The following is a 57,671-nucleotide window of genomic DNA, read 5'->3' on the forward strand; positions in this document are numbered from 1 at the left end:
TTGCCAGGGGAAAAAGACAGTGAAGAAATAATTGATATTCCATTTGTGCAGCAGGAAGAGATACCTGTTATTGAAGAATCTGACATCCCGGTTGGCACAGTAGATAATATTGAAGAGATCTATGAGATAAATAGACAGGCTGAGGCGGAATTACTATTTGAGAAAGAAGAATATTCAAATGAAATTGCCGTTCATAATGGCGAAGACCTTATCCAAGAAGATTCGGCTCTGACATTTAACGATATTGAAAAACTGGATTCAGCCTTGGAAAACAGCAATGCTCCATATGACAATTTGGATTTAGAGGAAATGAACAATAGTACAAATGAACAGGCAATGCTGCAGAATCAGCTTCTTCAAAACCTGCTGGCTCAATTGCACGCAGCTAAAAGAGTCCTTGGACAGAGTCAATATGAAGGGATGGTAAAGAGCTGTTTGAGCCCGAGCCTTCCGCTTCCTGATTATTATACATTTGCAAATCTGCTCATAAAACATTATGCAGCATCAAAAGAATATCAGAAGCTTCTGCTGCTCCTGGGTGATTTGGAATCCAAATTTAGTAATTATCCTGTAATTTTACAGGAAATCCATTTTTTACAAAAAATATATTTATCGAATTAGAGTGTTGCCTGTGGGAAAAAGTTGTAATATAACTGTTATGAATGTAACAAATTTAAAATATAGGTGTGGTGACATAAATTGAAAACAAGTTTACAAATTACGGGTCTACCGATTATAAGTATTTCAGATGGACAGCAGGTAGGAAAAGTAAAGTCTTTAGTAATTAATCCTGAAAAAGGCTCTATTGATTTCCTGACAATAGAGCACGAGGACTGGCAAGTGAGCGTGAAAGCCATTCCCTTCAAAAAAGTGGTCGGTATTGGTGAATATGCTGTAACAGTAGAAAGTGATAATGCTGTTATAGATTTGAATGAAATTCCTATTGCCAACCAGCTTGTAAATAAAAAAATCAGGATTACCAATACAAAGGTCATGACTCGAAAAGGGGAATTGATCGGCGAAATTTCCGAATTCTATGTGGATGATGAAACAGGCAATATCCTTGGTATGGACATTAAAAGCGGCGGCAGTGAACAAATCCTGCGTTCTGATTTTGTATTAACATATGGCAAAGACATCGTTATTGTAAAAGAAGATGCCGCTGATGGCTTTTTAATTGATGCAGCCCTTCTTGATCCAAACCAGTCTGCGCATGAAAAGAACAACGAGGCAGCCACTGAAGCTGGCAGCAGTTTCGAGAACGATGAAGAAATCCAGCTTCTAAAGGAAAAACAGGTTGAACTTCTTTCTGGCAAAGCTGTATTAAAAGATATATATGGTATGAATGGCGAAGTGATCATAAGCCAGGGAACGATCTTGACTAGGGAAATTATCAATAAGGCACAAGAGGAAGGCCCAAATATAGTCGTTGAATTGTCCATGAATGTCGAAGCCTAATGCAAGGGGGGGCATCTTGCTATGAAATCTCAACAAATAGTAAAGCTTTCAATTGTTCTGATTCTATGCACGGCTTATATCTTCTCGTTTTCTAAATTTGGGGCTATGGCATTCAATAATGCTGTGAATCCAAATGAAGCATTTGAAAAAGGCACTATCATTGCCGATACAGATATATCGGGATTAGATCCGTCTGGTGCAATGGAAAAAGTGGCTGGCAAAACTGCTGAGTGGGTCGGTGGCACGAAGCTGGTTCTAAAATATAAAGAGAAGGAAACCACTCTGCCTTCAGATCTTTTTACTTTTGATTTGGAGCAATCGATTGGCTCAGCAGTATCAGGAGGAGAAAATCTTCTGATTGCCAATATAGAGGAAGCTGATATAAAGAATACTTTGGCCGGGATATCTCCAGATCTGGCATCTGAAAGCTTTGAGTTTTCCAGGTTCAAGTCAGACCTGTTATTATACCCGTCAGCGCTACAGTCTGGCGAACATGCCATTAAGCTTGAAAACTACCTTCCGCTTCAAGAAGATGCGGCAACACTGTCTGAGGCTGTATTAAAGGATGACCAAACAGCCAAAGATCTGGCAGACTGGGCCAAAAGATTCCCCAAGATAGAGATTTTGCCTCAATCGACCTTTTCATTGCTTAAGTTCCTGGAAGAAAGCAATGTCACTTACAACGAACAATCTCTCGGTGCTGTAGCCAGTACCATTTATAAAGCTGTTATGCCGACCAATTTTACTTTTGCTGAGAGACATATCGGAAGGAAGCTTCCCGATTATGCAGAACCAGGGTTTGAAGCAAAGGTCAGCAAAGATAAAAACATGGATTTGATTATTGCCAATCCCAATGACCAGGCTTACACTCTTGAGTTTTCTTATAACGACAGCCTCTTCTATACAGCGCTCAAAGGACAGAGCCTTGTTTATTCTTATAATATCCAATTAAAGGATAAGGAAGCTTTTAAGCCGAAGACGGTCGTCCAATTTGATGCAAAGCTGAGATTTGGAGAACAAAGGACCGCTGTTGAAGGAGTGGCCGGGATGCTTATTAAGGTCTACCGGGATACAGTAGACCGCGATGGGAGCATCATTAAAACAGAAGCCATTTCAGAAGACTTTTATCCGCCGGTGCATACAGTGATTATTCATAGTTTGACAGTTAAGGAGTCTGCTAACTTGAATAATGGAGGCAGCTTACAGGAAAACAGCGGACAAACATCAGGAAGTCTTCCCGAAGAGCAGAACGGCACAGCTGGAGATCCAGAGGAATCTTCGGATAATGCCGGGTCCGTGGAAGAGCCCTACGGTTCTCAGAGCGGAGAAGAGTCCAGCCAGTCTGATCAAGAAAAAGAAGATGATGGCCTTTGGGGAAAGCCGAATGAAGCAGCCAAATAATATGAAGAAAAAGCAGGGATATCAATGAAACAGACAAGAAGGCGTTTAGGAGATTTGCTTGTTGATTCAGGTCTGATATCAGAAGAACAGCTGCAGCAGGCGCTGACGGAAAAGCATAAAGATCAAAGGATCGGGGATGCCCTCCTGCAGCGGGGCTATATTACAGAACAGCAGCTGATAGAAGTGCTGGAATTCCAGCTGGGAATCCCGCATGTCAGCCTTTATCGCTATCCATTTGATGTGAAGCTTTTCAGTATGGTGCCAAAAGATCTTGCGAAGAGAAATCTGATCATTCCTTTAAAGAAAGAGGGAGAAAAGCTTTTTGTCGCCATGGCTGATCCCATGGATTTCTACACAATTGATGATCTGCGTCTGTCAACCGGATTTCATGTAGAGGCTGCCATTGCAACAAAGGATGATATCCTGCGTGCCATCAATAAGTACTATGATATGGACGAAGGATTTGAGGAACTCCTTGACGCTTCACCTGGCACAAAAGAACTGCAGGACGATAAGATTGCCGATGAGGATTCACCGATTGTCAGGCTCGTCAATCAAATCCTTGGAAACGCTGCCTCCATGAAAGCAAGTGATGTACATATTGACCCTCAGGAAACAAAGGTGGCAGTAAGATACAGGATAGATGGAGTACTTCGGACAGAGAGGGTGCTGCCCAAGCATATGCAGAGTGTCCTGACAGCCAGGATTAAAATCATGGCCAACCTTGATATAACAGAGCACCGGGTGCCTCAGGATGGCAGAATTAAGATTAATCTTGATTTCCATCCGATTGACCTCCGTATATCGACGCTGCCGACTGTTTATGGCGAAAAAATTGTAATGCGTCTGCTTGATTTGGGCAGTTCATTAAATGACATGAACAAGCTTGGATTCAACAAGCTGAATTTGAACCGTTTCACTTCTATGATCAATAAGCCGACCGGCATCGTCCTGCTGACAGGCCCTACAGGATCAGGGAAGTCATCCACGCTTTATGCAGCGCTTAATCAGCTGAACAGCGAAGAAGTCAATATCATCACTGTCGAAGATCCTGTTGAATATCAGCTTGAAGGCATCAATCAAATTCAGGTGAATTCCAACGTAGGGATGACATTTGCCAAAGGCTTGAGGGCCATCTTGAGGCAGGACCCCAATATTATCATGGTTGGGGAAATCCGGGATAAGGAAACAGTGGAGGTTGCCATAAGGGCCTCTCTTACAGGCCATCTTGTACTAAGCACCCTGCATACAAACGATTCGCTTGGTTCAATCACGAGGCTCCTTGATATGGGAGTAGAGCCTTTCCTGGTGGCATCCTCGCTCAGCGGAATTGTCGCCCAAAGGCTTGTAAGGCGGGTATGCCGGGATTGTGAAGAAATTCAGGCACCAACAAAAAGGGAGATTGAAATTTTTGCGCGGCGCGGCATGAAGGTAGAAACAATCAAGCGCGGCAGAGGCTGCTCTTCCTGCAATATGACAGGCTATAAAGGCAGGATTGCCATTCACGAGGTACTTGTAATCGATGATGAAATGCGCAGGGTCATCATGAACGGGGAATCTTTCTCAAGGCTTCGTGAGCTTGCTATAAAGAATAAGACTATATTTTTGATTGATGATGGCCTGCTGAAAGTAAAACAAGGCATTACGACGACAGAAGAAGTCCTTCGTGTCGCCATACCTGATTAGGAGCAATGACCATGACTGAAGCAATTGATATTCTTTTAAGGGCCGGCTTTGAACTGAAAGCCTCCGATATTCATCTGACCGTTGGAGTGCCTCCCATATTCCGGATCAATGGCGAGCTGAAGCGATATGGCAAAGAAAATCTGCTGCCTGCACATACAGAGTCCATGGCCAAAGCCATCATCCCTGAAAATATGTGGGATCGCTTCAAGGAAAAAGGAGAACTCGATTTTTCCTATGGTGTCCAAGGGGTATCGCGTTTTCGCGTCAATGCCTATTATCAGCGTTCATGCATTGCATTGGCGGTCCGGGTTGTGCCAACAAGAGTCCCGACGATTGATGAGCTGGAGCTGCCTAACATTCTCAAGAAGGTAGCAGGAAAACCACAGGGGCTGGTGCTGGTGACAGGCCCGACAGGAAGCGGAAAATCTACCACGCTGGCTTCCATCATTGATTATATGAATCAAAATATGAGGAAGCACGTTATCACGCTCGAAGATCCGATTGAGTATCTGCATAAGCATGGCAATTGCATCATTGACCAGCGAGAAGTCGGGTTTGATACAAATAATTTTGCTAATGGCCTGCGGGCTGCCCTCAGGCAGGATCCTGACGTCATATTGGTCGGGGAGATGCGTGATCTTGAAACGATACAGACGGCGATAACGGCAGCTGAAACAGGACATCTTGTTTTCGGGACACTGCATACTTCAAGTGCACCTGCGACAATTAACCGGATCATCGACGTTTTCCCGCCATCCCAGCAGGCACAGATCAGGATTCAGCTTGCCTCTGTACTTGTTTCAATCGTATCACAGCGGCTCTTCCCTATCATTGACCGTAAAGGGCGCAAGGCTGCAACCGAGATCCTTGTCAATAATTCGGCTGTGGCCAATCTGATCCGTAATGAAAAAGTCCATCAGATTGCCAACATCATGCAAACCTCAAGGGCTCAGGGCATGCATACCCTTGATGCAAGCATCAATGAACTCGTGCAGTCAGGACAAGTATCCAAGGAGGCGGCCATGCCATACCTCCAGGAAAAGGTGAATTGATATGCCCCGGTATAAATACAGCGGCCGTGACCTGAAAGGGAAGAAGTCCGGAATCATAAGTGCAGCCTCAAAACGGGAGGCTATGCTTCAGCTGAAGAAGGATAGCATCAGGGTTACTGAACTTACTGAGATAGCAGAAACCCTGCTTACCAAAGAGCTTTCCATAGGGAACCCAGTGAAGCTGCAGGATTTTGTGATTTATCTGAGGCAGTTTTCCACGCTGCTTCGGGCGGGGGTGACGGTGGTGGATGCCACCGGAATACTCTCTGAACAGACTGAAAGCAAAGCACTAAAAAAGGCTTTAGTAGAAGTTGAGCAGGATCTTAGAGAAGGTAATCCTTTATCAGATGCCGCCGCAAAGCATAGAAAGATTTTTTCCAGTATGTTTGTCAATATGATCAAGGCTGGAGAAGCAGGCGGTAATATGGATGATACGCTGGAGAGGCTTGCTGTCCATTTTGAAAAGCAGCACTTCACGAAGCAGAAGATTGTATCTGCGCTCGCATATCCTGTGGCAGTAGCCATTATTGCTGTTGCGGTAGTCATCTTCCTCCTCGTAAGTGTGGTGCCTACCTTTGTAGAAATGTTTAAAGATTTTGGAGGCGAACTGCCCGCTATCACCCAATTTGTTCTAAACTCTAGTGAATTCATGCAGGCATACTGGTGGCTCGTTGTCATATTGTTTATCGCACTCTTTGTCGGTTTTACTGCTGTCAGAAGCAATAAAAGCTCTAAGTACTATCTGGATTATGCTTTATTGAGGATGCCGATTTTCGGAAAAATGCTGCAGAAAGCGGCTCTTGCAAGGATGACAAGAACACTAAGCTCTTTGTTTGCAAGCTCAGTACCCATTCTCCAGGCAATAGCAATTGTTGAGAATGTGGTGGAGAATGAGGTTGTTGCCAAGGTCCTGAAAAAATCAAGAACCTCGCTTGAAGAAGGACGTTCGCTTACTGAACCGATGAGGAAGCACTGGGTTTTCCCGCCGCTAGTATCACAGATGATAGCCATCGGAGAAGAAACCGGGTCCTTGGATGAAATGCTCTCAAAAGTAGCGGACTTTTACGAAAGAGAAGTAGAAAGTTCGACAGACCGGCTAAAATCACTGATTGAGCCATTAATGATAGTATTCCTGGCCGGAATTGTAGGAACTATCGTTACTTCAATCATGGTGCCGATGTTTGAAATCTTCAACCATGTCGGCTAGTACAAAAAAATTACAAAATCATTTAAAATACGACTTTAGTTATTGTAAGAATTTAGTATAATAGGATTAACCTACTAAAGTAATGGGCCGAAACTCACGATGAAAGGGAGAGAATTATGATTAAAAAATTTGGTCAAAGACTTAAGAATGAAAAAGGTCTAACGCTGATCGAGCTTCTTGCAGTTATTGTTATTTTGGGTATTATTGCGGCGATTGCGATTCCGAGTATTGGGGGAATCATTCAGAAGTCTAAGGAGGATGCTGTGAAGGCGGATGCTATTGCTGTATTAAATGGGGCAAAACTTTATGTAGCTGCAAATGGTATTCCAACGGAAACTTTAAAAGCTACAGATTTAGACTCTTATGTGGACGAACCCAATTTAAAACCCGGCTACTATGTGACGGTTGCAACAACAGGATCAAAAACAACATTTAAAATTACTGCAGAACAAACAGTAGGAAGTGTCACTATAAAATTCAATGGTGCGGATGTTAAACAAATAGATGCTGCAAAAAAAGGAGCAACTTCTATTCCAGCAAGCTCTAATCCTTAAAACTTAAAGGAGTTATAAATTGGTCTACTTATTAACCTTCTCTTACGGCCTCCTCCTAGGCTCCTTCTACAACGTAGTTGGCCTACGAGTGCCGCTAAAGCAGTCAATAGTTAAGCCGCGGTCACATTGTCCATATTGCCAGCATACTTTAAGGCCTTATGAGCTGATTCCGGTAGTGTCCTATCTGCTGCAGGGAGGGAAATGCCGGCGCTGCAAAGCGCCGGTTTCATTTCTGTATCCTGCTGTTGAACTGGCGACCGGCCTGTTATTTGTCCTTGCCCCGCTCTTGATGGGATGGACACTGGAGCTTATCATCGCTTGGACTCTGATTTCTCTGATGGTCATTGTGTTTGTTTCAGATATTAAATATATGATTATTCCAGATAAAGTCCTGCTTGTGTTCGCAGTGATTTTTTTATTGGAACGGATTTTCCTCCCTTTGTCGCCATGGTGGGATTCACTTCTAGGTGCGGCAGCCGGCTTTTTCCTGCTTCTGTTCATTGCCGTTATCAGTAAGGGTGGTATGGGCGGGGGAGATATCAAGCTATTTGCAGTGATTGGGCTGGCGCTCGGAACAAAGCTTGTCCTTTTGACGTTTTTCTTTGCAACCATATTTGGAGCGGTATTTGCCCTCGCGGGGATGTTGATTGGCAAGGTAGAAAAAGGCAAGCCGATCCCGTTCGGTCCATACATAGCACTTGGAAGTCTTACAGCCTATTTTTTTGGCCAGCGTATTCTGGATTGGTATCTTTATTCATTCATATAAGGAGAAATTGATATGGCCCCTCTATTTTCATTCGGGAAAAATCGAATCATCAATATTACGATCAAGGATCATGTCATCCGGATGGCCGAACTGAAGAGCAGTAATGAGCCCGAGCCTCTGCGCTGTGAAGAGCGTTTTTTGCCGAATGGAATTATTAGGGAAGGCAGGATCCAGGATTTTGAAACACTTTCCAGCATTCTTGAGGAATGCGTGAGCGACTGGAAGATCAAGAAAAGAAATATCTCCTTTTTAGTGCCTGACCCTTTTATCATCATTAGAAAACTGGCTATTCCCGAAGATGTGACGAGTGAAGAAATTAAAGGTTATCTGTATATGGAGCTCGGGACAAGCATTCATCTTCCTTTCGAGGATCCAGTCTTTGATTTTGCCCCCTTGCAGGAGGAATCAGAAAAGAGGCAAATTTTGCTGTTTGCAGCTCCTGAAGAGGTTGTAAATGAGTATGTTTCCCTTTTTGAAGAAGCTGGTTTAAGGCCGTCTGCTGCGGATATCTCCTGTCTTGCCTTGTATCGCCTCTATTATGAGTACGACCTTCCGGCTCCTGATGAACATCTCATGATGGTGCAGTTTGATGCCCAGCAGGTGAATGTCAGTATTTTTGAAGGACATGAACCGGTTTTTATGCGCCATCTTATGATTGATGCAGATCATGATAAGTGGGAAGCAGAACCGGGGAGCGGATTGGTGTATAAAGGCGACAAAAGCGAGATTCTTCTTCCACTGGAGGATATTTATAAAGAATTGGACCGGGTCATGAATTTTTACAGATATTCCTTGAACCAGGGCAATAAACAAATCACTAAGATTTTAGCTGATGGCGATCACCCTTGGATGGAGGACATCCGCTCAAGTCTTGCGGAAAGGTTTGACGCCCCCCTGGCAGACCTGGGCGGGGAACATAACACAGAACAGAGAATTAAGCCCCAATTTAATCTTAATGTTGGTTTGGGCTTGAAAGAGGTGTAGACATGCTTGTAGATATCAATCTCCTTCCCCAAAAAGAAAAAAGAAGCAAAGCAGCCTACATCTCTTTGGCAGCTGCAGGTTTGGCAGCTGTCATCTTGTCTGTGTCCCTCTATGTTTACTTAGCCAGCCAAAAAGAGGAATTAAAACAGGTTGAAACTCAAATAGCCCAGACGAATGAAATTCTTGAAGCACAACGAGTGAAACTTGCTGATTATGAATCTTCCAATTCAGTTGGTGAACTTGAAAATGCCATTTCCTGGGCAAAAGAGCAGCCTTTCAGTATGGTTTACATCTTGAATGAAGTGACCAAGCTGCTTCCGGAAAGAGGCTACATAACTGAGTTTGAAAAAGATGAAGAAAACAAAATCAAGCAAATAGTACAGTTTGACACTAAAAGTCAGGCTGCCTATTATTTGAATTCTTTGCTCTCTTTGGGATGGCTCGACGAGGCCGTTTTGACTGAGGCAAAAACTACAGATGTTCTGAAAGATGATGATGAAGAGATCTCTGCGGCTGAAGAAGAAATCCTGCCGCGTTATTTTGCAGCTTATGAATTGCAGATAAACTCCAGCTTGCTTAAGCAAGAAATTGAGGAGAAGGAAGCTGAAGGGGGGACTGCCCCTTGAACCTCCAATTATCCAAAAAACATCTGCTGATCATTTTTCTCTCCATCCTTATACTTGGCGGGGCAGTCGCTGGTGCCTATTATTTGCTCATACTGCCTGTCCATGAGCAGATAGACAGAAAGCAAACTGAATTGAAGCTGGCCAGCCAGGAATTGACCATTTTAGAAAACAAACTGGCTGAAACCGGTGAAAAGACGATCCTCAGCACAATGGAGCTGCAGAAGCAGGTGCCTGTCAAACGGATGCTTGATCAGCTATTACTTGACCTTGAAAAAGCAGAAGTTATTTCTGATACAAATATCATAGAGTTAAAGCTGGACGGAACAGAAGATGATGAGGAAATAGATCTTGTTGCCGAAGCAGCAACAGAAGAGGGCGGGGCGGAACCGGAAAAATCACCAGCCGATGATCAGGAAGCCTCCGATGAAAGTACAAGTGAAGTCAATTCACCTGCAGAGGAGATCCTCCCCAATGGAATCCGAAAGATTTCCTTGACGCTGAGCGGCGAAGCAGCAACCTATTTTGAGATGGAAAAGTTCATCAAGAGCCTGGAATCGCTGAAGCGGATCGTTAAAGTGGAGGTCCTTAACTTCACCGGACTGCCAGAAATTTATTCGGTGGATCAGGATTCGGAGAATGTAGAATTTGAAGTCTCACTTGCAGCATATTATTATCCTAATCTGGAAGAACTCCAAAAAGAGCTGCCTCCTTTGGACGTTCCTGCTGTTTCTAATAAGCAGAACCCCTTGAGCGGTTTCTCCAGCCAGGAGGACGTCGAGATAGAAGAAGAAACTCAGCCTTAATCTATTCTATAGAAACGGGGTCTAGTATGATGAAGAGCTTTGCTAGACTGAATGACAAGGGATTAACTTTAATAGAACTGCTGGCTGTTCTCGTAATCCTGGGCATTATTGCCGCAATCGCCACTGCTTCCATACTGAGTCTGGTTCAGAATTCACGGGATAAAGCCTTTGTCGGCAATGCCTATGCGCTGAATGAAGCAGCGGGCTATTTTGTGAAGCGCGAAGTGACCAGTGGCAATACACTCGCTCAGCGGATCACTTTCAGTATGGTTTCAGAAGCAGGCTTTATGGAAGCTTTTAAGGATCCGTATACAGGCAACTATATTGAACCATCAGATGCCAGCTATGTAGAAATAGACGGGGAGCATATCAGGACGGTATGCCTGTACGGCGAGAACCGTAATCTTTGCTCTTACCAGGGGGCTTCAGGCAAACCGATCCCGGTGCGTGAGCTGTCAATAGATTTAATCGTAAAAGACAACTAAAAAATTTGACGAAAGCATCCTATAACAAGACGACAAAAGTCTTGTTATTTTTTTTTGCCCCTGTGTTAGGATGAAGGCAAATCCAGCAATCGACACGGGGAGGACAAGCTGTGGAAAACCAAGGGAACGGACGGACCATTACGATCAAGCTGAATGGCAAGGATCGGGAAGCCGTGTATATGAAAGACAAAACGGCTCAAAAGGAAAGAGATCCTGCAGAAGAAGTGCAGCACTTAGAGAATGTGGAAGAAGAGTCTGCAGAGGGGAACCTTCTATCAGCAAATGAGGAACTGGCTGAATTGGAGGCAGCTCCTGCCAGGGAAGCGGCAGATGATGAGTTTGACTGGATTCTCCCTGAAATCATGGAGGAGGATCCAGAACCGAAGGAATACAAGATTGCCGCAAAGACGGAAAAGGGAAGCGGGAAGAAAAGCAGTATATTCAGCTCACCGGGAAAGCCTTCCAATCAGAAAGCGCTGGTCCGTTCAGTGGTGATATCTGTATTCTTTGCTGTCCTGTTCGGGACAAGCCTTGGTTTTTTGATGCTGAAGATGGTGATACATGATGGAAGCGCTGAAGAGCCTGAAGGAGCTGCGCAGGCTACAGCAGGCACTGTCAGCAGCACCGATCAGGGAAGCTCAGCCGGAAATGGGACTTTGGCCCTTGAGCCCCTTACAGTTTTTGTTGTTCAGGGCGGTGTTTTTTCAACGAAGGATGCGGCTGAAAAGATCCAGAGCACGATTTTTGAAAAAGGTGCTCCGGCACAGCTGATGGAGATGGAAGGAAAATCTTATCTGTTCCTTGGAGCTGCAGGGTCGCTGGAAGATGCGAAACAGCTTGGAACAGATTATAAGAGCAAGGGAATTGATACATTTGCCAAGGAATTGGCTGCCGGCGGAAAAACTGTGGAGAAGCTGCAGGAGGAAGATGAAAAATTCCTGCAAGCGGCCCCGGGGATATATTCGGCAATGGCTGCAGGAATTGGGGCTGCTTCACCTGGAGCTGCGATTCCGGAAGAAGCATTAAAGCAGGCGGCCGATGTATCAGTACAGCTTGCAGGATTTGATGGAGCAAAGCTTTCTGCGGATCGTGTGGGGGTCATGCAGAAGGAACTCTCAGAAGCGGCAGAGCTAATTGCCAGCTATCAGAAAAACCCGGATGAAAAAGGCTATTACGCGATTCAGCAGCATCTGCTGTCATTCATTGCAGCGTACACTGCACTTTAATAAAAGGGTGAATATTTTCCAGGAAATATCGCACATTATAGGGGGCTGTCGGACTTCATTCGACAAGCTCCCATTTTTTTTGACAAAACTCTTTTAAAAATTGTTAGAACCTATAAATTTTGGTACGATTAGTTTGTATCTCCCAAAATGATACAAGTAAAGGATAGGGTGATTTTTTTGCAGAACCTCATATTAGCCTCTTCTTCTCCACGGCGAAAAGAACTTCTTGAAAATCTTCAGCTGAAATTTGAAGTCTCCAGCAGTGATGTGGACGAAACATTCGAACCGGGAATGCTTCCCGAAAATGTGGTCATGGAGCTTGCGGCCAGGAAAGCGGAGTCTGTCGCCCGGAAAAATCCAGCTGCGTTTGTCATTGGTTCGGACACGATTGTCTTTGCAGACGGTCTTATTCTAGGGAAGCCGGATGGGCGCGGCGATGCATACGATATGCTGACGCGTTTGTCCGGCAGAGTCCATTCGGTTTATACCGGGGTATCAATTATTACTCCGCAAAAAAGCAAGGTTGAATTTTACGAAAAAACGGATGTGGAATTTTGGGAGCTGACAGATGACGAAAAGTCGGCATATATCGAAAGCGGCGAGCCCTTCGACAAGGCCGGATCTTATGGAATCCAGGGTCTTGGTGCAACGCTTGTGAAGCGGATTGATGGTGATTATTTCGCAGTCGTCGGGCTTCCGCTTTCAAGAACAGCAAGAGAATTGAAAAAGGCGGGATTCACTCTGCCTTTTTAAATACTGTACGATCGTCTGCCTCCCTTTCCCGCCGGCAAGGGAGGAACCATATTGAAAACTGAATCATTGATGATTCGTGATTTTCCGCAGGATGAGAGGCCGCGCGAACGCTTTATCCAGAATGGCCCGGAAAGCCTGTCCAATCATGAGCTTCTTGCTCTTATGCTCAGGACCGGGACTAAAGAGGAGTCTGTGCTCCAGCTGTCAAACAGGCTTCTTACCCATTTTGAAGGCCTCCGCCTCCTGAAGGATGCGACGCTTGATGAGATGACCAGCATTAAAGGGATCGGCATGGCCAAGGCCATTCAGGTACTGGCCGCGGTCGAGATAGGGAGGCGAATTTCCAGCCTCTCCTATGATGACCGCTTTGTGATCGGGTCACCTGAGGACGGCGCCAAATATGTCATGAATGACATGCGCTTCCTTTCGCAGGAGCATTTTGTCTGCCTTTACCTGAACACAAAGAATCAGGTGCTCCATAAGCAGACGATTTTCATCGGCAGCCTGAATGCTTCAATCGTTCACCCCAGGGAGGTTTTCAAGGAGGCCTTCAGGAGGTCGGCTGCGTCTATCATCTGCATCCATAACCATCCTTCTGGCGACCCTGCACCAAGCAGGGAGGATATCGAAGTCACGAAGAGGCTGGCGGAGTGCGGGAAAATCATCGGCATTGATGTGCTCGATCATTTGATCATCGGGGAAAACAAATATGTCAGCTTAAAGGAAAAAGGTTATTTATAACACTATGATTTTACCGATTGTTAGGATATAATATAATTTATGATTTTTTAGACTAGAATAAGTCTGCCAACTGCTAACCAGGCTGCTTTTTCAGCCTTCTTCGAATATAAAAATCACCTTAAAAAATTGCATTTCGTATCAGAAAGGGAGATACAGCTATGTTTGGAATCGGAACACGGGATCTTGGAATCGACTTGGGGACTGCCAATACACTCGTTTATGTAAAAGGAAAAGGAATCGCTGTAAGGGAGCCATCTGTGGTTGCCATGCAGACGGATACTAAAAGCATTGTCGCTGTCGGCAATGATGCGAAGAATATGATCGGCCGTACGCCGGGCAATGTAGTGGCGATGCGTCCTATGAAGGACGGCGTTATCGCTGATTATGAAACAACGGCTACCATGATGAAATATTATATCAGACAGGCTGTCAAGAAGGGCTTCTTTGCCGGTAAGCCGTATGTAATGGTATGTGTGCCTTCAGGCATCACCGCTGTAGAACAGCGTGCTGTCATTGATGCAACACGCCAGGCTGGTGCCCGCGATGCTTACCCGATTGAAGAGCCGTTTGCTGCTGCAATCGGTGCAAATCTTCCTGTTTGGGAGCCGACAGGCAGCATGGTTGTCGACATCGGCGGCGGGACGACTGAAGTTGCCATCATTTCACTTGGCGGCATTGTTACGAGCCAGTCAATCCGCATTGCGGGAGATGAAATGGATGATGCAATCATTAATTATATCCGCAAAACTTATAACCTGATGATCGGCGACCGGACAGCTGAAAGCATTAAAATGGAGATCGGCTCCGCCGGTGAGCCTGAAGGCATTGAAAATATGGAAATCCGCGGCCGTGATCTTTTGACAGGACTGCCAAAAACGATAGAAATTACAGCTGAGGAAATTGCCGCTGCCCTTCGTGATACTGTCTATAGCATTGTGGATGCCGTAAAGGTCACCCTGGAAAAAACGCCGCCTGAACTGGCTGCTGATATCATGGACCGGGGGATTGTGCTGACTGGCGGAGGAGCACTTCTCCGCAACTTGGACAAGGTGATTGCAGAGGAAACAAAAATGCCTGTCCTCATCGCTGAAAATCCGCTTGACTGTGTGGCAATCGGCACGGGGAAGGCACTTGACCATATTCACTTATTTAAAAACAAATCCAAAGATTCTTATTAATAACAAAAAGGGCGGCTCCGGGCATGAAGCAGTCATTCGCTTTTATCCTGGAGTCTCTTCTTTTTAAAGAAATAGAGGTGTGAACCATGCCACAGTTTTTCCTGAATAAACGCCTGATCATCCTGCTTGTCAGTATCATTATTCTGGTGGCATTAATCGGATTTTCCCTGAAAGAAAGGGAAAAGCTTTCATGGGCAGAGCAATTTGTGAAAGATACAGCGAGCTGGGCACAGACCATCGTTTCCCGGCCGGCAAGCTATGCTGCCGGATTCTTCGAAAATGTGAAAGACTTGCAGAATACATATGAAGAAAACAAGGAATTGAAGGGCCGGCTTGATCAGCTTGCCATGCTTGAGGCCGATGTCCAGCGCTTGAAGGATGAAAATGAAAAACTGCAGACGATACTCGATAAAAAAGGTGATTTAAGCAAATATAAGCCCATCCAGGCAACTGTGATTGCGAGGAATCCCGACCGCTGGGAAGAGACGCTGATCATCAATAAAGGCGAAAAAGATGGTCTGGAAAAAGATATGGCTGTTATAACAGCCGGCGGCTTGATCGGCAAAGTGAAAAATACGAGCCCTCTTTCCGCCAGCGTTCAGCTCCTCAGCAGCACCGATCCTGCCAACCGGATTTCGGCTGTTATCAATGAAAAGATCTATGGGACGATCGAAGGGTACGATACTAAAAAGAAACTTCTTTTGCTAAAACGGATTCCGTATGATGCCAAAGTAGAAAAAGGAGAGATTGTCTCTACCTCAGGACTTGGCGGTGTTTTTCCATCAGGATTGCCTGTAGGTGTAGTAGAAGAAGTTGTTCCTGATGAGTTCGGATTGAACCAGACTGCTTATGTAAAGCCTGGTGCGGATTTTTATGATATCGAGCATGTGATGGTTGCAAAGCTTTCCATGGAGAAGCCTGATTTGGATATATTGGAAGAAGAGGAGGAATAGAGAATGAAACGGTTTCTTCTTCCTCTTCTCGTTTTATTTTTTTTCGTTCTGGACAGCGTTTTTGTCCAGCTGCTGTCTGCAGAATTGTATAACAGCAAACGGATCATGGTCCCGCATTTCCTGGCGGTCATTATCATTTTCCTGACCATCTACGGCAGTAAAAAACATGGAATTATCTATGGACTGATTTTCGGCCTGCTGTTTGATATTGTGTATACAGATATCATCGGCATCTATTTATTCATGCTGCCGCTGCTGGCCTATATTGCGTCCAAAATCATCCGGATCCTGCATACCAATCTTGCAGTGGTCGCCCTTATCACTCTGTTTGAACTGGCGCTTCTGGAACTGGGTGTGTACGAGATGAATTTCCTGATTCACCGCACAAACATGGAGTTTTCAGTGTTCCTGCAGCAGCGGCTGCTGCCGACGCTTGTGCTGAATCTTGCTTTCATCGTTGTGGTATCCTTTCCTTTTAAGAAGTTTTTCGAAAAGTTCGCACGCGAGCTTGATGAATACGGCCAGTGATATTGAAAAAGCTTGAGGGCAGCCGATAAAAATATTGTGGCAGCATGTAAAACTGCACAGGCGAAAAAAGGATTTTGTGAGCTTATGTCGAATTGTATTATGTGGAGCCGCAGAAAAGGCATACATCTTTTGTATGGCGCATGGCTCAAATCTTCTTAAGGAGCAGCATGGCTGTTCCGGATGGGGATGTAAAGCCGGCCAGCCGGCTGAAATGACTTGGCACATGCCAGGTTTTTCTAATTGAGGTGAACATCTTGCAATGAAGAAAACTCAGAATGTGACAATAAAAGGGACAAAGGACGGCCTGACTCTTCATCTGGACGACTCCTGTTCCTATGAGGAACTGAAAAAGGAGCTTGATAGAAAGCTCTCCGAAAGCGCGAGAACCAATGTAGACCGTCCGCTTATGTCTGTAAGGGTGCAGGCAGGAAACCGCTATCTTACCGCTGATCAGGAGGAAGAGCTGAAGGATTTGATCAGGTCAAAGAAGAACTTTGTCGTTGATTCTGTCAGCTCAAATGTTCTGACTAAGGAAGAGGCGGACAGGGAAAAGAAAGAAAATGAGATTATGTCGGTGGCAAAAATCATCCGCTCAGGGCAGGTCCTTGAAGTTCCTGGCGACCTGCTCCTGATCGGGGATGTGAATCCCGGCGGCACTGTCATGGCGGGAGGAAGCATTTTCATCATGGGCAGCTTAAAGGGAATTGCCCATGCCGGCTGCTACGGAAACAAGCAGGCAGTCATAGCGGCAAGCATGATGAGGCCTTCCCAGCTAAGGATCAGCGACTGCATCAACCGGGCGCCTGATCACAGCAAGGACGAGGACATGAGGGAAATGGAATGTGCCTACATAGATGAAAATGAACAAATGATAGTTGATAGATTGCAGGTTTTAATGCATCTCAGACCAAACTTAACGAGATTGGAAGGGGGACACTAGTGTGGGAGAAGCTATTGTAATTACTTCAGGCAAAGGCGGTGTCGGCAAAACGACTACATCGGCCAACATCGGAACAGCTTTGGCTTTGCAGGGGAAGCGGGTCTGCCTTATCGATACAGATATCGGCCTGCGCAACCTGGACGTGGTGATGGGGCTTGAAAACCGCATCATCTATGATCTGGTGGATGTCATTGAAGGCCGCTGCAAGGTCCATCAGGCTCTTGTGAAGGACAAGCGCTTTGAAGATCTTCTTTATTTGCTTCCTGCTGCCCAGACAAGTGATAAAACCGCTGTAAATCCTGAACAGATGAAAAAGCTGGTAGAAGAGCTGAAGCAGGACTATGATTATATCATTATCGATTGTCCGGCAGGGATCGAACAAGGCTACAAGAATGCCGTTGCCGGAGCAGACAAGGCGATTGTCGTCACGACTCCCGAGGTCTCAGCCGTCCGTGATGCCGACAGGATCATCGGCCTGCTCGAAAAGGAAGAGAATGTCGAAGCGCCCAAACTTGTCATCAACAGGATCCGCAGCCATATGATGAAAAATGGCGATATGCTGGATGTCGATGAAATCACGGCCCATTTATCCATCGACCTGATCGGGATCGTGGCAGATGACGACGAAGTCATCAAAGCATCCAACCACGGCGAACCGATCGCACTCAACCCGAACAGCAAAGCATCCGTCGCCTACCGCAACATCGCCCGCCGCATCCTCGGCGAAGCCGTTCCGCTCCAGCAGCTCGAACAAGAAAACACAGGCATGTTCACCAAACTGAAAAGATTCTTTGGAGTAAAATAGGAGTATCAAAGTTATTAAGGGCTTTAAATTGAGAAATTCTATCTGCTTAGAGATCTTATGACCTAGCACTTTGGTGCCGTAAAAGTTTAAAAATCCTGTTGATTGGAGTGCAAGGCACGAAGACTCCTGCGGGAAATAGCGGAAAAGTTGAGACCCCACAGCGCAAAGCGCGAGGAGGCTCAACTCCGCCCCGCGGAAAGCGAAGTGCCTGGAACGCAAATCAACAGCCTCATACTTAAGCGCAACAAAAAATCTGTTTAATACGATTGGTCTTCAGTCAAAAAAGTCGGTAATCTCCGGCTTTTTTTGTTTGCTTTTTTTAACTGTTCCCAATCGTTGATATTCTCCCAATCTCTCCGCCTCTTTCTCCCCCAAAATGTCATACTCCCCCCAAACCCCTCATAGACTTGTACAAATCAGTTTAGGGACAGGTGGGGAGATTATGCGTTCAAGAGCAGATGAAATACGCAAAAGAATCGAAAAACGGAAAAAAGACCAGGAACGGATCAATAAACAGTTGCAGCACAGGCTTCCCTGGGCAGAAGAGGAGGAAAAGCACGGGTTTGGAAAGATGCCTTCCTATGAAGGCACCTCTCCAGAAGGTGAGCATCCCCTTTTTAAAAAAGAAGTATTCTTCTTTAAGCTGCTGGCCTCTGCATGCCTGGTGCTGGTCACAGCCATCCTTTTCAAAAATCCGTCAGCTGCCTTTGAGCCGGCCAAAAACTTTGTGGCCAAAACGATGGAGACTGACTTTCAGTTTGCCGCTGTGTCGGAATGGTATGAAGAGCAGTTCGGGGAGCCTTTGGCGCTGGTGCCTTTTACGGATTCAAAAAAGGAGAGGGACGAGTCAGCTCCCGCCCAGGAATATGCGCTCCCAGCCTCCGGCAAAATCCTTGAGGAGTTCGATGAGACAGGCCAGAGGGTGACGATTGAGGTCGCAATCGATGCAAATGTGGAATCAGTAGAAGAGGGGCTTGTTAAGTTTGCCAGCAATAAAGAAGGATTCGGGAAAACCGTCATTGTCCAGCATGCTGATAAAACTGAGACATGGTATGGAAATTTGAGCGAGATCAAGGTCAATCTTTATGATTATATCGGCAAAGGTGTCGCAGTGGGAACAGCAGCTGAAGTGCCGGAGAGCGGCAAAGGATCTTTTTATTTTGCGCTAAAGCAAGGCGATGATTTTATCGATCCGATCCAGGTGATGCAATTTGACTAAAATGCTCAGTCTATTCCGGTATATCCACATTCATCCCCTGCTGTGGGCTGTCATCGGGCTGGCAGTGGCAACGGCCCGTTTTCAGGAGGTGATGATGCTCCTCCTGATTGTCTTTGTGCACGAAATGGGTCATGCCTGGGCGGCAGCCCGCTTTTCATGGCGAATTAAAAGAATATCATTGCTTCCATTTGGCGGAGTAGCCGAAATGGATGAGCATGGAAACAGGCCGCTGAAGGAAGAAGCGGCCGTTATTTTGGCCGGGCCTCTCCAGCATGTCTGGCTGATTGCCCTTTCCTACATTCTTTATAGTATGTCAGTGCTGGACGGGGCACTGTTTGAGCTTTTTTTTCAATATAATATCATGATTCTGATTTTCAATCTTCTGCCTATCTGGCCGCTTGATGGGGGGAAGCTGCTGTTTTTATACCTGTCCCAAAAGAAGGCGTTCCCAGATGCCCACAAACAGGCCTTAAGGATTTCACTTGGGGCAGCCCTTATTTTTGCTGCGGTTATGCTGCTGGCAGCGCCCCTTAATCCGAATGTCTGGATTGTGCTCGGCTTCCTGCTTTTTTCCCTGCATTTTGAATGGAAGCAGCGGCGGTTTATTTTTATGAGATTCCTGCTGGAGCGGTATTATGGAAACCGGAATGAGTTCAAAGTACTGAAGCCATTGATCGTCAAAGAGGATGAGATGGTTGTCGAAGTGCTTGAGCGTTTCCAGCGCGGCACCAAGCATCCGATTATTGTGGAAAAGGATGGAAAGGAGCATGCAGCACTTGATGAGAATGAGCTCCTTCATGCCTATTTTTCCGAAAAGCTTACCACAGCACGAATGGCTGATTTGCTTTATGCCTATTAAAGCTTGATAATAATAGACAAAGATTTTTAGATATATCAAAGCGGGGAATAAAGTTGAAAAAATTAGTCATCAATTACGCAACAAGGGAAAAACGTTATGCAGTTCTGAATGAATCGGGCAAGCCGGAAAAGCTGATCATTGACCAGCCGAAAAATCTATCCGCAGTAGGCAGCATTTATCTCGGGACGGTCGCAAAGGTGCTGCCTGGGATGAATGCTGCTTTCGTTGAGATTGGGGAAGAAAAGAGCGGGTTTCTGCACCGCGACAGGCTCGCATCATATGTGCGTTCAGCCGAAGACAAAGAGAAGAAAGACAAAAAATCAATCTCCTCTTTTGTTCGTGAAGGTGAAAAACTGCTTGTACAGGTTGAAAAAGATGCGGCGGGCACGAAAGGTCCCCGGCTTACCAATGTCATTGAATTCCAGGGCGAAAAGCTGATTTATATGCCCTTTGGCCGGTATGTGGCCGTTTCAAGGAAAATAGAGAATGACTCTGAAAGGGAAGAGCTGAGAACGCTCGGGATGAAACTGAAGGAAGAAGAAGAAGGGCTCATCTTCCGTACTTCTGCTGCAGGAGCATCTGAAGAAGAATTCCAAAAAGAACTGGAGGAGCTTCGTGCAGAACACCGTGAGCTTGCTAAAAAGGCTGCTTCGGTAAAGAAGCCTGCAAAGCTTGCTGAAAAAGAAACCTTCCTGGAGGAAGCGGCAGCTGAGATGGCCAGGCTTGGAGCCGGCGAGGTGGTGGTTGACGACCTTGCTGTAAAGCAGAAACTGGAAAAAGCAGCGGCAGAGTCTGTAGTCCGTTACTACAATAATAAGGAAAGCATTTTCTCTGCCTATAATCTTGACCAGGAAATCGATAGGGCGCTAAAAAAAATCGTCTGGCTTGATAACGGCGCCTATCTTATCTTTGACGAAGCAGAGGCTCTGACTGTCATCGATGTGAATACAGGAAAATACTCCGGCCGGGAAAATCTGCGCGACACGGTTCTCAGGACTAATGAATGGGCGGCGGCAGAGGCTGCAAGGCAGATCAGGCTCAGGGACATCGGCGGCATGATTCTGATTGATTTCATTGATATGAAAGAGGAAAGAGACCGGCAGCATATTTCAAGGGTGATGGAAAAAGAGCTCCGCAAAGATGAGCGGAGGAAGAGGATCGTCGGGTTCACTCCGCTAGGCATATTGCAGATTACAAGGAAAAAGACGCGTGCTGCCCTTTCTGAATCGCTTACGGTCAAGTGTACTGCCTGTGAAGGGACTGGGCGGATGGTCAGTGCAGAGACAGCGGCCTTCCGGCTTGAGCGGGAAATTTGGGAAATGCGGGGAAGCGATTATGAAGCCGCCCTCATAAGGCTCTCTGCAGATGTTTTGGATGTTTTTTCGGGCGAGCAGGGCATTCACCGGAAAAGGCTGGAAGAAACATGCGGCCTCAGGCTCTTTTTTGCTGCAGAAGACTCCGGGATTCCTTTTTATGAAATCCGCCAGCTGGGAAGCCTGAAGGAAATTGAAGCGAAGCATAAAAAGCAATAAAGCTTCCTGATTTAAAACCGGGATAATGTATTGACACACTCTCTGAATATATGATAGTATTCTTATGTTATGTTTGTAGCGCACCAAGCTACAACCGCTCAGAGCAGGTATTCAAGTTTTTGCTTTTTGCAAAACGCCTGCAATTGGCGAGTCTTAGTCTATAAGGAGGTGCAGTTCATGTACGCTATTATCGAAACTGGTGGAAAGCAGATCAAAGTTGAAGAAGGCCAAGCTATCTTCATCGAAAAGCTGGACACTGTAGAAGGCGAAACAGTTACTTTTGACAAAGTTTTATTCGTAGGCGGCGACAATGTAAAGGTAGGAAGCCCTGTAGTTGAAGGCGCTACTGTAACGGCTAAAGTTGAAAAACAAGGCCGTGCAAAGAAGATCATTGTCTTCAAATACAAAGCGAAGAAAAACTATCGTAAAAAGCAAGGTCATCGTCAGCCGTTCACTAAAGTTGTGATCGAAAAGATCAACGCATAAGGTTTGGCTGTATGATCCATACGACGATTATTCGTACTGAAGCCGGCCGCGTCAGGTCTTTTTCATTGAGCGGGCATGCCCTTTTTGCCAACCATGGCAAAGATATCGTATGTGCAGGCGTTTCTGCAGTGTCCATCGGTGCCATCAACAGCATCATGGCGCTGACAGGAGTCGAGCCTGACATCGAACAGGGAGACAGCGGCTTTCTCCGATGCGACATTCCGCAGGATCTTCCTGAAGAGACGCAAGAGAAAGTCCAGCTTCTGCTGGAAGGCATGATTGTTTCATTGGAGACGATTGAGCGTGAGTATGGCAAGCACATAAAAATAACCTTCAAAAAATAGGAGGTGAAACAAATGCTAAGATTAGATCTTCAGTTTTTCGCTTCTAAAAAAGGAGTAGGTTCTACAAAGAACGGCCGTGACTCAATCTCTAAGCGCCTTGGCGCTAAGCGTGCAGACGGTCAATTCGTATCCGGCGGTTCTATCCTTTACCGTCAGCGCGGTACAAAGATCTACCCTGGAGTGAACGTTGGACGCGGAGGCGACGATACTCTTTTCGCGAAAGTGGACGGAGTTGTCAAGTTCGAGCGTGTAGGCCGTGACCGCAAGCAAGTGAGCGTTTATCCAGCTGCTCAAGAAGCTTAAGCTTACCACAGAAAACTCTAACCGACAGGTTAGAGTTTTCTTTTTTCCTTTAGATGCGATTCCAGCGATAGGGCTGATGATCAAGCGTGGACCGCGGAAAGGGCATGGATCCCCCATCGGGCTGCCGTGGCTTTTCCGCGGTTCGCCGGCTTGTGCCCGGCTGCCTTGAATTCTTAATTTTAACAGGAAATTGCTTACTCCCATCTTCTTTTTTGATATACTATCAGCAGGCAATCTTATGACACTAATAATTGTGTAGGAGTGCATTTATGGAAAAAGATTGGAGCACAGTTGAGGTTTTGCGGCATGCACGCCATGACTGGATGAATAAAATACAATTAATTAAAGGAAATCTTTCCCTAAGCAAATATGACAGAGCCAAGGAAATCATCGATGAAATCGTTGTAGAAGCCCAGAATGAAGCAAAGCTTTCCAACTTGAATATTCCCCAATTTGCCTCCCTGCTGTTTACCTACAATTGGGAAAACCATTCGTTCCAGATTGAGTATGAGGTGCTGGATGATGTCAAGTGCAGAAAACTGGATGACCAGTTCCTGGAGAGCTGGACAAGGTCCTTTTTTGCAAGGCTGGACGATTCGGTCAAACCCTTTCATGATAACCATTTATCGGTATTGATAGAGCCTCAGGAGGATGGAATCCGTTTGTTTTTTGATTTTAGCGGAATAATAACAGAGAGAGAATCGATCAGATCTTATCTGGGAGAGCAGCACCAGGCCATCAGGATGAAGATGGAGGAGCTGTCTGAGCAGGAGCTGGCCCTGGAAGTGTTTATGCCATTCAGCAGGGGATTGGAGTAGCTGGGTGCGCCCGGAAGGGGATTCGCTGAGCCTTGCTTAGGGCAAAGCAGATTTTTACTGCTGTAGCTTCGCATTTTTGTGTACATACAGCAGACAGGAGGAGTTTTTAATATGTTTGTCGATCAAACGAAGATATATGTGAAAGGCGGAGACGGAGGCAACGGGATGGTTGCTTTCCGCCGTGAAAAGTACGTGCCTAAGGGCGGCCCTGCAGGCGGGGACGGAGGCAAGGGTGCAGATGTTGTGTTTGAGGTGGAAGAAGGCCTGCGGACCCTGATGGATTTCCGATATAACCGCCATTTCAAAGCATCCCGCGGGGAACATGGAATGTCCAAAAATCAGCATGGCAGAAATTCAAAGGATATGATTATCAAGGTTCCGCCGGGAACGGTTGTGACCGATGCGGATACGAAAGAAGTTATAGCAGATCTGACTGAGCATGGGCAAAGGGCCATCATCGCAAAAGGCGGACGCGGAGGGCGGGGCAATACCAGATTCGCTACTCCTGCCAACCCTGCGCCGGAGCTGTCAGAGCATGGCGAGCCTGGCCAGGAGCGGGAAGTAGTCCTCGAACTGAAGCTTCTCGCTGATGTCGGGCTTGTCGGATTCCCAAGCGTCGGGAAATCTACCCTGCTTTCGGTTGTGTCTTCAGCAAGGCCAAAGATTGCCGAGTACCATTTTACAACAATCGCCCCGAATTTAGGGATGGTTGAAACAGAAGATGGAAGAAGCTTTGTAATGGCAGACCTGCCCGGGCTGATTGAAGGGGCGCACTCAGGCGTTGGACTGGGGCATCAGTTCCTCCGCCATATCGAAAGGACCCGTGTCATTGTCCATGTTATTGATATGGCAGCAGTGGAAGGCCGGGATCCGTATGAGGATTACCTGACAATCAATAAAGAGCTGAAAGAGTACAATCTTCGCCTGACAGAGCGTCCGCAGATCATTGTAGCCAATAAAATGGACATGCCGGAAGCTGAAGAAAATCTGAAGGAATTCAAGAGCAGGCTGACTGATGATCACCCGATTTTCCCGATCTCCGCTTTTACAAGGCAGGGCCTCAGGGATCTGCTGTTTGCTGTTGCAGATAAGATCGAGGAAACGCCTGAATTTCCTCTCATGGAAGATGAAGAAGAGGATAATGGCATTAACCGGGTTGTCTATAAGCATGAAAAGCCTCAGACTGAGTTTGTAATCACAAGGGATCCGGACGGAAGCTTCGTCCTTTCCGGCGATGCTGTCATCAAAGTGTTCAAGATGACCGATTTTTCACGGGAAGAATCTGTCCGCCGTTTCGCGCGCCAGCTGAGGGGCATGGGCGTGGACGAGGCACTGAGGGAACGCGGAGCCAAGGATGGCGACACGATCAAGCTGCTTGAGTTTGAATTTGAATTTGTTGAATAGCATATAAAGCCGCTGCGCCGGAACCGTGTCGGGCCGGCGCAGGCTTCATGGCTTTTTCAAGGAAAATTTTACATACATAGACACTGCTTTACGCGAAGGGGTGAAAGGAATGAGACAGGATAAGTCAGATAGGAAATTTTATTTGGTCCGTGAAGATGTCCTTCCGGAAGCCATGAAAAAAACGCTTGAAGCGAAGGAAATGATTGATAGAGGGAAAGCGGAATCGGTGTGGGACGCTGTCCAGAAGGTCGACTTGAGCAGAAGTGCCTTCTATAAGTACCGGGATACCGTCTTCCCTTTTCATACTGTGATCAAAGAGCGGCTTATCACCCTGTTTTTCCATTTGGAGGACAGGTCAGGAACATTATCTCAGCTGCTTGGGATTGTTGCATCCTCAGGCTGCAATGTTTTAACGATTCATCAGACCATCCCTCTGCAAAGCAGGGCGAATGTCACCATGTCTCTCAATACGAGCGGGATGGGAATTGAAATCGATGAGCTTTTGGCCAGGCTGAGAAAATTGGAATTTGTTGAAAAAGTAGAGGTGCTGGGATCAGGTGCATAGCCATATTCCCGGCGCCTTTTTTTAAAACCGGGCGGCATCCCCTGCAGGTTTGTAGAGTTTTATCCATTCCCATCTTGAAAACTAAGGACATACACAGTGTAAAGTGTTAAAGTATATAAAAAGAACTGTGGATTTGTTTGGGAGGAGTATTGACTATGAAAGCAGGCTATCTTGGGCCAAAGGCTACATTCACTGACTTGGCAGTAAGGGCGATGTTTCCGGAGACGGAATCTATCCCTTACCGCACCATTCCAGGCTGCATGGACGCAGTCTTGAATGAAGAAATTGATTTTGCGGTTGTTCCGATTGAGAATGCGCTTGAAGGATCTGTCAATATTACGCTGGATTATTTGGTTCATGAAGTGGATTTGCCGATCTGCGGGGAGATAACGGCTCCAATCAGCCAGCATCTGATGGTGCATCCGGAGCATGCAGAAGAGTGGCAGGATACTGAAATCATTTACAGCCATTCTCATGCGATCGCCCAATGCCATAAATTCCTCCACCAGGATTTGAGGGGCATCCCGTCAGAAAATATGACCTCGACGGCTGCTGCCGCTCAATTTGTGAAAGAGAATCCGGAAAAGAAGGCAGCCGCCATTGCCAATGAACTCGCGGCAGAGGAATATGGATTGGTTATTGTAAAAAGGGATATTCATGATTTTCAATATAACCACACCCGCTTTGCTGTTATTTCGAAAAAGCCTGTCAAGCTTGATAGAACAAAGGCGCTGGGCTTTAAAACGACCGTTATGGCCACCTTGCCCTCAGACCGGGCAGGTGCGCTTCATCAGGTTTTATCTGCATTTGCCTGGAGAAAGCTGAATTTGACCAAGATTGAATCAAGGCCGATGAAAACGGGGCTTGGCAATTATTTTTTCATCATTGATATTGATATGGAAGCCGATGATATCCTGATACCGGGAGCGGTAGCAGAGCTGGAAGCGCTGGGATGCGGAGTGAAAATACTGGGAAGCTATCCGTATTACCAGATTGGCAGGAAAACGAGGGATAAGGCGTCCAATGCGCATTAATTACTAAAAGAAAGGCCGGGCTGCTGAAGCCCGGCCTTTTTGCGTATTAGGATGAACATCCGCTCTACGGAAGGTCAACGAGGAAAGCAGCTTCCGAAAGGGCCTGTTCTGCAGCATCCAGAATTGCCTCAGAAGGAGCAGTGATGGTATGGAGGTGAAAGCCTCCGGTAAGCTCTGAGAGGAAGGAAGCATTGGTTTTCCTGATTTTTTCCAAAAACTGTTTGACTTCCCGCCGGTTGGAAACCATGATGGATGCTGTGAGGTCCCCATATACAGGATGCTCAATCTTCACATCCTTAACAGTTGCCCCGTGGTCTACAAGCAGATTCAGCTCCTCTTCTGTCTTGTCTGGAGAGTGGGAGCAGGCGACCGTCCGTTCGAACAGCTGGGCGGGAGGAACCTGCTGAAGATAGAGGTATCCCTGGCTGGTGGCAATGATCGGCTCATTCTTTGCCTTAAGAAGCGTGATATCGCCGACGATGACCTGCCTGCTAACATTCGCTTTTCTGGCAAGCTCGCTCCCTGTGACTGGCTCCTGGCGGGATTTCAGGAGATCCAGCAGCATAGAGCGCCGTTCATCCCCCAGAACTTTTTTCTGTCCGTTCATACAAAACTCTCCTAACACCTTTTATAATGAACCATTTTAACACAGCATTTTCCTGAAAGCGATCATTCAGCGGCAGGCTTGTGCCGGCTGTAATCCCTGATGATGCCGGCAATTGTGCTGCCAAGTTCTCTGATTTCCTCAAAGGAAGAATCCCGCCCAAAGGAAATACGGATAAATTCCTTTGCTGCAGCATCTTCTATCCCCATCGCCTGCATGGTCTTGGAAGGATTCTGCATGCCTGTCTGGCAGGCGCTTCCTGTTGATATCGCAAATCCTCTCCGATTGCATTCAAGCATCACCCATTGTCCTTCAATCCCGCTGATCCCAAGCCCGACCGTAGAGGCAAGCTGCTCCCCGGAAAAGCCGGAACCATATACTGAAATAGGCAGGTCCGCCTCTTTCAGCACGCCAAGAAATTCTTTCCTCTGCCTGTCAGCAAGCGCCGAAAAGTCAGCCATGGTGCTGTATGCCTTGCCTGCGGCTTCTGTCATAGCCGCTATCCCTGGGACATTTACAGTGCCGGGCCTGAAACCATTCTCATGCGAACTGCCTGGATAATAAGGCTTCCAGGAAAGATCGGGTCTGACGTATACAGCTCCAGCTCCTTTCGGTCCGTAAAATTTGTGGGCAGAAATTGAAAGGCTGTCGACATGTCCAAGAATGCCGGCCAGCTCCATTTTTCCAAAAGAATGGACCATATCGCTGTGCAGCAGAATTCCATTATTTCGGCAAAGTGCGCTTATTTCCATCAGTGGCTGGATGGTCCCGATCTCGGAATTGCTGTGCTGAATGACAGCCAGCACTGTATTTTCCCTTATAGCAGCTTCAAAGTCGGAAATTCTGATTCTTCCTTTTTCATCAAAAGGCAGGAGTGTTATATCACAGCCTTCTTCCTCAAGCCGCCTGAGTGTACTGTGGACAGAAGAATGCTCTGCCTTGCCTGCTATGATGTGCTTTCCTTTCTTTTCCGCAGCAGAAAGCAGTGCATGGATGGCAAGGAAATTTCCCTCGCTTCCCCCGCTTGTAAAAAAAATCCCTTCCTTCTCGGCACCGAGCATGAGGGACAGCTGGGAACGGCAGCTTTCGAGAAGGGAAGCTGCACGGCTGCCGGTGTCATGCAGGCTGCCTGTATTGCCGAAATATTCCCCGGCCGCTTTTACATATACATTTGCCGCATCCTGATCTAATGGAGACGTCGCAGCATAATCAAAATATTTCATCGTAAACCAGCTTCCAATCTATGAATATTAAAAATCACTTGTCATAAGTTTAATTCTATGTAAATATAGGTGTCAAGACACCTGTAAAACAGGAGGAAGAAAATATGGCAAATCGCACCGATGTGATTATCATTGGAAGCGGTGTGGCGGCTTTGCAAATGGCAAAGGAGCTCAGCCGTGATATGAATGTGATTATTTTCACAAAATCTAAAGCGACAGATAGCAATTCTTATATGGCCCAGGGCGGTATAGCGGCAGCTCTGGGCAGCAAGGACAGCCCTTCTCTTCACTTAAAAGATACATTGGAAGCGGGCCGCTGGCATAATGATGAGGACGCAGCAAGGCGTATGACAGAAGCCGCCCCCGGATTGATCAATGAATTGCTTGCATCCGGTTGTTCATTCGACAGAAGTACAGCCGGGGAGCTTCTCCTGGGAATGGAAGGGGCACACCGGGAAAAACGGATTGTCCATGGAGGCGGCGATGCAACAGGAAAAAAGCTGATTGGGTTTTTACTGGGACAAACAAATGAAAAAGCTTTGATCATTGAAGACTTTTTTGTCTATGATCTTCTGACAAATGATTCCGGCTGTTATGGGGTGAGGGGCATAGGGCAGGATGGGAAACAGGCTGAATTTTATGCAGATCACATTGTGCTGGCAACAGGGGGCTGCGGCCAGCTGTATAGTTATACCTCCAACGCCGCAACTGTCACGGGGGACGGAATCGCCTTGGCATACAGGGCTGGGGCAGAGGTTGCAGATATGGAGTTTATTCAATTTCATCCAACATTATTGTCAATCGGCGGAAAAGGCGCAGGCCTGATCTCTGAAGCTGTGAGGGGGGAAGGCGCAAGGCTTGTCACAGCTGATGGCCGCGCGATCATGGAGAACGTCCACCCTATGAAGGATCTGGCTCCGCGCCATATCGTGTCGCAAACCATTTTCGAGTATATAAATAGCGGAATTGACATTTTTCTTGATATTACCTCTATCGGGAATTTCGCTTCCCGGTTCCCGACAATAACGGAGATGTGCAGGGAAAACGGGATATCCCTTGAACGGGGGCTTTTGCCGGTCATTCCCGGCAGCCACTTCCTGATGGGCGGAATCAGGACCGATCTGGACGGCAGGACGTCAGTCAGCGGCCTTTATGCCATAGGAGAGGCTGCCTGTACAGGTGTCCATGGGGCGAACCGGCTGGCGAGCAATTCTTTGCTCGAAGGACTTTATTTTGGAAGGCAGCTTGCCCGGTATATCTTATCATGTCCGGTACAGCCCAATGAGGCGGGATCCAGGAGCGTAGAGACAGACGATTCCCGCCCTTTGCCATACCTGCCCAATATCGGGGAAATAAAAGAGCGAATGATGATGAATGCCGGGATTGTCCGGACCGCCTCCGGCCTTCTTGCACAAAGGGAATGGCTGCAGGGATTTGGAGCGGAAAAGTGGGTCAGCGCTTCGCTTGAAGGGTATCGCCGGGAGGATATGAAGGTTATCTTCATGCTGATTGCCTCATGGCTCATCACAGAAGCGGCCTTAAAAAGGACCGAAAGCCGAGGAGGGCATTTCCGAAGCGACTTTCCATTTGAGGATGACCAGAAATGGCTGAGAGTACAAATAATCCAGCAGAAAGATCAAAAAGAAGAGGATGGGGAAAATGAACAGATTAAAGCTGCGGCTGCTACTTGAACAATTTTTTCTTGAAGACATCGGGGACCGGGACGTGAGCAGTGAATTAATATTTGGGGAAGAAGAGCAGGGGGAGATTGTGTTTTTGGCCAAGGAAGATGGCGTTTTCTGCGGAGCTGATATCCTTTTGACAGGCTTCCCTTTACTGGACAGCAGCATTGATATTGATTTAATCGCCAGGGACGGCGGGCAGATAAGAGCCGGCCAGACTCTTGCAAGGGTGAGAGGTCCTGTTCACAGCCTCCTGAAAGGGGAGCGTGTTATCCTGAATCTGCTGCAGCGGATGAGCGGGATTGCAACAAGGACAAATGAAGCCGTACAGTTAATGGCCGGAAGCCGCACGAGGATCACGGATACAAGAAAAACGACCCCGGGTTTGAGGATGCTGGAGAAATATGCAGTCCGTACAGGCGGAGGCTTTAACCACCGGTATGGATTGTATGATGCTGTCATGATCAAGGATAACCATATTTCCTTCGCAGGGAGTATTTCTAATGCTGTCGAAGCGGTGAGGTCGAGACTTGGCCACATGGTGAAAATAGAGGTTGAAACAGAAACGAAGGAACAGGTGCTTGAGGCGGTTAAAGTGAAGGCGGATGTCATCATGTTTGACAACCGGTCACCAAAAGAAATCCGGGAATGGCTGCCGCTCGTCCCGGAAGGAATCACAACAGAGGCATCAGGCGGGATTACGATGGAGACACTTGCCGCTTATGGGGAAACAGATGTTGATTATATCTCGCTCGGTTTTCTCACACATTCTGTCAAATCGCTGGATATCAGTGTGAAAGTCAAAATGCTTCAGGGGGTAAAAGGATGAATATTTTTGAGATAGCAGAGCAAGGGGCAAAGATGCTGCCGGAAAAATATAAAACAATGCCAGCAGAAGAGCTTGAGGAAAGGGTCCGGGCTGTAAAAAGCAGGCTTGGAAAGAAGCTCTTCATCCCCGGACATCATTATCAGAAAGATGAAGTCATCCAATTTGCCGATGCTACCGGAGATTCGCTGAAGCTTGCCCAGCTCTCTGCTGAGAATAAAGACGCAGAGCATATTGTCTTCTGCGGGGTCCATTTTATGGCTGAGACAGCGGATATCCTGACTACAGAAAATCAGAAGGTCTACCTGCCTGATATGAGGGCTGGCTGTTCCATGGCTGATATGGCCGATATCCGCCAGACTGAGAAAGCGTGGAGCCGGCTGTCTGCCATGTTCGGCGATACGATGCTGCCTCTGACTTATGTAAATTCAACAGCCGCGATCAAAGCATTTGTAGGTGCACATGGAGGGGCCACCGTTACCTCGTCGAATGCAGAAGAAATGGTGGAGTGGGCGTTTACACAAAAAGAAAGGCTGCTTTTTCTGCCAGATCAGCATCTTGGGAGGAATACAGCCTTCAATCTGGCTATCCCGCTTGACAGAATGGCCGTCTGGAATCCCATCTCTGAAATTCTTGAATACGAAGGCAATCTGGAGGAAGTAAAGGTTATCCTTTGGAAAGGTCACTGCTCTGTCCACGAAAACTTTACAGTGGCAAACATCGAGCAGGTCAGGGCAGACTTTCCTGGCATGAAAATCATCGTGCATCCTGAATGCCGGAGAGAGGTAGTCGAACGTTCTGACTTGGCCGGATCAACCAATTTCATCATCCAGGCAATCGAAAAATCAGCTCCGGGGACCCATTGGGCAATCGGGACTGAAATGAATCTTGTGAACAGGATCATTCAATCCCATCCGGACAAAAAGATCATCTCACTCAACCCGAATATGTGCCCCTGCCTGACCATGAACAGAATCGACCTTCCGCATTTGGCCTGGTCGCTTGAGATGGCGGCGGAAGGAAATGCTGTGAACAGGATCACAGTTTCGGAGCCTGTTGCTTCCAATGCAAGGCTTGCCCTTGAAAGGATGCTTGCACGGTCCTGACAAATAAATATCGGAGGTTTTCAGCAGTCCCTCTTCTTCCTTGTTATATGGCAAGCCTGCCATTCATATCATTGAAGACGAAGGGACTGTTTTATTTAGTTTTTCAATTGTTGCATGGCACCGCTGCAAGGCTTGAGGCGCAAAGTTTATCCGGAACCGCATAAGTTTTTTTGATAATGATTAGCAATTTGCCCATTCCGTCATACAATGTATGGACTTATGCATAGGAGGGATATCAGAGTGAAGATCCATATCGTACAGAAAGGGGATACTCTTTGGAAGATCGCCAAGAAGTACGGCGTGAACTTTGAAGAGCTGAAGAAGATGAATTCGCAGCTCAGCAACCCTGATATGATTATGCCCGGGATGAAGATAAAAGTTCCTACAGCAGGGGGAAGTATAAAGAAAGAAGCCCCGATGGGAATGTCTCCTGAAGCAAAAATCAATATGGGCGCGAAGAAGGAAATGCCAACAACAGAGCATCCTTTTGCAAAAGAAAAGCCAATGCAGGCTGTGGAAGCGCCGCAGCCAAAGAAAGAAGCACCAAAGCCGCAGGTGACGGCTCCAAAGATGGAACAGCCGAAAGCACCTTTTGTTCCAAAAATGCCGCAGCCGATCATTCCGGATATTGATATCAACAATTACTATATGATGAACATGCCTGCCCCTAAACCGCAGCCAAAACCGCAGCCAAAGCCAAAGGCCATGCCGAAACAGGAATACAAGCCGAAGCCTCTGGAAGAGCCGGCAGCCCAGATGCCGATCACCATGCCAAAGCAGCAGCCGCAGCTGCCGCCGAAGCCAATGAATATTCTTCCCGGCATTAAACCGGCTGGTGAAGAAAGCCCTGAGATGGAAAGTCCAGAAACAGCGCAGATGCCGCTGCAAGGAGGTTATAAACAGCCTATGTACCCTTATCAGCCAAACTATTATCAAGGATCTCCGGTGAACCCGGGGCATGGTTATCAGCAGCCTGGCCATTATCCTCAGGTTCAGGGGGCTTCCATGCCATACCAGCAGCAGATGCCATACGGCATGATGCCTGGAATGGAAGGTGCCGGCCAGATGCAGCACCATTATGAAGAATCTTCATCTTTTATGCCTATGGCAAACACGAATCCGATGTATGCCCAGCCTACAGGTGTAATGGGAATGTCAGATCAGCAGCAGCTGCCATTATCTCCTATGTCCCAGCAGCAGCTTCCGCTCCAGCCGACGCAGACCATGCCTGCCATGCAGCAGCAATATCCATTTCCTCCATACCCAGCCTGCCTTCACCCGGTTTCACCAGTAATGCCTGGCCCTGGCTATGGTGCCTGTGAACCGGGTATGCCATACGGATATCCTCAGCAGCCTATGGTACAGGGAGCGATGGAGGGATATGAGTCTCCTTCTATGGCCCAGATGCCATTAATGCCTTCGCAAAGCCAAATGCCGCTCATGCCTTCCGAAGCCCAGATGCCGCTCATGCCTCAGCAGGGCGTCCAGGGAATGTCTGATGACTGCGGATGCGGCTCAGGCATGCCGCAGATGATGCCGGGCATGCACCATGGTATGCAGCCAGGAATGCACCATATGGGGATGGGCATGCCGCAAATGGGCTATGGAGCCCCGTACCAGCCTCAGTATGGACAGCAGATGGGCTTCGGCCAATCGCCATACATGGGCCAGCCGCAGGGATATGGCCCGATGGGCGGCCAGGCATTCGGAATGCCGCGCTTTGACGATGAAAGCTATGAATTTAATGGTTAAAAGCTGGGGAGACGATTCTTATTGCAATCGTCTCCTCTCCTATTTACGCCAAATCCTCCCTTTTCCCGTTAAAGAACTCTCACCGGTCAGAAACAATGTCATGCTGATTGATACCGGGCAGGACATGTATGTGGTGAAAGGGTATTCCTCTTATCAGCGCCTTAAAATTCAGGAGGCTTTCACCTCTTCCCTCAAAAAAGAAGGTTTTGATTCTGCCTGCAGCTTTGAAACAGTGTCATCCGTCCAGCCGCTTTATGATGGGATGTATTACTATGGAGTCATGAAATACATTGTCCCGGGTGACTCTTTTTCTTATCATGATGAAGCTGACCGCAGTGCCGGACTTGAACTGTTATGCCGGTACCACCAAACAGCTGCGAAGGTGGCCGGTCGCTATGATTGTGTCCTGCCGCGTTTCAGCCAGATTGAAAAATGGCGTGAAAGGGCAGCGCTGTTTCTGAACAATCAGCCAGTCGTTAAATTTTTCGTCCAGAAAGAAATGATTGAAGAGCTGATGGGCTGGGCGGATTGGTCCCTGAAAGGCATGGAGCGGGAAAAAGCATTTTTTGAAGCTGAAAATGAAACAGTCCTTCACGGTGATGTGGCCCACCATAATTTTCTTAGGGATGAAAACGGTAAAGTCCATTTGATCGACTTTGATTTAATCAGCATCGGAGCAGTATGCATGGACTATCTTCAATATGCCAACCGGATCCTGCCGTTTATTGGCTGGTCTGCCGAAGCGCTGAGAGAGTATGATGTTTTATCTCCGTATCTCAGCAAAAAGGGGTTTATTTTTGCTCTGGCGTTTCCCTCCGACATTTTCCGGGAATGGAACAGATTAGTCAGAGAAAGGACATACAACGATCCTTATAAAACAAGGCAGCTGCTCGATATGACTGCAGGGCAGTTTACCGAAAGGAAGGCTTTCATCAAAGAGCTGATGGACCTTGCGAATGACCTGCCTGATTAGCTGGACAAAACTTTCAGGATGAAATCAAACCTTCGCCGGAAAGCTATTAATGAGCACAGCTCAAAATTGGCGAAGGGGGTCACCCGCTTGAACCAGAAATTTCTGGCAGTACCATTTGCAGCATTATTAAGCCTTGGCCTTGCAGGCTGCGCTATGGGAGGAAACGGCGGAGATACAGCTTCTGAATCGGGTCATCGCACAGAGTCGCTTGGGGCAGGCATGGACCGGGATAAGAATCCGTCCAGTCCGCTTGCAGCCTATGATAAGAATTTCTACCAGCATGATAATCGCTTCAGCCACAGTGATGCCAATTACCACGGGCATCTTGATGATAATACAAGGGAAGCAAAAAGATCCTATTATACGGCTTACGAAGGGCAGCTTGCGGAAAAGATAGGCGATGAAACAGCAGCCGTCAGCAATGTGGAAGACGTCCGTTCTGTCGTTTACGGAAGCGATGTCCTGATTGCAGTCGATCTGACCGACTACAGCAGGGAAGAGGAGACAAAGCAGGACATACAGCAGGCTGTGTCCCCTTATCTGCGGGGCAGATCCTGTACAGTGGTGGCGGACGAAGGCACCTTCAGCCGCATCCGCAATATAGACAATGACCTGCGGGATGGCGGGCCAAGAGAGCAGATTGACCTGGACATCAAGGATATGTTCCATTCGCTCAGGCACAGGCTCAATGGCAATGGCCGCTGATTTTTGAAAAAGCAGAGCTGCGGCTTTGCTTTTTCTTTACATAAAAAAATAAAGGGAGGACAAGGAGTTGAAAAAAGAAAATAAACAGGAAAAAATTCTGGTCGTCATATTATTTACCGTCGCTTTCCTTTTAATGTTATCCATGCTGAGGAGGCTGTTTTTCTAAAATTGAAGCTCCTATTATCCCTAAAAAAAATTGGCATATTTAATGTGAAGCTGGAAACAATAAAAATAAAGTTTTGGAAACCAAACCAGGGGTGATCTGTTATGAGAACCAATCCAATCCGGCTGCTTGCCTCATTTCTCCTGATAGCTGTATGGTTTGCTGTAATTGCAGGTACAGAAACAGGAATCCTGGTGCGTGCATCTGAAAGCGGCCCGCTCGAGCTCTCAGTCATACTGGAGAGAGTGTATCTCGACGGGGAAATGAGCGAAGAAGAAATTCAGGAAACCGTGTGGTCCCTGGAGGATTTCTGGTCCAAGTATGACGAATGGCAGCTGGTTGAAATGGATGAAGGCCAAATGGTTTTCCGCCAGCAGGTGGACGACATTTCACCTTTATTAAAATCGAACGGGTATTTTGGATTGACGGATGAAGGCATCTTGACCATCTATAACGGCAGGCCGGACAAAAGCCGAATCATCCAGTCATTTTTTCAGATTGATATAGGGAAGCTTGAAAGCAAGAAAAGGGAACAGCTTGAAAAGGGCATCCCAATCATGACGAAGAACAGGTATGTGGAGGTGCTGGAGGCCTTCCAGTCTTATTCAAAAAGCGGAAGCGGCCAGTAGCATAAGCAGAGTGAAGATAGAAAAGCCCTGGTCCAATTGGCCAGGGCCGGCTTCATTACTTTTCATAGCCTGTTATTACATAATTTTCGTCTTGCATCTCCACTGTATAAGCTGCATTTTCGGCAGTTGTCACAGTGGCTTTGTCTGCATCGCCTTCAATCTTAACGTCTTCCTGTGTTGTATCAAGGAAAGAAGGATTGAAGAACGGCTCAGTATTGACTATCATCTTGCCATCTTCAGATTTCTGGTCTGTAGCATAGTGCGCATACATTTCTTTTGCCAGATCTTCACTGTAGTATTTTGAAAGGAATGCGGATGCAGAGCTTTCATCTGCAAAGCTTGAGTTGATGACGATCGTTTCTTCGTCAGCAGCGGTTTCTTTGTTGAATACTTCGTTTACCTTCAGCTCCGCAATGCGGACGCTATTATAGATCTTTGATTTAGCAGCATCATTCAGTTCAGCTGTCTTTTCTTCAGCAGCTTTTTCTTCTTTGCCCTCATCTTCATTTGAAGAGCAGCCTGCAACGGCAAATAATAGTGTGAAAATTGCTAAAAGAGATAATAGTTTCTTCAATTCGGTGACCCCCAGTCATTTTTTTTAAAACCTCTCCCATTATATAGAAATAACCCTGAAAATTGCAACTTTTTTCTTCGGCAAATCTTTGTAGTATGATAGAATGAGGTACAGAAAATTTGGGGAGCGAGACATTTGTTTGAATATATAAAAGGCACGGTCGAATTTATCGGCCCTGAATATATAGTGGTCGAAAATAATGGATTAGGCTATCAGATTAGCACACCCAACCCATTCAGCTATTCAAATAAGCAGGGAGGGGAAATCCAGATTTTCACCTATCATTATGTAAGGGAAGATATTTTCGCTTTATACGGCTTCCATTCCCGTGAGGAAAAAATGCTGTTTACAAAGCTGCTGAACGTTTCCGGCATCGGGCCAAAAGGAGCCCTTGCGATCCTTGCATCCGGAGAGCCGGCTCAGGTCGTCCAGGCGATTGAGGACGAAGATGAAGCGTTCCTGGTCAAATTCCCGGGAGTGGGCAAAAAAACGGCGCGCCAGATGATACTTGATTTGAAAGGCAAGCTTCAGGAGGCGATTCCGGACTTCTTTCCCAATCTGTTCAATCCTGATGCAGCCAGGCCTGCTGCTACAGGAAGCGCTGCTCTTCTTGAGGAGGCCATCCTGGCACTCAGGGCTCTTGGCTATTCGGAAAAAGAGGTCAAGCGCATCAAACCGGCATTGGAAAAAGAGAAGCTTACAACAGATGAATATATTAAAAAAGGCTTGCAGCTGCTGCTTAAGTAGGACGGAAGTCTCCTTTTGCAGCGTCCGGCAGCCAAGGGGTGAATACAGCTTATGGAAGATCGGATCATTTCAGGTGAAGCGGACCTTCAGGATGTCTCCTTTGAGCAGAGCTTGAGGCCGCAGACTCTGAGGCAATATATCGGACAGGATAAAGTGAAGGAAAACCTGGAGGTCTTCATCCAGGCTGCGCGGATCCGCGGAGAGACTTTGGACCATGTCCTGCTATACGGCCCCCCGGGTCTTGGAAAAACGACGCTGGCCAGCATCATAGCCAATGAGATGGGGGTTAATCTCAGGACAACCGCCGGTCCCGCCATTGAAAGGCCGGGGGACCTTGCTGCCATACTGACTGCGCTTGAGCCGGGTGATGTTCTTTTCATCGATGAAATCCACCGGCTGCCGCGTTCGATAGAAGAGGTGCTGTATCCGGCGATGGAGGATTTCTGCCTTGATATCGTCATCGGGAAAGGCCCGAGTGCGCGGTCTGTGAGGCTCGATCTCCCTCCATTCACTCTCGTGGGGGCAACGACAAGGGCGGGTTCAGTATCAGCACCGCTCAGAGACAGATTTGGTGTTCTCTGCCGCCTTGAGTATTATAATGAGAGTCAGCTCAAAAATATTGTTTCAAGGACGGCCGATGTCCTTGAAACAGGCATTGACGATCTGGCGGCTTCTGAAATTGCCAGGAGATCCCGGGGAACCCCGCGGATCGCCAACCGCCTCCTGAGGCGGGTAAGGGACTTTGCCCAGGTCAAGGGCGACGGCAGTATTGATGCAGCCCTTGCCCATGATTCTCTCGAACTTCTGCAGGTCGACCGTTTAGGGCTGGATCATATTGACCATAAATTATTAAGAGGAATTATAGAGAAATTCCGCGGCGGTCCTGTCGGGCTTGAGACGATAGCCGCTACAATCGGGGAAGAATCCCATACAATCGAAGATGTATATGAACCGTACCTGCTTCAGATCGGCTTTTTACAAAGGACCCCAAGGGGAAGGATTGTGACGCACCTTGTCTACCATCACCTTAACCTTGAGCTGCCAGAGGCTTGAAGCTGTTACTGGAAAAATAAAATTGAGTTAAAAAAACAGATAGGGTGAAACACCATGAAAGTAGAAATGTTTGATTTTCATTTGCCAGAGGAGCTGATTGCCCAGACTCCTCTAGAAGATAGAACGAGCAGCCGGCTGATGGTGCTCGACAAGGAAGATGGGGCATTGCAGCATGAAACATTTAAAAATCTGCCCGAATATTTGAATCCGGGCGACTGCCTTGTGCTCAATGATACAAGAGTTCTGCCTGCCAGGCTGTTCGGCGCCAAGGAAGGGACCGGCGCCAAAATTGAGGTTCTGCTGCTGAAACAGCAGGAAGGCGATGTATGGGAAACGCTCATTAAACCGGCAAAAAGAGTCAAGGAAGGAACAAGGATCGAATTCGGGGACGGCCTACTGTCAGCAGTCTGCACTGGTACAGAAGAGCAGGGCGGAAGGCTGCTGAAATTCAACTATGAAGGCATTTTTTATGAAGTGCTGGAACAGCTTGGAGAGATGCCCCTGCCGCCTTATATCAAAGAGCAGCTTGATGACCGCGAACGGTACCAGACTGTGTATGCCAAAGAAAGGGGATCGGCTGCTGCCCCGACCGCCGGGCTTCATTTTACTGAAGAACTGCTGGATGAAATCAGGGAAAAGGGTGTGCATATCGCTTTTATTACCCTGCATGTAGGGCTTGGAACCTTTAGGCCGGTCAGTGTCGAGGATATCCATGATCATAGTATGCATGCCGAGTACTATCAGGTCACGGAAGGAACTGCAAGGCTTTTGAATGAGGTCAGGGAAAATGGAGGCAGGATCATTACTGTCGGCACTACCTCAACACGCACACTTGAGACGATTGCAGACGCCAATGAAGGCAGGTTCGAGGCTGGAAGCGGATGGACAAGCATTTTCATCTACCCTGGCTATAGGTTCAAGGCAATTGACGGGATGATTACCAATTTCCATCTGCCCAAATCGACGCTGATCATGCTGATCAGTGCACTGGCAGGACGGGAAAATGTGCTTAACGCCTATAATGAAGCAGTGAAGGAACGCTACCGCTTTTTCAGCTTTGGAGATGCCATGCTGATCATCTAGCATGGAAACGGAAGGAGAACGAATAACTTGACAGCAATACGGTATGAATTGATTAAAACATGCAAACAGACAGGTGCGCGGCTCGGCCGGGTTCACACCCCGCACGGTTCATTTGAAACGCCTGTCTTTATGCCAGTGGGAACACTGGCCACAGTTAAGACAATGTCGCCGGAGGAAGTGGCAGGCATGGGTGCCGGGATCATCCTCAGCAACACTTATCATCTTTGGCTTCGCCCGGGGCATGATATTATCAAGGAAGCAGGCGGCCTCCATAAATTCATGAATTGGAATGGCAGCATCCTTACAGACAGCGGGGGCTTCCAGGTATTCAGCCTCAGCCAATTCAGGAAGATTGAAGAAGAAGGAGTCCACTTCCGGAACCATCTGAACGGAGATAAGCTGTTCCTTTCACCGGAAAAAGCGATGGAAATCCAGAACGCACTTGGCTCTGACATTATGATGGCTTTTGATGAATGCCCTCCTTATCCGGCTACATATGAGTATATGAAGAAATCAGTTGAGCGGACATCGCGCTGGGCTGAGCGCTGCCTGAATGCCCATGAACGCCCGAATGACCAGGGCCTCTTTGGGATTGTCCAGGGCGGAGAATACGAAGAATTAAGGAAGCAGAGTGCCCGTGACCTTGTATCTCTGGACTTCCCGGGCTATGCAGTGGGCGGACTCTCTGTCGGCGAGCCGAAGGATGTCATGAACAGGGCGCTGGAATTCACGACGCCGCTTCTTCCTGCTGATAAGCCGCGCTATCTGATGGGGGTTGGATCTCCGGATTCCCTGATTGATGGCAGCATCAGGGGCATCGACATGTTCGACTGTGTCCTTCCGACTCGGATTGCCCGCAACGGAACACTGATGACCAGCAACGGGCGCCTTGTCGTTAAAAATGCCAAATTTGCCCGCGACTTTGGCCCGATTGATGAAAATTGCGACTGCTATACATGCCGTAATTACAGCAGAGCCTATATACGCCACCTGATTAAATCTGACGAAACATTCGGCATACGACTTACAACTTACCATAACCTTTATTTTCTGGTAAACTTAATGGAACAGGTTAGACAAGCAATCCGCGAAGATCGCCTGGGTGATTTTAGAGAAGAATTTTTCGAACGTTACGGTTTCAATAAACCGGATGCGAAAAATTTCTGATACACGAAAGGGGTGAAAAAAAGGAATGGATATTTTAGGTACATTAGGACCATTATTACTGATGTTCATCTTATTTTATTTCCTTCTTATCCGTCCGCAGCAAAAGCGCCAGAAATCTGTGCAGCAGATGCAGTCGGATCTGAAAAAGGGAGATAAAATTGTGACGATCGGCGGCCTCCATGGCATTGTCGATGCCATCGATGAAGATAAGATCGTCATCAAATGCGGTGACGGCAGCAGACTTACATATGATCGCGCAGCGATCAGGGAAGTGCGGGCAGCAGCCGAAACAACATTGGCAAAATCATAATAAAAAAAGAAGCAGACCTTGTTCTGCTTCTTTTTTTATGGCTTTAGAAAACCGTTGCGTTTCAGTTTAGGCATCTATGCTGCCCTTGACTTTGAAGACATGTTGACTCCCAGGATCCCGCCCATCATACAGACCAGCAGGAAACACGTATGATAAATGGTCTGCTCCGCGGAAAACAGGCTGTCATGCCCGAGATATTGAAACAGAAAAATGACCAGTGTATATATGGCGCCAGTCAGCCCCCCCAGCAGCCATCCTTTCTGCTTTCCTTTTCCCCCGGAAATGAAGCCGCCGGCAAACAGTGAAATGAAAGCCAGGATTTCAGCGGGAAGCTTTATGGATGACTCATCCATTGAAGTGAACTTCAAGAGCAGCGAGAACACCAGGCTGCTGGCAATCGCAATGATAAAGATGCTCCCTATCCCGTATAGCACCGCACTCCCCATATGTTTGGATTCTTCCATTGATTTCCTCTCCCTTCAAACGATAAATCCTAGTACAAGCATATTCGCAGCAGCTGCTTTTTAGAATTAAATATTTTGCATAATGGCGGGCTTTTTCCTCCTGAATGGAGGGGCTAAAATCAGTGCCAAATGGAAAAAGCTTTCTTAATGACAGTCCTGGACGTGAAGCATACTAATGTTGGAATGTGATGAAAGAGGAGGAGGCAGTTTTGGCGGAATATATGATAATCATTGCGAGGACACTTTTTTTATATGGGGTCATCCTCCTGATCTTTCGGCTGATGGGCAAAAGGGAAATAGGCGAACTGAGCGTGCTGGATTTAGTGGTATATATCATGATTGCCGAAATGGCAGTGGTGGCGATTGAAAATCCTGACGGCAGCCTGGTGAAGAACATACTTCCGATGATGCTCCTCATGGTTATACAAATCGTTCTGGCCATCCTATCACTCAAAAGCAAAAAATTCAGGGATATTGTGGACGGCAAGCCCTCTATTATCATCAATCAGGGGAAAATCGATGAAAATACGATGAGGCAGCAGCGATATAATTTCGATGATCTTCTCACCCAGCTGCGGGACAAAGATATTAAAAATATAGCGGACGTCGAATTTGCGATCCTGGAGCCTTCAGGCAAGCTTTCTGTGTTTCAAAAGGACAATATGAAAGGCAGCGACATAGACCATCCTCTGATCATAGACGGAAACCTTCAGGAAGCCAATCTTGCTTCAGTCCATAAATCGCGCCAGTGGCTGGCAGAACAGCTGAAGAAAAAAGGCTATGATGAAATACAGCAGATATCTTTTTGCAGCTACTCTAACGGAAACCTTTATATTGATCCCATCGATGAAAAATAAGATGGTCAAAAAAATGGCGTTCAGGACGCCATTTTTATTTTTTTATTTGAAGGCTAGCCTTGAAAGAGGCTGGCCGATGACCGGGATCCGCCGCAGATCTTCTTTTGTAATCAGCCTGAAGATGAGCAGGAAAATCAGATACAGTATTCCCATGATCAGCGTGGATATCATAACCTTGAAGGCCAGAAGCAACTCCTCCGGCATCATGCTGAATGAAGTATGGCCACCCCAGCCAGCAAGGCCCATGACAGCAAAGGTTTTCACATAATCCATGATATAAAAAGTGAATGAAATGGTCTTCAGTACGGTTCCGAAATGAAGCAGTGTGACAAGAACAAAGCCGACCAGGATGCCGAGAGCCACCCCATTGATGCCGAATGCCGGCTGGCTGGCAAGGAGAAAAATGACGGCGATTTTTACGATTGACCCGATCAGGCTGTTGATCATGGCGGCCCTTGCGAGGTTGAGTGCCTGCAAGGTGGCTTGAAGCGGTCCCTGGTAATAGTAAAACAGAAAGAAAGGAGCCATCAGTTTGATGAACTGGTCTCCGCTTGAACTTCCATACATAACCTCCATCAAAGGGCTGGCAAGAACGTAGAGAAGCACGACTGCCATTCCCCCTGTAATAAAAGAGAACCGGAGCGCCTGCTGGAGCCTGTGTTCAATCAGCTTCATATCCTTTCTTGAGTTGGCCTCGCTGATTGCAGGCACAAGCGAGGTAGAAAGGGAGTGGGTGACGAAAGACGGCAGCAGCAGCAGAGGCATGGCAAAGCCTGTCAGGGCCCCGTATTGCTTTGTGGCGGCGATGGCGGCTACTCCCGCAAGCGCAAGGCTGTGTGAGACAACAATAGGCTCAAAAAACCAGGCAATCGATCCGATCATCCTGCTGCCCGTAGTCGGCAGAGCAATCTTCATCAAATCGCTGAAGGTGCTTTTACCGGACTGGACATAGCCGAAGAAATTTTTTCTCAGCCTGAACCTTTTCTTCAGTTTGAAAGCTGCCACAAGATAAATCAGTGAAACCAGTTCCCCGATTACAGATGCAAACATTGCCGCTGCAGCGGCATACTCGATGCCATAAGGCAGGAAAGCCTTCGTCAGCAAGGCGATAAGCCCGATTCGCACGATCTGCTCAAGAACCTGTGAATATGCTGCGGGCTTCATCTGCTGCCTTCCCTGGAAATATCCCCTTATGACAGAAGAAACAGCTACAATCGGCACGATGGGGGCGATTGCCAGCAAGGGCAGATGTGTCCTTGGGTCAGTGAAAAGAGTTTCAGACAATATAGGAGCGAGCAGAAACAAGGCCGGCGTGAAAATGGCAGATAGAGAAATGGTCACAGCAAGAGATACAGCCAGTATTTTTTTGATTTTTGCCGTATCGCCCCTGGCTTCTGCCTCCGCTACATTTTTGGAGATGGCAACTGGCAGGCCAAGCTGTGTAATTGTAATGACGAGGATCAGAGTGGGAAATGCCATCATATATAAGCCGACACCCTCTTCACCGATGAAGCGGGCAATCACAATACGGTTTATGAATCCGAGAACCCTTGTCACCAGGCCGGCAGCCAGTAAAATAATCGTTCCTTTTAAAAACTTAGACATCCTGTTCCCTGCCTTCTCAAAATAGGTATAATCATATACAATTAACTATATGCCGCGATTAGGACAAAGCATGACAAGTTCTTGATTTTTCTATTTTTGATAGAACAGCGGGAGAGGAGCCCTAGTGATGAAAGGCCATGTATATGAAAAGTTTCGCCGGCAGGTTCAGCCTGCACTGCAAAGCAAGCTCGAGGAATTCCGGCTGCTGAATTATGGAGCTGTTGCAGAAGATGAGCTTTGGAGGTATCTGACTGAAAAAAAATGGCGGAAACCGCATGGAGATGCCAGACTATTCGAAATAGTGGGCGGTATCCTGGAAGTGAAAGCGGCTGACTATTTCAGCTATGCGACAGTCGAGGCATTTAAAGGAAAAGGCCTTGGCGAGCTGAGTGAGGAAGACAGAAGGAAGCTGCTTGAGTGAGGATAGGATTGTAAGCGGCTGTTGCGGTATGTACAATTCATTTTTTTAATGTAAGAGCCAGTTTATTATGAAGGGACAAATTGACAGCCATTCCATTCTATTTCATAATGGATATGTTGGTTTTTTCGGCCTATTTATAGAAAAAGACTGCCCGCCGTAAAGCGGAGCAGGCTTAAAGATTGCAAGCAGCACCCGGCGCTGCAGCATGCTCTGAAAGAGGGCATGCCTGCAGGGGCCGGAAGTTTAAGGGGGATATAACAGCACAATGGTAAAGCGCAGCAGGATTGTCGCCTTCTTCCTGATTGTCATTCTGATCGGCAGTCTGATGGGAGGCACAACCAAAAACATACTGAATAATATCAAGCTCGGCCTGGATCTGCAGGGCGGCTTCGAGGTACTTTACGATGTAAAGACCAAGGATGGAAAGAAAGCCACAAAAGAGGTGCTAAACAGCACAGCTGAGGCCCTCGACCGCCGGGTCAATGCCCTTGGTGTAAATGAGCCTATCATCCAGATTGAGGGCGACAACAGGGTCCGCGTCCAGCTGGCCGGTGTAAAAGACCAAAACCAGGCACGTGAGATGCTTTCCACAGAAGCCAATCTGTCATTCAGGGATGTCAATGACCGTGAAATGATGAATGGGTCTGACCTTGTAGAAGGCGGAGCTAAACAGACTTTCGATGAAAACGGCAAGCCAAGCGTTTCCTTGACGCTGAAGAGTGCCGAGAAGTTCAAGGAAGTCACACAGGAAATTGTCAATATGGGAGCGCCAAATAACCTGCTGGTCATCTGGCTCGACTATGAAGAAGGCGATTCTTTCAAAGAAGAGTCACAGAAAGAAGATCCAAAATACCTTTCTGCACCACAGGTCAGCCAGGTATTCAACCAGGATACAGTTTCAATCGTCGGAAATTTTTCTCTTGAAGAAGCAAAAACACTCTCTTCCCTGCTGAAGGCGGGGGCGCTTCCAGTTGAGCTGACGGAGGAATATTCCACCAGTGTCGGTGCCAAGTTCGGTGAAGATGCCATGCAGAAGACCATTACAGGCGGTATCATCGGCATTTTGGTCATCTTCCTGTTCATGATTGCGTTTTACCGATTCCCAGGTTTTATTGCAACTATAACATTGTCAATTTACATCTATCTGATTCTGCTTGTCTTTGATTGGATGAATGGTGTACTGACTCTCCCGGGAATTGCAGCACTGATTCTTGGGGTCGGAATGGCCGTTGATGCCAATATCATCACTTATGAGAGGATCAAGGAAGAGCTGAAGGTTGGTAAGTCAGTCAAGTCCGCCTTCCAGGCAGGAAACAAAAACTCCCTGTCCACAATCCTTGATGCCAACATCACAACCATTCTTGCCGCTGTCGTGCTTTTCCTCTATGGGACAAGCTCGGTTAAAGGATTTGCGACCATGCTCATCCTGAGCATTCTGGCCAGTTTCATCACAGCTGTCTATGGTTCACGTCTGCTGCTTGGCTTATGGGTAAACAGCAGGATCTTTACGAAAAAGCCTACTTGGTTTGGAGTCAAAAAGAGTGAAATCAAAGATATTGCTGAAAACTATGATACGCTTGACCTGCCTACAAAATATGACCGTTTCGATTTTGTAAAGCATCGCAGGAAGTTCTTTATTTTCTCGATTGCCATGGCTGTTGCCGGCATCATCGCCTTATCCGTATTCAGGCTTAATCTCGGCATCGATTTCGTAGCGGGTACGCGGGTTGAAATCACAGCGGGGCAATCAGTGAATAAGAGTGAAATTCAGGAAGAACTCAGTAAAGTCGGACTTGAAACAGATGATATCATCATTTCAGGAGATGACCAGAATATAGGCGTAGCGCGATTCACCGATCCGCTGGGCAAGGATAAGATTGCTGAGCTGAAGACTCATATGAATGATGTGTACGGCCAGGAGCCGAATGTCAGCACCGTCTCTCCTACCGTTGGTAAAGAGCTTGCGAAGAATGCTTTCAAAGCTCTGCTGATTGCGTCTGTCGGCATCATCATTTATGTAACAATCAGGTTTGAGATTTACATGGCGCTTGCAGCTGTCATAGCTCTGCTCCATGATGCATTCTTCATCATCGCCCTGTTCAGCATCATCCGCTTTGAAGTGGACATAACATTCATTGCGGCAATCCTGACAATTGTGGGTTACTCAATCAATGATACGATCGTAACGTTCGATAGAATGCGCGAAAACATGCAGAAGAAGAAGAGGCTTAAAACCTTCGATGATATCGCTGATGTTGTCAACCAGAGCTTAAGGCAAACACTCGGACGATCAGTTAGCACCGTCATTACGGTTGTCATCGCGGTTGTCGGTCTGCTCATCTTCGGCAGCGAATCGATCCGCAGCTTTTCATTCGCCCTGCTTATCGGCCTTGTAGCCGGAACATATTCCTCACTCTTCATTGCATCCCAGCTATGGCTGGTATGGAAAAATAAAGAGCTGAAGAAAAAAGGCGTAATCAAAACAGAAAAAGTAAAACGCAAAGCATCAGACGAGCCGCAGGTCTGATCCGCTTAAGAAAAAACACAGGAAAACCTTTCCTGTGTTTTTTCCTGTTTTATCCCTTTAGTGCTTTTTGATTGCTGATTTTCGGATACACTATAAGTATAAAAATGCGGGGAAGGAAGTTGAGACTTGGATACTAACAAAGATCGTTTTAAACAGGCTGAATTTGCGGCTATGATCGGGATTGTGGGAAATATTGTGCTGGCAATCCTCAAGTATGGAGTGGGGGTTTATGCCAACAGCCGTGCACTGATCGCGGATGCGGTCCATTCTGCTTCAGACATTGCGGGGTCATTTGCCGTTTATATTGGGCTCAGGGCTGCCAAGCAGCCGCCCGATGAAGACCATCCTTATGGACATGGAAAAGCTGAATCGATTGCAGCCATCATCGTTGCTGTCCTGCTGATGCTTGTGGGGTTTGAAATCGGCAAATCTTCCTTTGAGGCTTTTTTCCATCCAATCGAGCCGCCCAAGGCTATTGCTATTGCTGCGGTCCTTATTTCCATTGTTGTAAAAGAGGCAATGTTTCGTTATAAGTATAAATTGGGAAAAAAGCTTAATAGCGATGCATTAATCATCAATGCATATGAGCATCGTTCTGATGTTTATTCCTCCATTGCCGCCCTGGCGGGGATCGGGGCAGCTGTCATCGGGGGAAAAGCCGGGATCGGATGGCTGGAATACGGAGATCCTGTTGCAGGGCTGCTGGTCTCGCTGCTTGTCATAAAAATGGCATGGTCACTCGGCAAAGAATCGATTCATAATACTTTGGACCATGTGCTTCATGATGAGGATACGGAAGAGCTGCGGAAAGCAGTTCTGTCTGTTCCGGCAGTGAAAGAGATCAACCAGCTTCATGCAAGGGAGCATGGCCATTATGTCATCATAGACCTGAAGATTGCCGTAGACCCCCATATGACAGTCGAAGAGGGGCACCGGGTAGGAAAGGAAGTAAAAGAGAAGCTGATGCAGGAGAAAAATGTGCATAATGTCTTTGTGCATATCAACCCTTACAATCCCGGCAATCCAGATTAAAGATGGGAGAGATGTGGAGTGAAAGTTCAGTGGGCCTTGATATTCGGGATTCTTTTTGCACTTATTGTCGCGGTATTTGCTGTTATTAATGTGGATCCTGTTACAGTCAACTATGTTTTTGGGGAAAGTGAATGGCCGCTTATACTGGTCATCCTCGGTTCAGTGCTGATGGGCGGCCTCATCGTCGGGCTAGTAGGTGTATTCAGGGTATTTGCCCTTCAGCGGAAGGTCAGATCCCTTGAGAAAGAGAACGCCGCTCTTAAAGCTGGCGCCGATAAGGAAAGCGCCGAAGCTGCAGCAGACAGTGACGAAGATTATTTAAAAAGGGATATTCATTAGAAGGAAGCAGCCTTGCTGCTTCCTTTATTTTCTGCTGATTGTACACCCCAGGAATTCATTGAATCCCGGTACGCCCTCTTGTATAATAGAAAAGCTGAGGGGTGAACGTATGTTAAAGTCAAAAACAAGATGGATTGTTCGTCAATCGGATAAAGATAAAGCTGACACACTGATCAGCGAATTGAAAATCAGTCCAATTGTGGCATCATTATTAGTGAATCGGGGGCTCGATACTCCTGAATCGGCACAGGATTTCCTGTACGGAAATAATGGGGAGTTCCACGACCCTTTTCTCCTGGCCGGGATGGATGCTGCAGTCTCACGAATAAATAAAGCGATAAACGAAAATGAACCGATTTTAATATATGGGGATTATGATGCAGACGGAGTCACAAGCACCTCTGTTATGATGATAACGCTCCGCAGCCTGGGTGCCAATGTAGATTTCTACATACCTAACCGGTTTACGGAGGGATACGGCCCGAATGAGGGAGCATTCAGGCATGCGGCCGAAATTGGCACCAAGCTGCTCATTACGGTGGATACCGGCATATCAGCAGTCCATGAGGCGTCAATTGCCAAAGAGCTGGGCATGGACCTGATCATTACGGACCACCATGAACCCGGTCCGGTTCTCCCGGAGGCCCTGGCTATCATCCATCCCAAGCTTGAGGGAAGCCTTTATCCTTTCCGCGAGCTTGCCGGAGTGGGCGTGGCCTTTAAGGTAGCTCACGCCCTATTGGGAAATATCCCCGAGGAGCTTCTGGAAATTGCTGCTATAGGAACCGTGGCCGACCTGGTATCTCTGAAAGGAGAGAACAGGCTCCTTGTCCAGAGAGGGATCAAGAAGCTGAAGGTGACTAAAAGGGCCGGCCTGCTCGCGCTGTTCAAGCTGGCAAATGTGGAGCAGGCTGCAGTAGATGAAGAAACCATAGGGTTCATGCTTGCTCCAAGGCTGAATGCTGCCGGCAGGCTGGACAGCGCAGATCCGGCCGTCCATCTGCTGCTGACAGATGACCGGGAAGAAGCAGCTATGATTGCTGAAGAAATTGACAGCATGAACAAAGAGAGGCAGTCCATTGTCAGCCAGATTGCCGAAGAGGCAATCAAAGAAGTCGAGGAAAAGTACCCGGCAGGGGAAAATGCTGTTCTCGTTATCGGGAAGGAAGGCTGGAATGCCGGTGTGATCGGCATTGTAGCGTCAAGGCTTGTCGATAAATTCTACAGGCCGGCCATCGTCCTCAGCTTTGATAAAGAAAAGGGGACGGCAAAAGGGTCTGCCAGAAGCATAGCCGGATTTGATTTGTATAAAAATCTGTCAGCCTGCAGGGACATCCTGCCCCATTTTGGGGGCCATCCGATGGCTGCTGGGATGACGCTTGGGCTTGGAGACGTGGGGGAGCTGCGGGAAAGGCTCAACGGCCTCGCGAAAGAGCAGCTCAGTGACGAGGATTTCATACCGGTCGCAAGCCTCGATGCCGAGGTAAGCCTCGAAGATGTCAGCCTGCCTGCGATAGAACAAATGCAGCTTCTTTCCCCCTTTGGAATGGACAATCCTAAACCGCGCGTCCTGATCAAGGATGCCCCCATTGCCAGCATGCGCAAGATAGGCTCCGGCCAGAATCATCTTAAAATGGCACTTGGCGAGGGTTCATCCGCATTGGACGGAATCGGATTCGGCCTTGGGGAGCTGTTCCATCATATCTCGGCAGATTCCCGGATATCCGTAATTGGTGAATTATCTATAAATGAATGGAATAATATAAGAAAACCGCAAATTTTTCTGCACGATTTATCTGTCGCCGAATGGCAGCTTTTTGATCTGAGAGGAATCAAGAGATTTGAACAGCTAAAGGAACTCCTTCCTGAATCAAGTACCAAGTGGATATGCTTTGACGGCCAAAGCCGGGAAAAGATTCCTTCATTGCCGGAAGATGCAACTTTCTTCATAAGCTCTGAAACGGAAGCGGAAGCTCTGGTGATTGAAGAAGAGCATATAGTTCTTGCAGATCTGCCTCCTTCAAAACAGATGCTGGAAAAGCTCCTTCAGGGTAAAGCCCCTGCCAGGATCTATGCCCACTTCTATAAGGAAGAAAGCGAGTATTTCAGCACGATCCCAAACAGGGACCATTTTAAGTGGTTTTATTCATTCCTGGCCAAAAGAGGCCAATTCGACATAAGAAAATTCGGGGACCAGCTTGCCAAGCATAAAGGATGGAGCAGGGAAACAATTGATTTTATGTCAAAGGTGTTTTTTGAGCTGGACTTTGCTAAAATGGAAAATGGGCTCATGGCCCTTAATAAAGAGGCAAACAAGCGGGACTTGACAGAATCCCCGACATATCAAAGGAAGCATGCACAATACACCCTTGAAAACGATTTGCTGTATTCTTCATACCAGGAACTGAAAAGCTGGTTCGATGCAGTCCTTCAAGGGGCGGTTCATACTGAGGAGGCAATGGAAGAATGGATTTGAAACAATATATAACAATAGTGGAAGACTGGCCGAAGCCCGGGATTAGATTCAAAGATATCACAACGCTTATGGATAATGGCGATGCTTATAAATATGCGACTGACCAGATCGTTGAATATGCGAAAGAAAAGCAAATTGACCTTGTAGTCGGGCCGGAAGCACGCGGCTTTATCATCGGCTGCCCTGTTGCGTATTCACTTGGCGTAGGCTTTGCACCTGTCAGGAAAGAAGGGAAGCTTCCGCGCGAGACGGTCAAAGTCAATTATGGCCTGGAATATGGAAAAGATGTACTGACGATCCATAAAGATGCCATCAAACCAGGACAGCGCGTCCTGATCACAGATGACCTGCTGGCAACAGGAGGCACTATTGACGCAACAATCAAGCTTGTCGAAGAGCTTGGAGGCGTTGTCGCCGGGATTGCTTTCCTGATCGAATTAACCTACCTTGACGGCCGTAGCAAGCTTGACGGATATGACATCCTTACATTAATGAACTACTGAGGCATAGTCTTTGAAAAAATTGTTTAAAAAAAGCGGGGCACTATCAAAATAGTGCGCCGCTTTTCCTTTTCTGCAAAGTTTACAATAAAACATAAGAAGAATCCGGCAAAAAAAGAGCTTTTTCGACAAATATCTTCAATTCCATATAAAAATAACTTCCAATCCCTTTACATCCACGGTTTTTTTTTCGATAATAGTAACAATCATTCTTTTTTAAGTTCTATCATTAATTGAATGGTTGTAAACGGAGATTTTAGGGAGAATCCGGGCAAGCTTGGATTCTTATTAAACTTTATATAGATAAAGGTGATTCTATGGCGAACGACCAGGTTTTGACCGCCGATCAAGTCATCGAGAGGACAAAAGAATATTTAAATGAGGAGCATGCCGGAGTCGTACGGAAGGCCTATGAATTTGCGAAACATGCCCATCGTGAACAATATAGGAAATCCGGGGAGCCATACATCATCCATCCAATCCAGGTGGCAGGGATCCTGGCCGATCTTGAAATGGATCCATCGACAGTTGCTGCCGGTTTTCTTCATGATGTTGTAGAGGATACGGAAGTCACATTGGCTGATATCTCAGAGGCATTCAATCCGGAAGTTGCGATGCTAGTCGATGGCGTGACAAAACTGGGGAAAATCAAATACAAATCACAGGAAGAGCAGCAGGCCGAAAACCATCGGAAAATGTTTGTTGCCATGGCCCAGGATATTAGGGTCATCCTGATTAAGCTTGCAGACAGGCTCCATAATATGAGGACGCTTAAGCATCTTCCTGCTGAAAAGCAGCGCAGGATATCGAATGAGACGCTTGAAATCTTTGCGCCGCTTGCCCACCGCCTAGGTATCTCCAAAATCAAGTGGGAGCTTGAGGATACAGCGCTCCGCTATCTCAATCCGCAGCAGTATTACCGGATTGTCAACTTGATGAAGAAAAAGCGTGCCGAGCGCGAGCTCTATCTGGAGGAAGTCATCGGCGAAATGAAAGGCAAGATGGATGAAGTGTCCATCAGAGCCGATCTTTCCGGCCGGCCGAAGCATATATACAGCATCTACAGGAAAATGGCGCTTCAGAATAAGCAGTTCAATGAAATCTATGATCTGCTTGCGGTCCGCATTGTGGTCAACAGCATTAAAGACTGCTATGCTGTCCTGGGCATCATCCATACATGCTGGAAGCCTATGCCTGGGCGGTTCAAGGATTATATCGCCATGCCGAAGGCGAATATGTACCAGTCTCTGCATACAACGGTCATCGGCCCAAAGGGCGACCCGCTAGAGGTGCAGATCCGCACAACCGAAATGCATCAAATCGCAGAGTTCGGGATTGCGGCCCACTGGGCATATAAAGAAGGCAAAACTGTCAATGAAGGCTCTTCTTTCGAAGAAAAGCTGACATGGTTCAGGGAAATCCTCGAGTTTCAGGATGATAGCGTGAATGCAGAAGAATTCATGGAATCGCTGAAAATTGACCTTTTTTCTGATATGGTGTTTGTATTTACGCCAAAGGGAGATGTCATCGAGCTGCCTTCAGGATCTGTCCCGATTGATTTTGCCTATCGGATCCACTCCGAGATCGGCAATAAAACAATTGGTGCAAAGGTTAACGGAAAAATGGTCACTCTGGATTATAAATTGAAGACCGGTGATATCCTTGAGATTCTCACGTCCAAACATTCCTATGGGCCGAGCAAGGATTGGCTGAAGCTTGCCCAGACGACTCAGGCAAAAAATAAAATCCGCCAATTTTTCAAAAAGCAGCAGAAGGACGAAAACTTCGAAAAAGGCAAAGAGATGGTTGAAAAAGAAATCCGCAATATGGATTTTGACATCAAAGAAATCCTGACTGCCGAGAATGTCCGGAGAGTGTCTGAAAAATTCAATTTTGCCAGTGAAGAGGATATGTATGCCGCCGTCGGCTATAATGGCGTCACGGCTCTGCAGGTCGCAAACCGTCTGACCGAAAAATGGCGGAAAAAGCGTGATATGGAGCAGGTTACCGATATCTCCAATGCCGTTTCGGAATTGAAATCCTTCCCTTCTGTCAAGAAAAGGGAATCAGGCGTAAGGGTTTCAGGGATTGATAATCTCCTGATCCGACTTTCCCGCTGTTGCAATCCAGTGCCGGGAGATGAAATTGTCGGCTTTATCACTAAAGGCAGGGGGGTGTCTGTCCACCGTTCAGACTGTACCAATATTGATACTGCCGATGCCAAAGCAAGGCTCATCCCGGTTGAATGGGAAACAGGCCTCAATGATAAAAAAGAATATAATGTCGAGATTGAAATCAACGGCTATGACCGCCGCGGCCTCCTGAACGAAGTGCTGCAGGCCGTCAATGAAACCAAAACAAATATATCTGCAGTGTCTGGCAAATCGGACCGCAATAAAATGGCTACCATCAATATGTCGATCAGCATCACAAATGTAAGCCATCTGCAGAAAGTTGTGGACCGCATCAAGCAGATTCCTGACATCTATTCTGTCAGACGTATCATGAACTAAGGGGTATACAAAATGCGAGTAGTTGTTCAGCGAAGCAAAGAAGCGAGTGTGACTGTAGAAGGAAAGGCTGTAGGCAGCATTTCCCGCGGATTTGTTTTGCTAGTGGGCGTCACCCATGAGGATGGGGTGAAAGATGCTGAATATCTGGCTGATAAAATTGCCAACCTCCGCGTATTTGAAGATGAAGAGGGCAAGATGAACAGATCTTTGCTGGATGTAGGGGGAGAAATTCTTTCTGTGTCCCAGTTCACTCTATACGGCGACTGCCGTAAAGGAAGAAGGCCAAACTTCATGGAAGCGGCCAGGCCTGACCATGCCCTTCAAATCTATGAGGCGTTCAATGGGCTTCTCCGGGAGAAGGGCATTAAAACAGAAACAGGGCAGTTTGGCAGCATGATGGACGTCAGCCTGGTGAATGACGGACCGGTCACACTGATAATAGAAAGCAAATGACAGTCTGAGAAGGCTGTTTTTTTTTTGAAAAAATAGAGAGACCTTCAATTTGAAGGATCTCTCTATCGCATTAATATCTTTTAAAATACCGGGCAAGGCCCTGATAAATGCCGGCTGCAGCTGCCTCCTGATACTGCGGGGAGGTAACGAGCATTTCTTCTGCCGGGTTGCTCAGATAGCCTAATTCAAGGAGAATGGCATTTTTATTATTTTCTCTGATGACAAAATAATCGCCGGCCCGCACACCGCGGTCCTTCAGCTTCGTCTGGGCGGCCAGGGAGCTGTGGACGCTCTCGGCGAGAGGCTTTTGGAATCCATGATAATAGTAAACCGTCATGCCGCGGACACTTTTGTCATTTATGCTGTCATAATGCAGGCTGATGAAAGCATCGGCATTATGGTATGATGCGGAGCCGACCCTCGAGCTGAGCGGGATATAGGTGTCAGTGGATCTTGTTAAGATTACATTGGCGCCCGCAGCTTTCAGCTTGCTGTACAGAAGCTGGGCTGTTTTAATGGTAACAGTTTTCTCCTGGGTTCCCCGCGCTCCGGTTGTGCCATTGTCGCGGCCGCCGTGGCCGGGATCAAGGACGATGGTTTTCCCCTGCAGGTGAAGCTCTGCGCCCGGCTTTTCGATCTGGGGCGAGCTTCCGCTCAAGGAAACGATCCATCCGGCTACATAGCCTGCCTTCCCGTCCAAGCTGATTTTGTACCAGTCTTTCTCACGGCCCAGCACCTCGAACGATTCCCCTGCGTTGGCCAATTGCAGCACAGAGCTTCCTGTGCTGGCATCTTTCCTGATATTTGTTCCGTTATGTAGTATGGTGATGGTGCTGCCTTTTGCCGGTTTGCTGCCGTTTGCAGGGGAAACCTCTGACTTATCGAGATACCATGCTGCTATCCAGCCATATGAACCGGGCTTGTACTCAATTTTTGCCCAATTGTTCTTTTCTTCAATAATTGAATAGGTTTCGCCTTTTGAAACCGATCCGAGAACTTTCCCATTCAAGGAGCTTGTATCCCTGAGATTTAAGGTCTGGGCAGTAACTGTTCCCGTCAGTCTTCCTGATGGCTTCGCGCTGCTGCCGGCACTTGGGTTCTGGCTTAAGCTTTTGGAAGAAGAAATGAACTCGCTGCTCACCCATGCATGATTGCCGCGGAAGATAATTTCTGTCCAGCTCCCGTTATCGGATACAATGCTGACCCTGCCACCGCTTTGAAGCTTCCCGAGGACCGTGCCCTGTGTTCCGGGAGCGCTCCTGACGTTCAATGAATCACCTGTGACTGTTCCTTCAGCAGCAGAAGCTGCTTCGGCTTTGCTGCTTCCCTCTGTGATAAAATCTGCGGAGACCCAGCCATTTCCGAATGAGCCGGTAATCCTGACCCAATTTCCCTCTTTTTCAATAATGCCGGCCTTTTGCCCTTTATTCAGGACAGCTATGACCGAGGCATCTGTACCGGGATTTGACCTGACCCGCAATCCATCAGCTGTGACAGTCCCGCCTGAAGATACAGAGGCGGATTCTTTCTTTCCAGCTTCCTTCACTGCCAGCCAGCCCGCAACCCATCCTGTTGATCCGCCGCCAAGGTTGAGCTGCAGCCAGTCCCCGCTTTCCTTCAGGATCGGATACCGGTCCCCTTTGGCTGCCTGTTTGACAATCGAATAGCTGAGCCCCGGGCCGCCGCGGATATTCACTCCGCTGTCTGCGATCAGTGCTGTTCCGCCGGATGCGGCAGTGCTTTCGGATGGCCTCCATACTCCCCCTGCTAAAAGGATGAAGCATAGAAATAGTAATATGTTGCTGCTTTTTAACAAAAAGTCCCCTCCTTTTGCAAAATCATGGAGTGTATAAATATAAGTTCTATTTTAGAACATAAAACCCCTGCTGTTAATATCGGAATTTTGCTGTCCAATTTTAGCCATTAGCTGAAAAGGCAATTTAATTGGCTGCCAAGGGAATGTTTAAGAGGCTTTCAAGACATACTGAAAGAATAAAAAACTTTTCGGGTAGGGTGGTCTGATGAGATTTGGAGAAAAGGGCATGCATGCCCATGAGAACGGAAATCAGCTGTTTGGAGTGGACTTTCACGATTTCATCCAGAAGGAGCAGGGTTCCGGCATGTACGAACTTGCTTCGGAATTCGGCCTCAGCATCGGGGATGTCAGGAAGCTGAAGAGGAAGCTTGAGCGTTCCTAGAGCAGGTGCAGCCGCACAGGGGAAAGAGCCATCCGGAAATACTGTCACCGTCTCTTTTACCCCTTGACAATGGCTGAAATGGTCTTTATGATTAGATAAATAAAATCACTATTCATATTGAACACTGATGATGGAGAACAGTAGTTGAGAAATGTGTGAAAAGAGAGGAAATGCCCTGGGCTGAAAGCATTTCTGCATGGCAGCTTGATGAATGAACACTCCGTAGGATTCTCCCTGAAAAAGCGGACCGTTTTAGTAGGGGCTGAACGTTGACAGGCGTTAACTGTAAAAGTGGAAGTGCATGATGGTTATGCCTTCAATTAGGGTGGCACCACGGGATCTAACTCCCGTCCCTTGTATGGGAATACAAGGGACGGGAGTTTTTTGCATTTAAAAAGCGCAGCATGTCCCCGGTATGCCCTGTTAGTATACATAGGAATGCTAGGAGGAAACAGGAAATGGCAATGAATATACCGAGGGGTACCCAGGATATCCTTCCTGGAGAATCGGAAAAGTGGCAGTATATTGAAGGAAAAGCGAGAGAGCTGTGCAGCAGGTTTCAGTACCAGGAAATCCGGACGCCAATTTTCGAGCATACCGAACTCTTCCTGAGAGGGGTCGGAGATACAACGGACATCGTCCAAAAAGAAATGTATACCTTCGAGGACCGCGGCGGGCGCAGCCTGACACTGAGGCCTGAAGGCACTGCACCGACTGTACGGTCATTTGTCGAAAATAAGATGCATGGCTATGCCAATCAGCCTGTAAAGCTTTATTACACAGGCCCGATGTTCCGTTATGAACGCCCTCAGGCAGGCCGCTTCAGGCAATTTGTACAATTCGGGGTAGAGGCGCTGGGGAGCTCGGATCCAGCCATTGACGCAGAAGTGATTGCCCTGGCTATGAGCATCTACAAAGAACTGGGACTGAAGAAGCTCAAGCTGGTCATCAACAGCCTGGGCGATAAAGAAAGCAGGAA

The 57,671-nt window shown here is 47.2% G+C and carries 59 protein-coding genes and 2 other annotated features (2 of these 61 only partly in view); of the genes, 53 read left to right on the forward strand and 6 right to left on the reverse strand.

Translation table 11 applies throughout. The features are described 5' to 3' along the window. The 30 genes from ABU165_RS01370 to pheA all read left to right on the forward strand — a co-directional run. Positions 1 to 621: the final stretch of a hypothetical protein gene (locus tag ABU165_RS01370; protein ID WP_318059588.1), read on the forward strand. The gene continues 735 nt to the left of window position 1, outside the view; only the last 621 of its 1,356 coding nucleotides appear in the window; its start codon lies beyond the left edge, outside the window; its stop codon occupies positions 619 to 621. A gap of 78 nt (positions 622 to 699) precedes the next feature. Beyond that, the gene (locus tag ABU165_RS01375) at positions 700 to 1,458 is read left to right on the forward strand and encodes a PRC-barrel domain-containing protein (RefSeq protein WP_148948976.1); all 759 of its coding nucleotides are present in this window, start codon (positions 700 to 702) and stop codon (positions 1,456 to 1,458) included. Positions 1,459 to 1,479: 21 nt separating this feature from the next. Next, a complete protein-coding gene (locus ABU165_RS01380; protein ID WP_318059587.1) occupies positions 1,480 to 2,859 on the forward strand; it encodes a G5 domain-containing protein in 1,380 nt (459 codons plus the stop codon). Between the two features lie 24 nt (positions 2,860 to 2,883). Continuing rightward, complete coding sequence (locus tag ABU165_RS01385) at positions 2,884 to 4,545, forward strand: GspE/PulE family protein (protein ID WP_148948978.1); 1,662 nt, start codon at positions 2,884 to 2,886, stop codon at positions 4,543 to 4,545. Positions 4,546 to 4,556: 11 nt separating this feature from the next. Continuing rightward, a complete protein-coding gene (locus ABU165_RS01390) occupies positions 4,557 to 5,597 on the forward strand; it encodes a type IV pilus twitching motility protein PilT (protein ID WP_224951604.1) in 1,041 nt (346 codons plus the stop codon). 1 nt (position 5,598) lies between these two features. Next, on the forward strand, positions 5,599 to 6,804 hold the full coding sequence (locus ABU165_RS01395; protein ID WP_318059586.1) for a type II secretion system F family protein: 1,206 nt from the start codon (positions 5,599 to 5,601) through the stop codon (positions 6,802 to 6,804). A gap of 116 nt (positions 6,805 to 6,920) precedes the next feature. Further along, positions 6,921 to 7,358, forward strand: coding sequence for a prepilin-type N-terminal cleavage/methylation domain-containing protein (locus ABU165_RS01400; RefSeq protein ID WP_318059585.1), 438 nt, complete (start codon positions 6,921 to 6,923; stop codon positions 7,356 to 7,358). Between the two features lie 19 nt (positions 7,359 to 7,377). Next, positions 7,378 to 8,124 carry a prepilin peptidase gene (locus tag ABU165_RS01405; protein WP_318059584.1) on the forward strand — a complete coding sequence of 249 codons (747 nt, stop codon included), beginning with the start codon at positions 7,378 to 7,380 and terminating at the stop codon, positions 8,122 to 8,124. Between the two features lie 12 nt (positions 8,125 to 8,136). Further along, on the forward strand, positions 8,137 to 9,108 hold the full coding sequence (gene pilM / locus ABU165_RS01410; RefSeq protein ID WP_318059583.1) for a type IV pilus biogenesis protein PilM: 972 nt from the start codon (positions 8,137 to 8,139) through the stop codon (positions 9,106 to 9,108). 2 nt (positions 9,109 to 9,110) lie between these two features. Continuing rightward, positions 9,111 to 9,734 carry a PilN domain-containing protein gene (locus ABU165_RS01415; protein WP_318059582.1) on the forward strand — a complete coding sequence of 208 codons (624 nt, stop codon included), beginning with the start codon at positions 9,111 to 9,113 and terminating at the stop codon, positions 9,732 to 9,734. After that, on the forward strand, positions 9,731 to 10,537 hold the full coding sequence (locus ABU165_RS01420; RefSeq protein ID WP_318059581.1) for a pilus assembly protein PilO: 807 nt from the start codon (positions 9,731 to 9,733) through the stop codon (positions 10,535 to 10,537). The genes ABU165_RS01415 and ABU165_RS01420 overlap by 4 nt, the downstream gene beginning before the upstream one ends. 29 nt (positions 10,538 to 10,566) lie before the next feature. Next, positions 10,567 to 11,022, forward strand: a complete 456-nt coding sequence (locus ABU165_RS01425) for a type II secretion system protein (RefSeq protein WP_353762503.1) — start codon at positions 10,567 to 10,569, stop codon at positions 11,020 to 11,022. A 110-nt stretch (positions 11,023 to 11,132) separates the two neighbouring features. Further along, the gene (locus tag ABU165_RS01430) at positions 11,133 to 12,248 is read left to right on the forward strand and encodes a hypothetical protein (RefSeq protein ID WP_318059580.1); all 1,116 of its coding nucleotides are present in this window, start codon (positions 11,133 to 11,135) and stop codon (positions 12,246 to 12,248) included. A gap of 177 nt (positions 12,249 to 12,425) precedes the next feature. Next, positions 12,426 to 13,001, forward strand: coding sequence for a Maf family protein (locus ABU165_RS01435; RefSeq protein ID WP_094766966.1), 576 nt, complete (start codon positions 12,426 to 12,428; stop codon positions 12,999 to 13,001). 51 nt (positions 13,002 to 13,052) lie between these two features. Then, complete coding sequence (radC, locus tag ABU165_RS01440) at positions 13,053 to 13,742, forward strand: RadC family protein (RefSeq protein ID WP_318059579.1); 690 nt, start codon at positions 13,053 to 13,055, stop codon at positions 13,740 to 13,742. A gap of 158 nt (positions 13,743 to 13,900) precedes the next feature. Continuing rightward, positions 13,901 to 14,920, forward strand: a complete 1,020-nt coding sequence (locus ABU165_RS01445; protein WP_009796092.1) for a rod shape-determining protein — start codon at positions 13,901 to 13,903, stop codon at positions 14,918 to 14,920. Between the two features lie 86 nt (positions 14,921 to 15,006). After that, positions 15,007 to 15,873 carry a rod shape-determining protein MreC gene (gene mreC / locus ABU165_RS01450; RefSeq protein WP_318059578.1) on the forward strand — a complete coding sequence of 289 codons (867 nt, stop codon included), beginning with the start codon at positions 15,007 to 15,009 and terminating at the stop codon, positions 15,871 to 15,873. A 3-nt stretch (positions 15,874 to 15,876) separates the two neighbouring features. After that, positions 15,877 to 16,401: a rod shape-determining protein MreD gene (gene mreD / locus ABU165_RS01455; protein ID WP_009796094.1), complete on the forward strand. Its 525-nt coding sequence runs from the start codon at positions 15,877 to 15,879 to the stop codon at positions 16,399 to 16,401. A 259-nt stretch (positions 16,402 to 16,660) separates the two neighbouring features. Continuing rightward, positions 16,661 to 17,341 carry a septum site-determining protein MinC gene (gene minC / locus ABU165_RS01460; RefSeq protein ID WP_094766969.1) on the forward strand — a complete coding sequence of 227 codons (681 nt, stop codon included), beginning with the start codon at positions 16,661 to 16,663 and terminating at the stop codon, positions 17,339 to 17,341. 1 nt (position 17,342) lies between these two features. Next, the gene (gene minD / locus ABU165_RS01465; RefSeq protein WP_094766970.1) at positions 17,343 to 18,146 is read left to right on the forward strand and encodes a septum site-determining protein MinD; all 804 of its coding nucleotides are present in this window, start codon (positions 17,343 to 17,345) and stop codon (positions 18,144 to 18,146) included. A gap of 442 nt (positions 18,147 to 18,588) precedes the next feature. Next, positions 18,589 to 19,365 (forward strand): M23 family metallopeptidase, encoded by a 777-nt coding sequence (locus tag ABU165_RS01470; RefSeq protein WP_101550415.1) that lies wholly within the window; start codon positions 18,589 to 18,591, stop codon positions 19,363 to 19,365. Further along, positions 19,358 to 20,224 (forward strand): M50 family metallopeptidase, encoded by an 867-nt coding sequence (locus tag ABU165_RS01475; RefSeq protein ID WP_101550413.1) that lies wholly within the window; start codon positions 19,358 to 19,360, stop codon positions 20,222 to 20,224. The genes ABU165_RS01470 and ABU165_RS01475 overlap by 8 nt, the downstream gene beginning before the upstream one ends. Positions 20,225 to 20,277: 53 nt before the next feature. Then, positions 20,278 to 21,756, forward strand: a complete 1,479-nt coding sequence (locus ABU165_RS01480) for an Rne/Rng family ribonuclease (protein ID WP_318059577.1) — start codon at positions 20,278 to 20,280, stop codon at positions 21,754 to 21,756. Between the two features lie 82 nt (positions 21,757 to 21,838). Then, positions 21,839 to 21,920: a sequence feature (ribosomal protein L21 leader region), on the forward strand. A gap of 13 nt (positions 21,921 to 21,933) precedes the next feature. Then, positions 21,934 to 22,242, forward strand: a complete 309-nt coding sequence (gene rplU, locus ABU165_RS01485) for a 50S ribosomal protein L21 (protein WP_009796103.1) — start codon at positions 21,934 to 21,936, stop codon at positions 22,240 to 22,242. Between the two features lie 11 nt (positions 22,243 to 22,253). Next, the gene (locus ABU165_RS01490) at positions 22,254 to 22,586 is read left to right on the forward strand and encodes a ribosomal-processing cysteine protease Prp (RefSeq protein ID WP_009796104.1); all 333 of its coding nucleotides are present in this window, start codon (positions 22,254 to 22,256) and stop codon (positions 22,584 to 22,586) included. A gap of 12 nt (positions 22,587 to 22,598) precedes the next feature. Further along, complete coding sequence (gene rpmA / locus ABU165_RS01495) at positions 22,599 to 22,889, forward strand: 50S ribosomal protein L27 (protein WP_009796105.1); 291 nt, start codon at positions 22,599 to 22,601, stop codon at positions 22,887 to 22,889. Between the two features lie 269 nt (positions 22,890 to 23,158). Beyond that, positions 23,159 to 23,707 carry a sporulation initiation phosphotransferase B gene (locus ABU165_RS01500; protein ID WP_009796106.1) on the forward strand — a complete coding sequence of 183 codons (549 nt, stop codon included), beginning with the start codon at positions 23,159 to 23,161 and terminating at the stop codon, positions 23,705 to 23,707. A gap of 111 nt (positions 23,708 to 23,818) precedes the next feature. Next, on the forward strand, positions 23,819 to 25,111 hold the full coding sequence (gene obgE / locus ABU165_RS01505; RefSeq protein WP_094766974.1) for a GTPase ObgE: 1,293 nt from the start codon (positions 23,819 to 23,821) through the stop codon (positions 25,109 to 25,111). Positions 25,112 to 25,220: 109 nt separating this feature from the next. After that, the gene (locus tag ABU165_RS01510; protein ID WP_035403585.1) at positions 25,221 to 25,676 is read left to right on the forward strand and encodes an ACT domain-containing protein; all 456 of its coding nucleotides are present in this window, start codon (positions 25,221 to 25,223) and stop codon (positions 25,674 to 25,676) included. 155 nt (positions 25,677 to 25,831) lie between these two features. Next, the gene (gene pheA, locus ABU165_RS01515; protein WP_318059575.1) at positions 25,832 to 26,710 is read left to right on the forward strand and encodes a prephenate dehydratase; all 879 of its coding nucleotides are present in this window, start codon (positions 25,832 to 25,834) and stop codon (positions 26,708 to 26,710) included. A 64-nt stretch (positions 26,711 to 26,774) separates the two neighbouring features. Here the strand turns inward: pheA and ABU165_RS01520 are convergent, their stop codons facing one another. Continuing rightward, positions 26,775 to 27,317 (reverse strand): transcription repressor NadR, encoded by a 543-nt coding sequence (locus tag ABU165_RS01520; protein WP_009796110.1) that lies wholly within the window; start codon positions 27,315 to 27,317, stop codon positions 26,775 to 26,777. A gap of 62 nt (positions 27,318 to 27,379) precedes the next feature. Further along, positions 27,380 to 28,537, reverse strand: a complete 1,158-nt coding sequence (locus ABU165_RS01525; RefSeq protein WP_318059574.1) for an IscS subfamily cysteine desulfurase — start codon at positions 28,535 to 28,537, stop codon at positions 27,380 to 27,382. Positions 28,538 to 28,641: 104 nt separating this feature from the next. On the opposite strand from ABU165_RS01525, the gene nadB reads away from it, so the two are divergent. The 7 genes from nadB (at position 28,642) to ABU165_RS01560 (ending at position 36,373) form a co-directional block, all read left to right on the forward strand. Beyond that, a complete protein-coding gene (gene nadB / locus ABU165_RS01530) occupies positions 28,642 to 30,228 on the forward strand; it encodes an L-aspartate oxidase (RefSeq protein WP_318059573.1) in 1,587 nt (528 codons plus the stop codon). Next, complete coding sequence (gene nadC / locus ABU165_RS01535) at positions 30,197 to 31,048, forward strand: carboxylating nicotinate-nucleotide diphosphorylase (protein ID WP_101550409.1); 852 nt, start codon at positions 30,197 to 30,199, stop codon at positions 31,046 to 31,048. Before nadB ends, nadC begins: the two co-directional genes overlap by 32 nt. Then, positions 31,045 to 32,151 (forward strand): quinolinate synthase NadA, encoded by a 1,107-nt coding sequence (nadA, locus tag ABU165_RS01540; RefSeq protein ID WP_318059572.1) that lies wholly within the window; start codon positions 31,045 to 31,047, stop codon positions 32,149 to 32,151. Before nadC ends, nadA begins: the two co-directional genes overlap by 4 nt. 240 nt (positions 32,152 to 32,391) lie before the next feature. Continuing rightward, positions 32,392 to 33,903, forward strand: coding sequence for a SafA/ExsA family spore coat assembly protein (safA, locus tag ABU165_RS01545; RefSeq protein WP_094766980.1), 1,512 nt, complete (start codon positions 32,392 to 32,394; stop codon positions 33,901 to 33,903). Continuing rightward, positions 33,887 to 34,876 carry a phosphotransferase gene (locus ABU165_RS01550; protein WP_318059571.1) on the forward strand — a complete coding sequence of 330 codons (990 nt, stop codon included), beginning with the start codon at positions 33,887 to 33,889 and terminating at the stop codon, positions 34,874 to 34,876. The genes safA and ABU165_RS01550 overlap by 17 nt, the downstream gene beginning before the upstream one ends. Before the next feature lie 87 nt (positions 34,877 to 34,963). Next, positions 34,964 to 35,581 (forward strand): YhcN/YlaJ family sporulation lipoprotein, encoded by a 618-nt coding sequence (locus ABU165_RS01555; protein WP_248137445.1) that lies wholly within the window; start codon positions 34,964 to 34,966, stop codon positions 35,579 to 35,581. A 267-nt stretch (positions 35,582 to 35,848) separates the two neighbouring features. Then, positions 35,849 to 36,373: an intercompartmental signaling factor BofC gene (locus tag ABU165_RS01560; RefSeq protein WP_009796121.1), complete on the forward strand. Its 525-nt coding sequence runs from the start codon at positions 35,849 to 35,851 to the stop codon at positions 36,371 to 36,373. Positions 36,374 to 36,428: 55 nt separating this feature from the next. Here the strand turns inward: ABU165_RS01560 and ABU165_RS01565 are convergent, their stop codons facing one another. Continuing rightward, entirely contained in the window at positions 36,429 to 36,947 is a 519-nt protein-coding gene (locus tag ABU165_RS01565) for a hypothetical protein (protein WP_009796122.1), read from the reverse strand. Positions 36,948 to 37,082: 135 nt separating this feature from the next. Between ABU165_RS01565 and ruvA the strand changes: the two genes are divergently transcribed. The 5 genes from ruvA to yajC are packed head-to-tail and all read left to right on the forward strand — an operon-like array spanning position 37,083 to position 41,307. Then, positions 37,083 to 37,694 (forward strand): Holliday junction branch migration protein RuvA, encoded by a 612-nt coding sequence (gene ruvA / locus ABU165_RS01570; protein WP_009796123.1) that lies wholly within the window; start codon positions 37,083 to 37,085, stop codon positions 37,692 to 37,694. A gap of 51 nt (positions 37,695 to 37,745) precedes the next feature. Then, positions 37,746 to 38,747 (forward strand): Holliday junction branch migration DNA helicase RuvB, encoded by a 1,002-nt coding sequence (ruvB, locus tag ABU165_RS01575; RefSeq protein WP_009796124.1) that lies wholly within the window; start codon positions 37,746 to 37,748, stop codon positions 38,745 to 38,747. Between the two features lie 54 nt (positions 38,748 to 38,801). Further along, entirely contained in the window at positions 38,802 to 39,830 is a 1,029-nt protein-coding gene (queA, locus tag ABU165_RS01580) for a tRNA preQ1(34) S-adenosylmethionine ribosyltransferase-isomerase QueA (RefSeq protein WP_318059570.1), read from the forward strand. A gap of 27 nt (positions 39,831 to 39,857) precedes the next feature. Then, a complete protein-coding gene (tgt, locus tag ABU165_RS01585; protein WP_009796190.1) occupies positions 39,858 to 40,997 on the forward strand; it encodes a tRNA guanosine(34) transglycosylase Tgt in 1,140 nt (379 codons plus the stop codon). A gap of 25 nt (positions 40,998 to 41,022) precedes the next feature. After that, positions 41,023 to 41,307 (forward strand): preprotein translocase subunit YajC, encoded by a 285-nt coding sequence (yajC, locus tag ABU165_RS01590; RefSeq protein WP_022544225.1) that lies wholly within the window; start codon positions 41,023 to 41,025, stop codon positions 41,305 to 41,307. 74 nt (positions 41,308 to 41,381) lie between these two features. On the opposite strand, the gene ABU165_RS01595 is transcribed toward yajC, so the two are convergent. After that, positions 41,382 to 41,771, reverse strand: a complete 390-nt coding sequence (locus ABU165_RS01595; protein ID WP_009796192.1) for a TIGR04086 family membrane protein — start codon at positions 41,769 to 41,771, stop codon at positions 41,382 to 41,384. A gap of 209 nt (positions 41,772 to 41,980) precedes the next feature. Between ABU165_RS01595 and ABU165_RS01600 the strand changes: the two genes are divergently transcribed. Continuing rightward, positions 41,981 to 42,628, forward strand: a complete 648-nt coding sequence (locus ABU165_RS01600) for a DUF421 domain-containing protein (RefSeq protein WP_022544224.1) — start codon at positions 41,981 to 41,983, stop codon at positions 42,626 to 42,628. A gap of 42 nt (positions 42,629 to 42,670) precedes the next feature. On the opposite strand, the gene spoVB is transcribed toward ABU165_RS01600, so the two are convergent. Continuing rightward, a complete protein-coding gene (gene spoVB / locus ABU165_RS01605; RefSeq protein WP_318059569.1) occupies positions 42,671 to 44,233 on the reverse strand; it encodes a stage V sporulation protein B in 1,563 nt (520 codons plus the stop codon). A gap of 127 nt (positions 44,234 to 44,360) precedes the next feature. Between spoVB and ABU165_RS01610 the strand changes: the two genes are divergently transcribed. From ABU165_RS01610 to dtd, 8 genes are all read left to right on the forward strand, one after another. Beyond that, positions 44,361 to 44,654 (forward strand): post-transcriptional regulator, encoded by a 294-nt coding sequence (locus tag ABU165_RS01610; protein ID WP_318059568.1) that lies wholly within the window; start codon positions 44,361 to 44,363, stop codon positions 44,652 to 44,654. Between the two features lie 265 nt (positions 44,655 to 44,919). Then, positions 44,920 to 47,181: a protein translocase subunit SecDF gene (gene secDF, locus ABU165_RS01615; protein ID WP_009796196.1), complete on the forward strand. Its 2,262-nt coding sequence runs from the start codon at positions 44,920 to 44,922 to the stop codon at positions 47,179 to 47,181. Between the two features lie 171 nt (positions 47,182 to 47,352). Further along, complete coding sequence (locus tag ABU165_RS01620; RefSeq protein WP_050767321.1) at positions 47,353 to 48,213, forward strand: cation diffusion facilitator family transporter; 861 nt, start codon at positions 47,353 to 47,355, stop codon at positions 48,211 to 48,213. Positions 48,214 to 48,231: 18 nt separating this feature from the next. Beyond that, positions 48,232 to 48,552: a LapA family protein gene (locus tag ABU165_RS01625; RefSeq protein ID WP_009796198.1), complete on the forward strand. Its 321-nt coding sequence runs from the start codon at positions 48,232 to 48,234 to the stop codon at positions 48,550 to 48,552. Between the two features lie 109 nt (positions 48,553 to 48,661). Continuing rightward, positions 48,662 to 51,028, forward strand: coding sequence for a single-stranded-DNA-specific exonuclease RecJ (recJ, locus tag ABU165_RS01630; protein WP_318059567.1), 2,367 nt, complete (start codon positions 48,662 to 48,664; stop codon positions 51,026 to 51,028). Next, positions 51,019 to 51,531: an adenine phosphoribosyltransferase gene (locus ABU165_RS01635; RefSeq protein WP_022544223.1), complete on the forward strand. Its 513-nt coding sequence runs from the start codon at positions 51,019 to 51,021 to the stop codon at positions 51,529 to 51,531. Before recJ ends, ABU165_RS01635 begins: the two co-directional genes overlap by 10 nt. Positions 51,532 to 51,845: 314 nt before the next feature. After that, positions 51,846 to 54,041: a RelA/SpoT family protein gene (locus ABU165_RS01640; protein WP_009796202.1), complete on the forward strand. Its 2,196-nt coding sequence runs from the start codon at positions 51,846 to 51,848 to the stop codon at positions 54,039 to 54,041. A gap of 12 nt (positions 54,042 to 54,053) precedes the next feature. Beyond that, a complete protein-coding gene (dtd, locus tag ABU165_RS01645; RefSeq protein WP_009796203.1) occupies positions 54,054 to 54,494 on the forward strand; it encodes a D-aminoacyl-tRNA deacylase in 441 nt (146 codons plus the stop codon). 70 nt (positions 54,495 to 54,564) lie between these two features. Here dtd and ABU165_RS01650 read toward each other — a convergent pair whose 3' ends face one another. Then, complete coding sequence (locus tag ABU165_RS01650; protein WP_318059566.1) at positions 54,565 to 56,310, reverse strand: N-acetylmuramoyl-L-alanine amidase family protein; 1,746 nt, start codon at positions 56,308 to 56,310, stop codon at positions 54,565 to 54,567. Positions 56,311 to 56,515: 205 nt separating this feature from the next. Between ABU165_RS01650 and ABU165_RS01655 the strand changes: the two genes are divergently transcribed. Next, positions 56,516 to 56,692, forward strand: a complete 177-nt coding sequence (locus ABU165_RS01655) for a hypothetical protein (protein ID WP_165352527.1) — start codon at positions 56,516 to 56,518, stop codon at positions 56,690 to 56,692. Positions 56,693 to 56,810: 118 nt separating this feature from the next. Further along, positions 56,811 to 57,050, forward strand: a binding site (T-box leader). Between the two features lie 100 nt (positions 57,051 to 57,150). Then, positions 57,151 to 57,671 carry the beginning of a histidine--tRNA ligase gene (gene hisS / locus ABU165_RS01660; protein WP_318059565.1) on the forward strand. 754 nt of this gene lie beyond the right edge of the window, so only the first 521 of its 1,275 coding nucleotides appear in the window; it begins with the start codon at positions 57,151 to 57,153; the stop codon falls past the right edge of the window.

It is taken from the genome of Cytobacillus sp. T106, assembly GCF_040492155.1.
Classification (GTDB): Bacteria; Bacillota; Bacilli; order Bacillales; family Cytobacillaceae; genus Bacillus_AB; species Bacillus_AB infantis.

Bases quoted from the DNA above. Each gene is read 5' to 3' on its own strand.
- recJ (WP_318059567.1), top strand. From the start codon at position 48,662: ATGTTAAAGTCAAAAACAAGATGGATTGTTCGTCAATCGGATAAAGAT.
- ABU165_RS01425 (WP_353762503.1), top strand. From the start codon at position 10,567: ATGAAGAGCTTTGCTAGACTGAATGACAAGGGATTAACTTTAATAGAA.
- ABU165_RS01390 (WP_224951604.1), top strand. From the start codon at position 4,557: ATGACTGAAGCAATTGATATTCTTTTAAGGGCCGGCTTTGAACTGAAA.
- mreC (WP_318059578.1), top strand. From the start codon at position 15,007: ATGCCACAGTTTTTCCTGAATAAACGCCTGATCATCCTGCTTGTCAGT.
- nadC (WP_101550409.1), top strand. From the start codon at position 30,197: ATGAACAGATTAAAGCTGCGGCTGCTACTTGAACAATTTTTTCTTGAA.
- ruvB (WP_009796124.1), top strand. From the start codon at position 37,746: ATGGAAGATCGGATCATTTCAGGTGAAGCGGACCTTCAGGATGTCTCC.
- ABU165_RS01415 (WP_318059582.1), top strand. From the start codon at position 9,111: ATGCTTGTAGATATCAATCTCCTTCCCCAAAAAGAAAAAAGAAGCAAA.
- ABU165_RS01550 (WP_318059571.1), top strand. From the start codon at position 33,887: ATGAATTTAATGGTTAAAAGCTGGGGAGACGATTCTTATTGCAATCGT.
- ABU165_RS01400 (WP_318059585.1), top strand. From the start codon at position 6,921: ATGATTAAAAAATTTGGTCAAAGACTTAAGAATGAAAAAGGTCTAACG.
- ABU165_RS01490 (WP_009796104.1), top strand. From the start codon at position 22,254: ATGATCCATACGACGATTATTCGTACTGAAGCCGGCCGCGTCAGGTCT.
- ABU165_RS01470 (WP_101550415.1), top strand. From the start codon at position 18,589: ATGCGTTCAAGAGCAGATGAAATACGCAAAAGAATCGAAAAACGGAAA.
- mreD (WP_009796094.1), top strand. From the start codon at position 15,877: ATGAAACGGTTTCTTCTTCCTCTTCTCGTTTTATTTTTTTTCGTTCTG.
- ABU165_RS01380 (WP_318059587.1), top strand. From the start codon at position 1,480: ATGAAATCTCAACAAATAGTAAAGCTTTCAATTGTTCTGATTCTATGC.
- minC (WP_094766969.1), top strand. From the start codon at position 16,661: ATGAAGAAAACTCAGAATGTGACAATAAAAGGGACAAAGGACGGCCTG.
- ABU165_RS01445 (WP_009796092.1), top strand. From the start codon at position 13,901: ATGTTTGGAATCGGAACACGGGATCTTGGAATCGACTTGGGGACTGCC.
- ABU165_RS01525 (WP_318059574.1), bottom strand. From the start codon at position 28,537: ATGAAATATTTTGATTATGCTGCGACGTCTCCATTAGATCAGGATGCG.
- yajC (WP_022544225.1), top strand. From the start codon at position 41,023: ATGGATATTTTAGGTACATTAGGACCATTATTACTGATGTTCATCTTA.
- pilM (WP_318059583.1), top strand. From the start codon at position 8,137: ATGGCCCCTCTATTTTCATTCGGGAAAAATCGAATCATCAATATTACG.
- obgE (WP_094766974.1), top strand. From the start codon at position 23,819: ATGTTTGTCGATCAAACGAAGATATATGTGAAAGGCGGAGACGGAGGC.
- ABU165_RS01635 (WP_022544223.1), top strand. From the start codon at position 51,019: ATGGATTTGAAACAATATATAACAATAGTGGAAGACTGGCCGAAGCCC.
- rplU (WP_009796103.1), top strand. From the start codon at position 21,934: ATGTACGCTATTATCGAAACTGGTGGAAAGCAGATCAAAGTTGAAGAA.
- ABU165_RS01385 (WP_148948978.1), top strand. From the start codon at position 2,884: ATGAAACAGACAAGAAGGCGTTTAGGAGATTTGCTTGTTGATTCAGGT.
- ABU165_RS01655 (WP_165352527.1), top strand. From the start codon at position 56,516: ATGAGATTTGGAGAAAAGGGCATGCATGCCCATGAGAACGGAAATCAG.
- dtd (WP_009796203.1), top strand. From the start codon at position 54,054: ATGCGAGTAGTTGTTCAGCGAAGCAAAGAAGCGAGTGTGACTGTAGAA.
- nadB (WP_318059573.1), top strand. From the start codon at position 28,642: ATGGCAAATCGCACCGATGTGATTATCATTGGAAGCGGTGTGGCGGCT.
- ABU165_RS01595 (WP_009796192.1), bottom strand. From the start codon at position 41,771: ATGGAAGAATCCAAACATATGGGGAGTGCGGTGCTATACGGGATAGGG.
- secDF (WP_009796196.1), top strand. From the start codon at position 44,920: ATGGTAAAGCGCAGCAGGATTGTCGCCTTCTTCCTGATTGTCATTCTG.
- rpmA (WP_009796105.1), top strand. From the start codon at position 22,599: ATGCTAAGATTAGATCTTCAGTTTTTCGCTTCTAAAAAAGGAGTAGGT.
- ABU165_RS01560 (WP_009796121.1), top strand. From the start codon at position 35,849: ATGAGAACCAATCCAATCCGGCTGCTTGCCTCATTTCTCCTGATAGCT.
- spoVB (WP_318059569.1), bottom strand. From the start codon at position 44,233: ATGTCTAAGTTTTTAAAAGGAACGATTATTTTACTGGCTGCCGGCCTG.
- ABU165_RS01395 (WP_318059586.1), top strand. From the start codon at position 5,599: ATGCCCCGGTATAAATACAGCGGCCGTGACCTGAAAGGGAAGAAGTCC.
- pheA (WP_318059575.1), top strand. From the start codon at position 25,832: ATGAAAGCAGGCTATCTTGGGCCAAAGGCTACATTCACTGACTTGGCA.
- ABU165_RS01510 (WP_035403585.1), top strand. From the start codon at position 25,221: ATGAGACAGGATAAGTCAGATAGGAAATTTTATTTGGTCCGTGAAGAT.
- ABU165_RS01500 (WP_009796106.1), top strand. From the start codon at position 23,159: ATGGAAAAAGATTGGAGCACAGTTGAGGTTTTGCGGCATGCACGCCAT.
- nadA (WP_318059572.1), top strand. From the start codon at position 31,045: ATGAATATTTTTGAGATAGCAGAGCAAGGGGCAAAGATGCTGCCGGAA.
- queA (WP_318059570.1), top strand. From the start codon at position 38,802: ATGAAAGTAGAAATGTTTGATTTTCATTTGCCAGAGGAGCTGATTGCC.
- ABU165_RS01620 (WP_050767321.1), top strand. From the start codon at position 47,353: ATGATCGGGATTGTGGGAAATATTGTGCTGGCAATCCTCAAGTATGGA.
- ABU165_RS01520 (WP_009796110.1), bottom strand. From the start codon at position 27,317: ATGAACGGACAGAAAAAAGTTCTGGGGGATGAACGGCGCTCTATGCTG.
- ABU165_RS01610 (WP_318059568.1), top strand. From the start codon at position 44,361: ATGAAAGGCCATGTATATGAAAAGTTTCGCCGGCAGGTTCAGCCTGCA.
- ABU165_RS01640 (WP_009796202.1), top strand. From the start codon at position 51,846: ATGGCGAACGACCAGGTTTTGACCGCCGATCAAGTCATCGAGAGGACA.